This is a genomic window from Streptomyces sp. NPDC099050, from assembly GCF_044759865.1.
Classification (GTDB): Bacteria; Actinomycetota; Actinomycetes; order Streptomycetales; family Streptomycetaceae; genus Streptomyces.
Genome location: NZ_JBIWAE010000019.1, coordinates 1 through 55,049, shown reverse-complemented (window position 1 = coordinate 55,049; position 55,049 = coordinate 1). Strand labels below are relative to the sequence as shown.

General features: G+C 70.0%; 53 protein-coding genes and 1 pseudogene (1 of these 54 running past the window's edge). 21 read left to right on the top strand and 33 right to left on the bottom strand.

The annotated features are described in order from the left end of the window. The 6 genes from ACIQV3_RS28290 to ACIQV3_RS28265 all read right to left on the bottom strand — a co-directional run. Positions 1–313, bottom strand: the beginning of a protein-coding gene (locus ACIQV3_RS28290) for a SagB family peptide dehydrogenase (protein ID WP_403716648.1). It extends 1,196 nt beyond the left edge of the window; the window shows 313 of its 1,509 coding nt (coding positions 1–313); it begins with the start codon at positions 311–313; the stop codon falls past the left edge of the window. 199 nt (positions 314–512) lie between these two features. Continuing rightward, positions 513–974 (bottom strand): hypothetical protein, encoded by a 462-nt coding sequence (locus ACIQV3_RS28285; protein WP_403716645.1) that lies wholly within the window; start codon positions 972–974, stop codon positions 513–515. A 2-nt stretch (positions 975–976) separates the two neighbouring features. Further along, positions 977–1,477, bottom strand: coding sequence for a hypothetical protein (locus ACIQV3_RS28280; RefSeq protein WP_403716643.1), 501 nt, complete (start codon positions 1,475–1,477; stop codon positions 977–979). Between the two features lie 29 nt (positions 1,478–1,506). After that, complete coding sequence (locus ACIQV3_RS28275) at positions 1,507–2,835, bottom strand: hypothetical protein (protein ID WP_403716641.1); 1,329 nt, start codon at positions 2,833–2,835, stop codon at positions 1,507–1,509. A gap of 29 nt (positions 2,836–2,864) precedes the next feature. After that, positions 2,865–3,296, bottom strand: a complete 432-nt coding sequence (locus tag ACIQV3_RS28270) for a hypothetical protein (RefSeq protein ID WP_403716639.1) — start codon at positions 3,294–3,296, stop codon at positions 2,865–2,867. Positions 3,297–3,411: 115 nt separating this feature from the next. Continuing rightward, on the bottom strand, positions 3,412–3,825 hold the full coding sequence (locus ACIQV3_RS28265) for an arsenate reductase ArsC (protein WP_403716637.1): 414 nt from the start codon (positions 3,823–3,825) through the stop codon (positions 3,412–3,414). A gap of 84 nt (positions 3,826–3,909) precedes the next feature. On the opposite strand from ACIQV3_RS28265, the gene ACIQV3_RS28260 reads away from it, so the two are divergent. Together ACIQV3_RS28260 and ACIQV3_RS28255 are read left to right on the top strand one after the other, a co-directional pair. Next, positions 3,910–4,221, top strand: coding sequence for an ArsR/SmtB family transcription factor (locus ACIQV3_RS28260; protein ID WP_403716636.1), 312 nt, complete (start codon positions 3,910–3,912; stop codon positions 4,219–4,221). Between the two features lie 63 nt (positions 4,222–4,284). Continuing rightward, the gene (locus tag ACIQV3_RS28255) at positions 4,285–5,028 is read left to right on the top strand and encodes an aquaporin (protein ID WP_403716634.1); all 744 of its coding nucleotides are present in this window, start codon (positions 4,285–4,287) and stop codon (positions 5,026–5,028) included. Position 5,029: 1 nt separating this feature from the next. Here the strand turns inward: ACIQV3_RS28255 and ACIQV3_RS28250 are convergent, their stop codons facing one another. Together ACIQV3_RS28250 and ACIQV3_RS28245 are read right to left on the bottom strand one after the other, a co-directional pair. Further along, positions 5,030–5,524, bottom strand: coding sequence for a GNAT family N-acetyltransferase (locus ACIQV3_RS28250; RefSeq protein WP_403716632.1), 495 nt, complete (start codon positions 5,522–5,524; stop codon positions 5,030–5,032). Beyond that, positions 5,521–5,886, bottom strand: a complete 366-nt coding sequence (locus tag ACIQV3_RS28245) for an ArsR/SmtB family transcription factor (RefSeq protein WP_403716630.1) — start codon at positions 5,884–5,886, stop codon at positions 5,521–5,523. The genes ACIQV3_RS28250 and ACIQV3_RS28245 overlap by 4 nt, the downstream gene beginning before the upstream one ends. Before the next feature lie 114 nt (positions 5,887–6,000). On the opposite strand from ACIQV3_RS28245, the gene ACIQV3_RS28240 reads away from it, so the two are divergent. Then, a complete protein-coding gene (locus ACIQV3_RS28240; protein ID WP_403716628.1) occupies positions 6,001–7,398 on the top strand; it encodes an NAD(P)-binding domain-containing protein in 1,398 nt (465 codons plus the stop codon). Positions 7,399–7,584: 186 nt separating this feature from the next. Here ACIQV3_RS28240 and ACIQV3_RS28235 read toward each other — a convergent pair whose 3' ends face one another. From ACIQV3_RS28235 to ACIQV3_RS28220, 4 genes are all read right to left on the bottom strand, one after another. Continuing rightward, the gene (locus ACIQV3_RS28235; protein WP_403716626.1) at positions 7,585–8,808 is read right to left on the bottom strand and encodes a phosphatidylserine/phosphatidylglycerophosphate/cardiolipin synthase family protein; all 1,224 of its coding nucleotides are present in this window, start codon (positions 8,806–8,808) and stop codon (positions 7,585–7,587) included. A 168-nt stretch (positions 8,809–8,976) separates the two neighbouring features. Next, positions 8,977–9,399, bottom strand: coding sequence for an STAS domain-containing protein (locus ACIQV3_RS28230; RefSeq protein ID WP_403716625.1), 423 nt, complete (start codon positions 9,397–9,399; stop codon positions 8,977–8,979). Next, positions 9,396–10,478 (bottom strand): B12-binding domain-containing protein, encoded by a 1,083-nt coding sequence (locus ACIQV3_RS28225; RefSeq protein WP_403716623.1) that lies wholly within the window; start codon positions 10,476–10,478, stop codon positions 9,396–9,398. Before ACIQV3_RS28225 ends, ACIQV3_RS28230 begins: the two co-directional genes overlap by 4 nt. Beyond that, on the bottom strand, positions 10,475–12,037 hold the full coding sequence (locus ACIQV3_RS28220) for a PP2C family protein-serine/threonine phosphatase (protein ID WP_403716910.1): 1,563 nt from the start codon (positions 12,035–12,037) through the stop codon (positions 10,475–10,477). Before ACIQV3_RS28220 ends, ACIQV3_RS28225 begins: the two co-directional genes overlap by 4 nt. Positions 12,038–12,341: 304 nt before the next feature. On the opposite strand from ACIQV3_RS28220, the gene ACIQV3_RS28215 reads away from it, so the two are divergent. Next, positions 12,342–12,842 carry a MarR family winged helix-turn-helix transcriptional regulator gene (locus ACIQV3_RS28215; RefSeq protein WP_403716621.1) on the top strand — a complete coding sequence of 167 codons (501 nt, stop codon included), beginning with the start codon at positions 12,342–12,344 and terminating at the stop codon, positions 12,840–12,842. A gap of 170 nt (positions 12,843–13,012) precedes the next feature. Here the strand turns inward: ACIQV3_RS28215 and ACIQV3_RS28210 are convergent, their stop codons facing one another. The 6 genes from ACIQV3_RS28210 to ACIQV3_RS28185 all read right to left on the bottom strand — a co-directional run bounded on the left by ACIQV3_RS28210 (position 13,013) and on the right by ACIQV3_RS28185 (position 19,544). Next, on the bottom strand, positions 13,013–14,194 hold the full coding sequence (locus tag ACIQV3_RS28210; protein WP_403716618.1) for a PP2C family protein-serine/threonine phosphatase: 1,182 nt from the start codon (positions 14,192–14,194) through the stop codon (positions 13,013–13,015). A gap of 548 nt (positions 14,195–14,742) precedes the next feature. Then, a complete protein-coding gene (locus ACIQV3_RS28205) occupies positions 14,743–15,081 on the bottom strand; it encodes a MerR family transcriptional regulator (protein WP_403716616.1) in 339 nt (112 codons plus the stop codon). A 652-nt stretch (positions 15,082–15,733) separates the two neighbouring features. Beyond that, complete coding sequence (locus tag ACIQV3_RS28200; RefSeq protein ID WP_403716908.1) at positions 15,734–16,864, bottom strand: N(5)-(carboxyethyl)ornithine synthase; 1,131 nt, start codon at positions 16,862–16,864, stop codon at positions 15,734–15,736. 145 nt (positions 16,865–17,009) lie between these two features. After that, positions 17,010–17,321, bottom strand: coding sequence for an SCO5918 family protein (locus ACIQV3_RS28195; protein ID WP_403716615.1), 312 nt, complete (start codon positions 17,319–17,321; stop codon positions 17,010–17,012). 179 nt (positions 17,322–17,500) lie between these two features. Next, positions 17,501–19,033, bottom strand: a complete 1,533-nt coding sequence (locus tag ACIQV3_RS28190; protein ID WP_403716613.1) for a DEAD/DEAH box helicase — start codon at positions 19,031–19,033, stop codon at positions 17,501–17,503. Positions 19,034–19,340: 307 nt separating this feature from the next. Further along, the gene (locus ACIQV3_RS28185) at positions 19,341–19,544 is read right to left on the bottom strand and encodes a cold-shock protein (protein WP_383956891.1); all 204 of its coding nucleotides are present in this window, start codon (positions 19,542–19,544) and stop codon (positions 19,341–19,343) included. A 903-nt stretch (positions 19,545–20,447) separates the two neighbouring features. Between ACIQV3_RS28185 and ACIQV3_RS28180 the strand changes: the two genes are divergently transcribed. Further along, positions 20,448–21,449, top strand: a complete 1,002-nt coding sequence (locus tag ACIQV3_RS28180; RefSeq protein WP_403716611.1) for a hypothetical protein — start codon at positions 20,448–20,450, stop codon at positions 21,447–21,449. Positions 21,450–21,897: 448 nt separating this feature from the next. On the opposite strand, the gene ACIQV3_RS28175 is transcribed toward ACIQV3_RS28180, so the two are convergent. Continuing rightward, positions 21,898–23,415, bottom strand: a complete 1,518-nt coding sequence (locus ACIQV3_RS28175; protein WP_403716609.1) for a helix-turn-helix domain-containing protein — start codon at positions 23,413–23,415, stop codon at positions 21,898–21,900. Positions 23,416–23,762: 347 nt separating this feature from the next. Here ACIQV3_RS28175 and ACIQV3_RS28170 point away from each other — a divergent pair, with 347 nt between their 5' ends. The 3 genes from ACIQV3_RS28170 (at position 23,763) to ACIQV3_RS28160 (ending at position 25,298) form a co-directional block, all read left to right on the top strand. Continuing rightward, positions 23,763–24,482, top strand: a complete 720-nt coding sequence (locus ACIQV3_RS28170) for a DUF4232 domain-containing protein (RefSeq protein ID WP_403716607.1) — start codon at positions 23,763–23,765, stop codon at positions 24,480–24,482. 342 nt (positions 24,483–24,824) lie between these two features. Further along, a complete protein-coding gene (locus ACIQV3_RS28165; RefSeq protein ID WP_403716919.1) occupies positions 24,825–24,965 on the top strand; it encodes a hypothetical protein in 141 nt (46 codons plus the stop codon). Positions 24,966–25,109: 144 nt separating this feature from the next. Next, entirely contained in the window at positions 25,110–25,298 is a 189-nt protein-coding gene (locus ACIQV3_RS28160) for a DUF6381 family protein (protein WP_403716605.1), read from the top strand. Between the two features lie 269 nt (positions 25,299–25,567). On the opposite strand, the gene ACIQV3_RS28155 is transcribed toward ACIQV3_RS28160, so the two are convergent. Continuing rightward, complete coding sequence (locus tag ACIQV3_RS28155) at positions 25,568–25,936, bottom strand: NlpC/P60 family protein (protein ID WP_403716603.1); 369 nt, start codon at positions 25,934–25,936, stop codon at positions 25,568–25,570. Positions 25,937–26,303: 367 nt separating this feature from the next. On the opposite strand from ACIQV3_RS28155, the gene ACIQV3_RS28150 reads away from it, so the two are divergent. After that, on the top strand, positions 26,304–27,245 hold the full coding sequence (locus ACIQV3_RS28150) for a helix-turn-helix domain-containing protein (RefSeq protein WP_403716601.1): 942 nt from the start codon (positions 26,304–26,306) through the stop codon (positions 27,243–27,245). A 245-nt stretch (positions 27,246–27,490) separates the two neighbouring features. Here ACIQV3_RS28150 and ACIQV3_RS28145 read toward each other — a convergent pair whose 3' ends face one another. After that, positions 27,491–28,999: an ice-binding family protein gene (locus tag ACIQV3_RS28145; protein WP_403716599.1), complete on the bottom strand. Its 1,509-nt coding sequence runs from the start codon at positions 28,997–28,999 to the stop codon at positions 27,491–27,493. A gap of 685 nt (positions 29,000–29,684) precedes the next feature. On the opposite strand from ACIQV3_RS28145, the gene ACIQV3_RS28140 reads away from it, so the two are divergent. Next, positions 29,685–30,209 carry an HIT family protein gene (locus tag ACIQV3_RS28140; RefSeq protein WP_403716906.1) on the top strand — a complete coding sequence of 175 codons (525 nt, stop codon included), beginning with the start codon at positions 29,685–29,687 and terminating at the stop codon, positions 30,207–30,209. Between the two features lie 329 nt (positions 30,210–30,538). Here the strand turns inward: ACIQV3_RS28140 and ACIQV3_RS28135 are convergent, their stop codons facing one another. Next, complete coding sequence (locus ACIQV3_RS28135; RefSeq protein WP_403716597.1) at positions 30,539–31,960, bottom strand: ATP-binding protein; 1,422 nt, start codon at positions 31,958–31,960, stop codon at positions 30,539–30,541. 717 nt (positions 31,961–32,677) lie between these two features. Here ACIQV3_RS28135 and ACIQV3_RS28130 point away from each other — a divergent pair. Beyond that, on the top strand, positions 32,678–33,424 hold the full coding sequence (locus tag ACIQV3_RS28130; RefSeq protein WP_403716596.1) for a GNAT family N-acetyltransferase: 747 nt from the start codon (positions 32,678–32,680) through the stop codon (positions 33,422–33,424). A 164-nt stretch (positions 33,425–33,588) separates the two neighbouring features. On the opposite strand, the gene ACIQV3_RS28125 is transcribed toward ACIQV3_RS28130, so the two are convergent. From ACIQV3_RS28125 to ACIQV3_RS28110, 4 genes are all read right to left on the bottom strand, one after another. Beyond that, positions 33,589–34,017 (bottom strand): universal stress protein, encoded by a 429-nt coding sequence (locus ACIQV3_RS28125; RefSeq protein ID WP_403716594.1) that lies wholly within the window; start codon positions 34,015–34,017, stop codon positions 33,589–33,591. Positions 34,018–34,108: 91 nt separating this feature from the next. After that, positions 34,109–36,094: an FUSC family protein gene (locus ACIQV3_RS28120; RefSeq protein WP_403716591.1), complete on the bottom strand. Its 1,986-nt coding sequence runs from the start codon at positions 36,092–36,094 to the stop codon at positions 34,109–34,111. A 499-nt stretch (positions 36,095–36,593) separates the two neighbouring features. Next, entirely contained in the window at positions 36,594–37,250 is a 657-nt protein-coding gene (locus ACIQV3_RS28115; protein WP_403716589.1) for a MarC family protein, read from the bottom strand. 130 nt (positions 37,251–37,380) lie between these two features. Further along, complete coding sequence (locus ACIQV3_RS28110) at positions 37,381–38,640, bottom strand: arginine deiminase (protein ID WP_403716588.1); 1,260 nt, start codon at positions 38,638–38,640, stop codon at positions 37,381–37,383. 537 nt (positions 38,641–39,177) lie between these two features. Between ACIQV3_RS28110 and ACIQV3_RS28105 the strand changes: the two genes are divergently transcribed. Both ACIQV3_RS28105 and ACIQV3_RS28100 read left to right on the top strand, forming a co-directional pair. Further along, positions 39,178–40,542, top strand: a complete 1,365-nt coding sequence (locus tag ACIQV3_RS28105; protein ID WP_403716587.1) for a threonine/serine exporter ThrE family protein — start codon at positions 39,178–39,180, stop codon at positions 40,540–40,542. Positions 40,543–40,658: 116 nt separating this feature from the next. Next, a complete protein-coding gene (locus tag ACIQV3_RS28100; RefSeq protein ID WP_403716586.1) occupies positions 40,659–41,771 on the top strand; it encodes a chemotaxis protein in 1,113 nt (370 codons plus the stop codon). A gap of 323 nt (positions 41,772–42,094) precedes the next feature. On the opposite strand, the gene ACIQV3_RS28095 is transcribed toward ACIQV3_RS28100, so the two are convergent. The 3 genes from ACIQV3_RS28095 to ACIQV3_RS28085 all read right to left on the bottom strand — a co-directional run bounded on the left by ACIQV3_RS28095 (position 42,095) and on the right by ACIQV3_RS28085 (position 44,867). Next, positions 42,095–43,714, bottom strand: a complete 1,620-nt coding sequence (locus ACIQV3_RS28095) for an IS1182 family transposase (RefSeq protein WP_403716585.1) — start codon at positions 43,712–43,714, stop codon at positions 42,095–42,097. Between the two features lie 439 nt (positions 43,715–44,153). Continuing rightward, entirely contained in the window at positions 44,154–44,522 is a 369-nt protein-coding gene (locus ACIQV3_RS28090; protein ID WP_403716584.1) for a PRC-barrel domain-containing protein, read from the bottom strand. A 162-nt stretch (positions 44,523–44,684) separates the two neighbouring features. After that, a complete protein-coding gene (locus ACIQV3_RS28085; protein WP_403716583.1) occupies positions 44,685–44,867 on the bottom strand; it encodes a hydrophobic protein in 183 nt (60 codons plus the stop codon). Positions 44,868–45,055: 188 nt separating this feature from the next. On the opposite strand from ACIQV3_RS28085, the pseudogene ACIQV3_RS28080 reads away from it, so the two are divergent. Together ACIQV3_RS28080 and ACIQV3_RS28075 are read left to right on the top strand one after the other, a co-directional pair. Continuing rightward, positions 45,056–45,228, top strand: a pseudogene (locus ACIQV3_RS28080) (CsbD family protein). Between the two features lie 918 nt (positions 45,229–46,146). Further along, on the top strand, positions 46,147–46,872 hold the full coding sequence (locus ACIQV3_RS28075) for a hypothetical protein (RefSeq protein WP_403716582.1): 726 nt from the start codon (positions 46,147–46,149) through the stop codon (positions 46,870–46,872). 352 nt (positions 46,873–47,224) lie between these two features. On the opposite strand, the gene ACIQV3_RS28070 is transcribed toward ACIQV3_RS28075, so the two are convergent. Next, complete coding sequence (locus tag ACIQV3_RS28070; RefSeq protein WP_403716581.1) at positions 47,225–48,805, bottom strand: PLP-dependent aminotransferase family protein; 1,581 nt, start codon at positions 48,803–48,805, stop codon at positions 47,225–47,227. Positions 48,806–48,858: 53 nt separating this feature from the next. On the opposite strand from ACIQV3_RS28070, the gene ACIQV3_RS28065 reads away from it, so the two are divergent. The 3 genes from ACIQV3_RS28065 (at position 48,859) to ACIQV3_RS28055 (ending at position 51,997) form a co-directional block, all read left to right on the top strand. Further along, positions 48,859–50,397, top strand: coding sequence for a DUF885 family protein (locus tag ACIQV3_RS28065; RefSeq protein ID WP_403716580.1), 1,539 nt, complete (start codon positions 48,859–48,861; stop codon positions 50,395–50,397). After that, positions 50,394–51,014 (top strand): LysE family translocator, encoded by a 621-nt coding sequence (locus ACIQV3_RS28060; protein ID WP_403716579.1) that lies wholly within the window; start codon positions 50,394–50,396, stop codon positions 51,012–51,014. Before ACIQV3_RS28065 ends, ACIQV3_RS28060 begins: the two co-directional genes overlap by 4 nt. Positions 51,015–51,640: 626 nt before the next feature. Next, positions 51,641–51,997 (top strand): PRC-barrel domain-containing protein, encoded by a 357-nt coding sequence (locus ACIQV3_RS28055; protein ID WP_403716577.1) that lies wholly within the window; start codon positions 51,641–51,643, stop codon positions 51,995–51,997. 28 nt (positions 51,998–52,025) lie between these two features. Here the strand turns inward: ACIQV3_RS28055 and ACIQV3_RS28050 are convergent, their stop codons facing one another. The 3 genes from ACIQV3_RS28050 to ACIQV3_RS28040 all read right to left on the bottom strand — a co-directional run bounded on the left by ACIQV3_RS28050 (position 52,026) and on the right by ACIQV3_RS28040 (position 53,246). Beyond that, positions 52,026–52,577, bottom strand: a complete 552-nt coding sequence (locus ACIQV3_RS28050) for a hypothetical protein (protein WP_403716575.1) — start codon at positions 52,575–52,577, stop codon at positions 52,026–52,028. 212 nt (positions 52,578–52,789) lie between these two features. Then, complete coding sequence (locus ACIQV3_RS28045) at positions 52,790–52,957, bottom strand: hypothetical protein (RefSeq protein ID WP_403716573.1); 168 nt, start codon at positions 52,955–52,957, stop codon at positions 52,790–52,792. A 133-nt stretch (positions 52,958–53,090) separates the two neighbouring features. Beyond that, the gene (locus ACIQV3_RS28040; RefSeq protein WP_239516787.1) at positions 53,091–53,246 is read right to left on the bottom strand and encodes a DUF6131 family protein; all 156 of its coding nucleotides are present in this window, start codon (positions 53,244–53,246) and stop codon (positions 53,091–53,093) included. Positions 53,247–53,365: 119 nt separating this feature from the next. On the opposite strand from ACIQV3_RS28040, the gene ACIQV3_RS28035 reads away from it, so the two are divergent. The 3 genes from ACIQV3_RS28035 to ACIQV3_RS28025 are packed head-to-tail and all read left to right on the top strand — an operon-like array spanning position 53,366 to position 54,961. Then, positions 53,366–53,785, top strand: coding sequence for a hypothetical protein (locus tag ACIQV3_RS28035; protein ID WP_403716571.1), 420 nt, complete (start codon positions 53,366–53,368; stop codon positions 53,783–53,785). A gap of 39 nt (positions 53,786–53,824) precedes the next feature. Further along, complete coding sequence (locus ACIQV3_RS28030; RefSeq protein ID WP_403716568.1) at positions 53,825–53,998, top strand: CsbD family protein; 174 nt, start codon at positions 53,825–53,827, stop codon at positions 53,996–53,998. Positions 53,999–54,049: 51 nt separating this feature from the next. After that, positions 54,050–54,961, top strand: coding sequence for a DUF1206 domain-containing protein (locus ACIQV3_RS28025; RefSeq protein WP_403716566.1), 912 nt, complete (start codon positions 54,050–54,052; stop codon positions 54,959–54,961). Positions 54,962–55,049 lie beyond the last annotated feature (88 nt).

Below are 55,049 nucleotides of genomic sequence, written 5' to 3'. Positions count from 1 at the left end.
CCACCGCGTGTTCGAGGAGGCCCGCGGCTTCGAGCCTGAAGCGCAGCATCTGCCAGCGGAGCAGGCCCGTTTCGCCGTCGTGGGCCGCGACGAGCGCGCTGATCGCGGCCTCGTCCCGGTCGCCCTCGCCGTACGCGCGCAGCGCGGCCCGGGCGCCGGGGGTGATGGCGCCCAGGCGCACGGCGCCGAAGCGGGTGACGATCCCGCCGTCCTGGAAGGTGCCGCCCCGGGCCAGCCGGCTGGTCAGGGTGTACGTGCCGGACGCCGCCGAAGCCGGCGACGCCTCGCCCGGGAGTTTGCTCGTACTGGTCATGGCTCCAGCCCTGATGAGGCGCGGCCCGGGTCGTGCCCCGGCCCGCGGGTGTAACGGACGGCCGGCCCCGGAAGACGGACGACCGGCCTCGGAAGAAGACCTTCGAGGTGTGGGGGCCGCCCAGTTCTCGTGACCGGGGTCGGCCGCATCGGCCGTTGATCCAAGCCCCCAGTCTCAGGTCATGGCCGGTCATGGCCGGTCAGAGCCGGAACAGGACTCCGCGCCAGGTCCAGCCGGCGTCGAGGACCGCCTGGCGCAGGGGGTCCTTCATCTCCCGGGTCTCGAAGCGCAGGGTCTCGACCCTGCGCTCGCGCCCGTCGGGCCCCGTCTCCTTGCCCCACACCCGGTACACCGCGTTCGCCGGCCCGCGGGAGCGCTGCCCGAGGACGTGCTCGCTCAGGGAGACCTCCCACTGCTCGTCGACGGCCCGCACCTCGTGCTTCGCCGCGTCCAGGCGCATTCGGGTCCAGAGCCGCACGCGCAGCTGCGGGAGCCGGCACTCGGCCACCAGGTCGCCCTCCTTCGGGGTCCCGTTGCGCACGGCGAAGGGGACGCCCGGCCCGTTGAGCGCCAGGAGCGCCGACCGGACCTCCAGCGGGGTGCGCGGTGCGACACCCTCGTCGGGACGCCGGGTGCCGAAGTACTGGTCCAGGAGGCCCATCGCTATGCCCCCGCCCCGGTGTCCGGGCGAACCGTGCGCACGAACTCCTGGAAGTCCCCGAGGACCTCGTCGTGCTGGGCCGCCGTGGCGGTCAGGGCCAGTCGGATCACCGCCCGCCTACGAGGGTCCCGGACATCCGGGAAGGTCAGGAACACCTGTGACTGGACGAGGTCGTGCCGCGTGCCGCCGGCGACGGCCGAGAAGATCAGCCGCTGGGTCAGGGCCGGCGCGTCCGCGGACCCGACCTCGCGGCGCCCGGCCACCACGACCGGCCCGGCGGCCTCGCGCAGGCGCTGCGCCGACTCGTCGGCGAGTTCGGCCAGGGTCGCCGAATCCCGCGGGACCTCGCCGGAGACGGTGATGTTGGCGGTGAACCCGCGGTCCGGGTGCAGATGCACCGCGGCGAAGGCCACCCCGGGGACGTCGACGCCGTCCGGGGGCGCGGCCGGGAGCCAGCCTTCCGGCAGGCGGAACTCGATCGGTACCGGCAGTGTCATGGGCATCGTGGGTCCTCCTTGCGCAGGGAAGTACATCAGAAGACCCAGTCGGCGGCTTTGCCGAGCGCGTCGACGCCGTCCCCGACCGCGTCGCCCACCGCGTCGGCCGCGTCACCGACGCTCTGGGCGACCTTGTCCGGGTCGACCGTGAACTCGAGACCTACGGATCCGCCCAGGGCGGGAGAGAGTCCCACCTTGCCGCCGACCTTGTACACGCCGTCCTCGTTCTTCTCGAAGCCCCATTTGGCCTCCGCACCGGGACCGGCCCACCCTTCGGCGGTGGCGCCGAAACCGATGCCGGCGACCTCGCCGCCTCCGGCGACGGAGGCCTTCGCCCCGGCGAACGCCTTCGCGTTGACGACGACGCCGTCCTTGCCCGCCTTGAGGCCGGCGCTCGCCTCCGCTCCGGCGAAGCCCTCGGCCCGCCCGTAGGCGCCGGCGTAGGGACCGTACTCGGCCCGCCCCTCGGCGAGCCCGCGGAGTCCCGCGGACGCCTCGGCCCTGGCGGCCAGGCCCGCGTCGGTGAAACCGAAGTTCGCGCTGGCCCGGGCGCCTCCGTAGGCGTCGGCGACCCCGGAGAGCTTCCAGTCCCCGTTGGACGTCGTCCCCTGGGCGTTGAGGTGGAAGAGGTCGGCGGCGGCCTTGACCGACCCCTCCTTGCCGTACTTGGGGCCGGTGACCTTGAACTCGGCGCCGGGCCCCTTCGCCGAGGCCGAGCCCTCGGACGTCCATCCGTCGGTCTTCGTCCCGGCCCCGTCCGCCCTGGACGCCCCGGCCTTCGCCAGGTCCCCCTCGGGGTGGGCGTTGAACCCGTTGAGGGTGGCGTCGTTCCCCTTGCCGAAGGCGTCCCTGTTGCCGTCCACAACGGCGGCGCTCAAGGCGGTCCTGACGCTCTGGTCGGCCTCGGACACGGCCTTCACGCGGTCGTCGATGTGCTGCTGCCAGGTGGCGACGGCCTCGCGAATGACGGTCTGGCCGTCGGGATCGTGGTGGTACGCGCTGCGCTCGGCGGGGGTGAGCTTGGAGTAGTCGAAGCCGATGCGCCCCTGCTCGGACACCGTCATGCCGGCGGCCATCGCGTCGTCGCGGGCGCTCTCGAGCTTCTGCTTGAGATCGGTGAACAGGGCGTGGGCGTCCCGCAGCAGGCTCGCGATCGCCTTGGCCTGGCTCTGGGCCGCGGCGTACTCGTACCGGGTGGCCGCGAATTTCGTCTGGGCGGCCCCGGCGCTCACGCCGGCCCAGCCCGGGCCCGTGGTGATCTTCTGGACGGTGTCGCCGTAGCGGGCCTCGACCTTGTTCAACTCGCCCGCCATCGCCTCCCACTTGGAGGCGGCCGATATCAGCAGGCCCAGGTCCGTGGTCATGACTTCGTGGTAGGTCAACACCGCAGCCCCTACAGGGTGTTCAGTTTGGACTGGGACAGAAGCTGGTTGCCCACGCCGGTGTCATTGCTCACGAAGAGGCCCGAGGCGCCGCGCAGCGCGTTCTTCTCGGCTGCCAGACGGCCCATCAGGGTTCTCACCTGCTGGTCCCAGGTCTCCGCGACCGTCTTCAGACCGGCGGCGGTCTCCCAGCCGGCGAAGCCCTTGTGCGCGGAGCCGGTGGAGTCGTCCGCGTGCTCCGCGGCCTTCTTCGTGTCGGGCTCCAGCTCGGTCTCGATGGTGCCGGCCGCCGCCTTCTTCTGCTCCGGCGTAGAAGCGAAGTCCGGTTTCCCGAGGCCCGGTCCTGACGGTTCCGGCGGGATGCCGTTCACCTGCGTACGCACCTGCTGGTCCGCGCCGCCCGCAGGTGCGCGCCCCCGTTCCTGAGCGGAATCCGCGGCCATGGTGTCCCCCCCGTGTCGGCAGAGTGCGATCTTAGGACGAATGCCGTCCGGCTCCGCAACCCCCCTCGCGCCGACCGGCCTTGGAGGCGCGGAGGTCGGTGTCGCCCCGCGGGCGTCAGGCGGACGGGGCGGGAGCGATCTCCGCGATCAAGCCCTCGACGAGCTGCCTGATCTCGTCGCGGATCGGGCGGACCGCCTCGACACCCTGGCCGGCGGGGTCTTCGAGCTTCCAGTCGAGGTAGCGCTTCCCGGGGAAGACGGGGCAGGTGTCGCCGCAGCCCATGGTGATGCACACGTCGGACGCCTTCACGGCGTCGATGGTGAGGACCTTGGGCGTCTCGGCGGACATGTCGATTCCGACCTCGCGCATGGCCTCGACCGCGGCCCGGTTCACCGTGTCGGCCGGGGCGGACCCGGCGGAGCGGACCTCGACGCGGTCCCCGGCCAGGTGGCTGAGCCAGGCGGCGGCCATCTGGGAACGGCCGGCGTTGTGGACGCAGACGAACAGGACGGACGGCTTGTCGGTCACGGCGGGTCTCTTCTCGCGGCAGGGGCGGGCTGGCGTCGGTCGAGGCTCTGGTATCAGCCTCCGCTGATGTGAAACTATCAGCGCATGATGACGTCAGTCGATACTGATCTGATCCGCGTGCTCGCGGACCCGCTCAGGCTCCGGATCGTGCACCTGCTCGCCCGCGAGACGCTGTGCACCACCCACCTCGTGGCCGAGACGGGGGCGCGGCAGACCAACCTCTCCAATCACCTCAAGGTGCTGCGGGAGGCCGGGATCGTGGACACCGAGCCGTGCGGCCGGTTCACGTACTACCGCCTGCGCCCCGAGGTCATCGCCTCGCTCGCCGGTCAGCTCGGGGAGCTCGCGGAGACCGCCCGGGAGACCTCCGAGACGGGCCGCAGGCGTTCCTGCTGACCGTCTCGCCACCGCCCCGCCCCCCTGCCCCGTCCCTCTCCTCCCTGCCCAGGAGTTCTTCCCGTGACCACGACCGAGCCCGCGGCTTCACCGATACCCCTCCCCACCCGTTCGCCCCTGGTGGCCCGTGCGGCGGCCGAGTTCGTGGGCACGGCCGCGCTGGTGGCCGTCGTGGTCGGCTCCGGGATACAGGCCGTCGGGCTCACCCGGGACGTGGCCCTGCAACTGCTGGCGAACTCCACCGCCACCGTCTTCGGCCTCGGCGTGCTGATCGCCCTCCTGGGCCCCGTCTCGGGAGCCCACTTCAACCCGGTGGTGACGGCGGCCGAGTGGTGGACCACCCGCAAGGACGGCTCCGGCTCCGGACTCGCCCCGCGTGACGTCGCGGCCTACGTGTTCGCGCAGATCGCCGGGGCGATCGGGGGCTCGGTCCTCGCCGACGCGATGTTCGGCGAGCCGCTCGTGCAGTGGTCCACGCACGACCGCTCCGCCGGGAACCTGCTGCTGGGCGAGGTGGTCGCGACCGCCGGGCTGATCCTGCTGATCTTCGGCCTGGCCCGTACCGGCCGGCTCCGCTTCGCACCCGTAGCGGTCGCCTCGTACATCGGCGCCGCCTACTGGTTCACCTCGTCGACCTCGTTCGCCAACCCGGCGGTGACGATCGGCCGCGCCTTCACCGACACCTTCGCCGGCATCGCACCGGCTTCGGTGCCGGGCTTCGTCGCCATGCAGGTGCTCGGCGCCGTCGCGGGCCTGGCGCTGGTGGCGGTCATCTTCATGCGCGCCGAGGCGCCCTCGCAGGCCTGAGTCAGCCGACCGCCGGGCTGCGCCGCTCCAGGAGCACCACGTCCCGCCAGGCGCCGCGATGGTGGCCGATGCGCTCCCGGGTGCCGATGATCCGGAACCCGGCTCGCTCGTGCAGAGCGAGGCTTGCCCTGTTCTCCGGGAAGATCCCCGACTGGATCGTCCAGATGCCGGCCGCCTCGGTGGAGGAAATCAGTGCGTCCAGGAGGCCGCGGCCCACGCCCCGGCCCCGGGCGGCGGGGTGGACGTAGACCGAATGCTCGACGACGCCCGCGTACGCGCACCGGTCGGACACGCGCGTCGCGGCCACCCAGCCCATGACCTTGCCGTCCTCGTCGAGGGCGGCGAACCGGTGGTCGGGAAGCCTGGCCGCGTCGAACGCCACCCAGGTGGGTGCTTCGGTCTCGAAGGTGGCGTTGCCCTCGTCGATCCCGGCCTGGTAGATGGCCAGGGCCTCCTGTGCGTGCGACCGCGTCAGCGGCTCGATGCGCGGGCTCATGCCGAAGCGGCCCGGGTCAGGAGGGCGCCCATGGTGGCGAGTACGGCGGGCTCCACCCGGTAGTACACCCAGGTACCGCGCCGCTCGGAGGAGAGGAGGCCGGCGTCCTTCAGCTTCTTCAGGTGGTGGGAGACCGTCGGCTGGGAGACGCCCACGTCGGAGATGTCGCACACGCAGGCCTCCCCGCCCTCGTGCGAGGCCACGAGGGAGAAGAGGCGCAGGCGGACCGGGTCGCCCAGGGCCTTGAACATGACGGCGGTCCGCTCGGCCTCCCCGGCCGTGAGCGGGCGCTCCGACAGCGGCGGGCAGCACGGCGCGGCAGCGTCCGGACCCGGCAGGGGCAGCACCTTCGTGGTCGACATGGCTTCATCATCCCCGGGGATTCGATGGATGTCTATGTTGACGAACGTCGATACAGGCTGCCAGTCTGGAGGCGTCGTGACATCGACAAACGTCGAATCAATGGGGAGCTCGCCGTGACCACATCCACAGAAGCCGAAGCCGAAGCCGAAGCCCAAGCCGAAGCCCTGCCCGTCGTCGTCATCGGCGCCGGCCCGATCGGCCTCGCGGCGGCCGCCCGGCTCATTGACAGGGGCATCGAGCCCCTCGTCCTGGAAGCCGGACCGGCCGCCGCGTCGGCGGTGCGGGAGTGGTCCCACGTACGGCTCTTCTCGACCTGGTCGGAGGTCGTGGACCCGGCCGCCGAGAAGCTCCTCGCCCCGACCGGCTGGGCCCGCCCGGAGGGCGCCGCGTGCCCCACCGGGGGCGACTGGGCCGCTCAGTACCTCCAGCCGCTCGCCGACGCCCTCGGCGACCGGGTCCGCTACGGAGCCCGGGTCACCGGCGTCTCGCGGGCGGGCCGCGACCGGGTCGTCGACGCCGACCGCGAGGCCCAGCCCTTCACCGTCCACATCCTGTGCACGGACGGGGGAGAGGAGCGGATCCTCGCCCGCGCCGTGATCGACGCCTCCGGCACCTGGGCCACGCCGAACCCCCTCGGCAGCGACGGCCTCCCCGCCCTGGGCGAGCGCGCCGCCGCCGACCGGATCTCCTACCGGGTGCCCGACCTCGCCGACCCGGCCGTACGGGCCCGGTACGCGGGCAGGCGCACCGCCGTCGTCGGCACCGGCGCCTCGGCCTTCACGGCCCTGGCCCTGCTCGCCGACCTCGCCGAGGACGCGCCCGGCACTCACACCGCCTGGATCCTGCGGCGCGGGATCGGCGGCGACACCTTCGGCGGCGGCAGCGCCGACCAGCTCCCCGCCCGCGGCGCCCTGGGCCTGCGCGCCAAGGCCGCCGTCGAGGCCGGCCGCGCCACCGCCGCCACCGGATTCCGTACGACCGCCGTCGAGCGCGAGGGCGACCGCCTGGTCCTCGTCGCGGAGGACGGCCGCCGCCTCGACCCGGTCGACGAGGTCATCGTCCTCACCGGCTTCCGCCCGGACCTCTCTTTCGTGTCGGAGCTGCGCCTCGCGCTCGACGAGCGCCTCCAGGCCCCGGTCGCCCTCGCCCCGCTCATCGACCCGAACGTCCACTCCTGCGGCACCGTCTACCCGCACGGCGTGAACGAGCTCTCCCACCCCGAACGGGACGTCCACCTCGTCGGCATGAAGTCCTACGGCCGCGCCCCGACCTTCCTGGCCCTCACCGGCTACGAACAGGTCCGTTCCATCGCCGCGGCCCTCGCGGGCGACCGCGAAGCCGCCGAACGCGTCGAACTCGTCCTCCCGGAAACCGGGGTGTGCGGCGGCGCCGGCACCCTCGACCAAGCCGAGGTGGCACAGGTGGCTGAGGGCGGCTGCTGCGCCACCCCCACACCCGCCGCGCTCCAGATCGTCACCGGAACTCCCGCATCGGCGAACGGCGGTTGCTGACCACTGCCCTTGCCGCACCGGCCATGGCAGATGGCGGATGCCGCGTGCGCGCCCTGCCGTCACCGCCACCACGGCCCGCTACCCGCTACCCGCTACCCGCTACCCGCTACCCGCTACCCGCTACCCGCTACCCGCTACCCGCACGAGCGGCTGGCCGTCGCCTGCTACTGCGCCAACCTCGCCTGATCACAGAAAACGGCGGATGGGCTGTACGGCCAGTTCCCGGGCCCGTTGAAGAGCAGGGCGCCTCCTCCAGCGCCCCTCCCGAATCAGCTCGCTCGCCGCGATGTCGTCATCGAAGTGTCCGTCGAGCGTCTCGGTGAACCGCTCGTCCAGTACGGCGAGCATGACCTCTTCGTCGTGATCGAGGGAGCGGCGATTGAAGTTGGTCGATCCGACCAGCGCGGCGACACGGTCGACGGTGATGACCTTGGCGTGCATCATCGTCGGCTGGTACTGGTAGATCTTCACCCCGCAGGCGACGAGCTCCTCGTAGTGGTGCTGGCCGGCGAGCTGGCAGACCCGCTTGTCGGTGTGCGGACCCGGGAGCAGGATCTCCACCTCGACGCCCCGCCGGGCCGTCGCGCACAGCAGCTCGATGAAGTAGGCGTCGGGTGAGAAGTAGGCGGTTGCCAGACGGAAGCGTTCCTCGGCTGACTCCAGCATGACGCGGATCAGCGTCTGCATGTCCTGCCAGCCGAAACTGGCCGAGCCGCGTACCACCTGCACGATGGCGTCGCCCTGCGGCCGGTGGTCGACGAATCGATCACGATCGTCGAAGAGCTGGTCGTGGCACTCGGCCCAGTTCTGCGCGAACGCCGCGGCGATACCGTCGACGGCGGGTCCGCGGACCTCGACATGGGTGTCGCGCCATTCGTGTTCGTTGCGCGCGTTGCCGCACCATTCCTCGGCGATCCCGACACCGCCGGTGAAGGCGGTCTCCTCGTCGACGACGAGGACCTTGCGATGGCACCGGTGATTCTGCTTGAACGGGGAGAGGTAGAGGGGCTTGCGGAACCAGGCCACTTCCACCCCGGCCTTCTCCATCGCGTCGAGCAGCCCTCTCTCGATCAGACGGCTCCCGAAGCCGTCGAGCAGCAGCCGGACCCGCACTCCGGCACGCGCCCTCTCGGCCAGGGCTTGGGCGAACTCCCGGGCGATCTCACCCTTCCAGTACACGAAGGTCATCATGTCCACGGTGTGGCGGGCGTTGCGGATGCCCGCCAGCATCGCGGCGAATATCTCGTCCCCGTTGCGCAGGGGAACCACGGCGTTGCCTTCCGTGGCCGCGATCCCTATCAGCCGCTCCAGGCGCCGCCGAAGCCTGGCCACCCGGGCATCGGTGGTCGGCCCCCTCAGCGGTTCGGGAAGCTCCGGTCCCGACTCGGCAGGATCGTACGTAAGGGTCATGGAGTCTCCCGGGCTCGATAAACAGGACGGCGTGGCAGACACCGTCTGCCCAGTCCTGCGACGTCCGAACGGCAGGTTCCCCTGGGCCACCGGCCACCGGCCACCGGCCACCGGCCACCGGCCACCGGCCACCGGCCACCGGCCACCCGCGCCGCGGGCGCACAGCCGTCAGGTGCCGTCCGAACCGCCGGAGCGGGCCGGGATCGGCTTCTGCGCCGCCGTGGTCTGTTCTCCGGGGGCTGCGGACGTGGTGCCGTCGCCGGTGTCCGTGAGGTGGTCGAGGGTTCCCGTGAGCTGGAGAATGCGGTCCAGGCCGGTGGTCCTGTCGACCAGGTGCAGGCGTACCCCGGCCGTGTTGGTGTGGCGCCGGATCATCAGGAGGGTGGCCAGGCCGGTGGAGTCGACGGCGGTGATGTTCCCGCAGTGCAGGTAGAGGTCCCGCAGGTCCCCGCGGTCGGCCAGCAGCCGGGTCACGCCGTCGAGGAGGTCGTCGGCGCAGGCGTAGTCGAAGTCTCCGTGGAGCTCGATGCGTACGGTGTCGTCCGCGTCGAGGTACGTCAGCCGGAGCGGGCTCGGGGGTACGAAGTTCATACGGAGGTCCTGGCGGCGGGGAAGGGGGGACTGGTCAGGCAGGTACGGCCGGCGCGGAGGATCGCGGCGGCGCGGGGGAAGTCCTTCAGCTCCCGGCCCAGTAGGTCCAGCACGGGGGGCAGGGACCGGGCGGGGACGCCGCGGGCGGTCAGGATGCCGGCGGTCCACCGGAGGAAGCGGGTGAAGACCTCCTCGTCGTCGATGTAGAGGGCGGTGGCGAGGAACTCCACGATGTGGGACAGGTCTTCGGCCGTGCGCTCGCGCTGGGTGTCGCCGTAGCCGCGCATGGCCGGAAAGGCGTCCTCCAGTCCTTCGAAGACCGCGCGTACGAGCTGCGGCCGGGTGCGGGCGACCACGGTGTACTCCTGGTCGGCCAAGTGGGGCAGGTCCTCGATGACCTGGTGGTCCGGCCAGGGGCGGGGCAGGGGACTGCGGGCGAGGTCGTGTGCCGCCGTGCGGGCGTCGGGAGCCCAGGAATCGGCCTTGAGCAGGCGGGCGTATCTCCCGTTGGGGCCGAAGGCGGCGCCGCCGACCAGGACGGGGGTGCCGGCGGCCTGGCAGGCGGTGATCGTGGCATGCGCGGCGGGCAGCCGGGTGGGAATGGAGCTGGAGAGCGCCACGAGGTCCGGGCCGGTGGAGTGGATGTGTGCGATGAGGTGGGGAGTGGGGACCTGGGCGCCGAGGTGGTCCACGCGCCAGCCCCGCAGCTTGAGCACCTCGGCCAGGAGCCGGGCGGGCAGGGCGTGCCACTCGCCGTCGACGCACGCCACCGTGATCCGGCCGCGCGTGGGTGTCGTGCGCGCCGCCGGGTGCTGGGCGAGCGCGGCGACGGCACGCTCGTTGATGGCGGTCGCGGCGTGTTCCTGGGCGACGGTGATGCGGTTGGCCGCCCATTCCCCACCCACCCGTCCCTGAACGGGAGCGATCACATCGACCAGGACGGCCTCCGGGTCCAGGCCCTCGTCCAGCGCCCCGCGCACCGCTGAGGTGGCGGCCGCTTCGTCGCCGCGCAGAGCGGCGTCCCACAGGTGCTCGGTCAGGAGCCCGAGTGCGGGCGTCCGCAGCGTGTCGATGGTCATGCGGTGAACCTGCCCCGTGTGTGGCCGTCCACCGCGCTGAGGTGGTTGGAGCGGGGAGCGGAGATCGCCACGATGGCCATGTCGTCGTGCCGGCCGGTCCCCACCCACTGGGAGGCGAGCATCTGCACCCGATCCACGACCGCCTCGCCGGGCATGCCCGCGCATTCGGACAGGGCACGCAACAGCCGCTCCTCCCCGAACTGCGTATCGCCCATCGGGCCGCCGCGCGCCTCGCTGATCCCGTCCGTGTAGAGGACGCAGGTCTCGCCGGGCTCGAGCGTCACGTGGACGGTCTTGGCGGTGACCCGGGGAAGCGCACCGACCAGGGTGCCCTTGGTCGGTGCTTCCTCGACCCGGCCGTCGGAGCGCAGGATCAGTGGTGCGGGGTGGCCGGCGCTGGTCAGCCGCAGCCGCACGGTGTTGCCGTGCCGTGTCGCGGAGGCGAGGACCAGGGTGGCGAAGCGGGTGCTGCGGGAATTGAGGAGCGAGGTGTTCAGCAGGCTCAGGAGCCGCTGGTGGTCTTGCGCTATCGGCAACAGGGCGTGGAGGGTGTTGCGGATCTTCCCGGTCATCACGGCGGCCTCCAGGCCCTTGCCGCACACGTCTCCGAGGACGACGAGCGATGCGTCACCGTCCTCGGACGCGGGGTGGACATCGTAGAAGTCGCCGCCGACCCGCTCGTGCTCCTTGGAAGGCCGGTAGCCGCCCGCGTACTCCACGCCGGACACCTGGTGCAGCGAGGGCGGGAGCAGTTCGCGCATCAGGACGTCGGTGATGGAGGTCTGCTCGGCGTAGAGGCGGGCGGCCGACATCGCGGCGCCGGCGCGCGCGGCGAACAGCCGGGCGAACACTTCCTCCTCCGCGGTGAACCGGGGGGATCCGGCGGCGCGGAGCAGGACCAGGGCCCCCGCGGGGACACCGTGTCCGGGCAGGGGGGTGATGACGATGGACCCCACTGGACCGAACCCGTCGGGGATCAGCCAGACCGGTGCGGTGGCGGGGTCGATCCAGCGGGAGGGAACGGGAGGGAACCCCTGCAGCGCCTCCCCGAGTCCGGGTACCTCGTCGGGATCGGCGGCGATGCGGGACCGCGAGGGAGACTCTCCGCGCAGGCACGCCACCACCGGCAGCTCGCGGCCCCGGGAAGGCGCGATCACCAGGGCCGCGTCCGCGAGGTGTTCCGCGGCCATGCGCGCGGTGACGTCCATGCACCGCTCCAGGTTCAGTGACGACAGCAGCAGGTTCGAGGCCTCGGTCAGGAACGCCGTACGTTCGCGCTCCACCCGCAGTGCTTCGCGAGCCATCCGGTGGTCGGTGTCGTCGACCAGCCACCACACCACCGTGTCGTCCTCGTGGACCGTCGGATGGGCCTCGTACGTACGGTCTTCGACCTTGCCCCGCACGGTGGGGATGCCGGCGCCGGCCGGGCGCGCCTGGGCCGAGGAGAGCCACGCGGGTACCACGTCCGCCATGGCCGAGCCGGGGCGTGCGCGGGGGAAGATCAGTCCGGCTGCCTCGTTGACGAACCGCAGGACCGACCGGTCGTCCGTCACGAGCACCGGATAGGGCGCCTCACCCCACGGGCCGCCGGCCACGGAAGGGGGGTCTGAAATCGCCTCGGTGGTATTCACCAAAAACTGAAGGCCCGCTGCGCGAACCCCTCACCCCATCACATCGAAGAAGACAGTTGCCTTGCGGCAACTATCCTCCACGTGCCACCCGCCTGACAACCGCACCCCCGCCCCATCCCCGTGCCACCCCCGTCCCACCCTCTTCGCTTACACCGTGCACACGACTCGCACGCGGGTTGCCCGCATGCCCCTGGCGCCTGACAAATGGGCTCCCGGCTGACACAGTGGTGAGATGCCCCGAGCCGTCCACTCCCTCACCGATGACCAGGCGCTTGTCGACGCCTGCGCCGTCGCGGAGTTGCTCGAAGTCTTGTGGCATCCGATCCAGGAAGCCGCTGTGGGCCCGGTCCCGGCGTCGCAACTGCGCGCCTTGACCGTGATCGAGGGGCGGTCCGGGATAAACCTGCGTGACCTCGGAGAAGCACTCGGATCAGCTCCGCCCGCAGTCAGCCGGCTGTGCGACCGGCTGGAAGCGGCGGGCCTGCTCCAGCGCTCCCGCGGCAGGACCAACCGGCGGGAAGTCGAGCTGACCCTGAGCCGGGGCGGACACGCGGTCCTGGCGGACACCCGCTCCCTGCGCGCGCACAAGGCAGCCGAGGTGCTTTCGCGGATGACACCTCAGGACCGGCGCTCCCTGGCCGAAGGCCTCGCCGCCTTCCGCGACGCGGCCGAGGCCCACATCGGGCTCGGCGACGTCCTGGCCGGCGAGGACAACCTGCCCGACACCGCCTGAGCCCCGCGAGCCCGGCCGGCGGCCGGGTCCGGCACGGCAGGCCCGTCGCGGCCTGCGCGACTTCCCGCGCCGTGGCGGCAAGCCGGTCCTCGGGTCCTACGGGGCCCACGGGTCCTACGGGGCCCACGGGGCCCACGGGTCCCACGGGTCCCGCGGAAGGGAGAGGGAGCCTAAGCCCGGGGCCGACCGAACCAGTCCAGGCAGGTGACCAGCGCGTCATCATCGGCCGCGGTGTCGCGGTACTCGGTCAGCTCTTCCAGGATCGCTCGAGGTACCGCGGCGGCCGGCAGGAGAGCCGTCGCGTGGATGGCGCGGGCCAGTGCCCGCTCGCCGTAGGCCACACCGCCCTTGTCCGCAGCCCCGTAGACGCCGTCGCTGACGAAGATCAAACGGTCGCCGGGGAGTGCGTCGAAGCGCTGCGCCGAGTAGTGCGACTCCTCGAACATTCCCAAGGGGAGCTGCTCCTCGAAGCGGACCCTCTCCACGGATCTCTCCCGGTACCGCCACAGCTGGGGAGATCCGGCATCCACGACCTCGCCGTGGCCCGTGGACAGCTCCAGGCACAGCAGGAGGGTCGAGACGTACTCCCGGCCCTGGTACTGCCCGAAGACGGCCTGGTCCGCCAGCGCGGCTTGATCGGCGATGTCCACCCCGGCCCTTCTGGCGTTGCGCAGGGCGTTGACGGCGAGGTTGGTCAGGAGCGAGGCCTGGATCCCCTCGCCCATTCCGTTGGTGACGGTCATCGTGAGGGTTTCGGCGCTGGTGGACCAGTCGAAGTTGTCGCCGTGGATGTCGTAGGCGGGCTCGAGCTGTGCTCCGATGGCGTACTCCGGACGGGCGCACGCCCGCCCCGGGAGCAACTGCCACTGCATCTCGGCCGCCAGCGTCAGCCGGCTCGCCCGGCGGGCCCGCAGGTACAGATCGGTGTCCCGCTCCGCGACGACGATCTCGTGCCCCAGCAGCTCCGCGATGTCCGTCAGCTCCCCGACGGTTTCCGTCGTGCACAGGCGCTCCGGCAGGCGCACCGTGAGGATCCCGAGCCGGTCACCCCGCACGGTCACCGGTAGATGCAGGTCCAGGGCATTGCCCTCGGCCGAGTACTGACCGTACGGCTCCTGGCTGCCGAAGGCCCGGCCCTGCGGGGTGGCTTGGAGCGGCAGCGGCTCCGCGGTGTCCGGCAGGGCGGTGACCTGCTGCAGGACGCTCAAGCTGTAGTCCGCCATCAGGAGGTCGACTTCGAGGGCCTCGTAATGCGCGACGAGTGCGGAGCGAACGGTTCGGAGCAGGTCGTGCGGTGCGGCGGTGCGCAGAGCGCGTTCCACGGCCAGGAAGTTCGTCATGGCGAGCGTCATCTCTCACAGAGTGGTCGGAAGGAGAAGGGGACGGCGCGTCTGGACGGCTGCCCGACCCCCGAGGTCCTGCGGGACGGGCTCCTGCGAACCGGCTGGCGGCGGATGCCCCCGTTCGCCGACCGAAGACCACTGTTCAGCGTCTGAAAATTTGCCGTGGAGCAACTGTGCCCGGTCAGTATCACCTGCGGTGCGCGGCCTGGCGTACCGAACCGAATGCGCCTCGCAGGCACACGACAGTCACGCCTTCACGGGCTGGTCGCCGCTTCGGGTCAGGTCACGAGCGGGCGGGCGGCGAAGGGTGACGTCAGAGTCGCTCACTGCGGACAGGTCGTACGGTCCGCTCCGCGTGCCCCGGTCCCCGCCGGGCAACCGCACGAAGCGGGCGGCGTGCCCCGAGCCCCGAGTGCCGTGGTGACGGGATCTACGGGACCTACTGCGGGGGCGTGAGCGCCACCGCCTCAGCGGTGCGGCAGACGCGCCACTGAGGCGGAGTTCCGGCTCGGGGTGTTCCAGCAGCGGGACCACCGTCCCGGACGGACGCGTTCGTCTCAGGACGAGTCCGACGGCGTGGACGCTTCCGCGGCGCGGCGGTACTCGGCATTGATGCGCTGGGCTTCTTCGAGCTGGTCCTCGAGGATGACGATGCGGCAGGCCGACTCGATGGGGGTCCCCTGGTCGACGAGTTCGCGGGCTCGAGCAGCGATGCGCAGCTGGTAGCGGGAGTAGCGGCGGTGTCCGCCGGCGGAGCGGAGCGGGGTGATGAGACGGGCTTCGCCGAGTGACCGGAGGAATCCCTGCGTGGTGCCGAGCATCTCGGCGGCCCGGCCCATGGTGTAGGCGGGGTAGTCGTCGTCGTCGAGACGGCCGAACGAGTCGTCTGCTGTCATTGAACCTCTCTCGTGGAACGCGTGGAGGGGCCCTGGCGCCTATGGCACCAGGGCCCCGAAGGAACTACTACACCATCTGTCGGCCCTGATACTGCGCCGACCCTGTGATTCCGCCGACCCGGCCGAGATGCTGCCGGGAGTGCGGGGATCGCGGTTGCTTGACCGGAGACCACCTCACTATCGATGTCCTGCGGTACCCGGGCTCAGGCTTCCACCCGGGCGATCCTGATGGTGCTCGGCTCCTCCGTTCTTCCCTCGGTGATCAACTGCCTACTACTACTGCGTACTGCTGGGTGATACGTACTGCTGGGTACTGCGCACTGCATTCACGGGTACTGCCACTGCGTCAACCGCGGTACTTCTCTCGGCGGCCCCTGATCACTGCGGGCCGCCCGGTCCGGTCGTCAGTCCCGTCGCCGTCCTGCAACCGCTCTGGCTTCGACACTCCACGCCCGTACCACCCTGCTGAACTGCGACAACTCGTACCACGGGTACCACTGCCCGGCAGTTCGTCTCTGCCGGGCCCTGCTGTCTCTCTGGGTTACGAAAGAAACCATAGCCACGCCGCAGCCCAATGTCTACTCCAGCCGCGATAGATTTTCGTTCGGGCGGCGAAGAGGTAATCGGTTGCAGCTGACCAGGTGGCATCGGTTCAGAGCAGCGCGTGCGGGTACGGTGCGGCGCGCTGCTGAAAGGCCAGGACCGCCGGATTCTGTACGGTGCCGCCGCGGATCTCGATCGCTCGGCGAATGGTGTGGTCCCCGTCCCAGCCGGCCGGCCCTTCGAGGACCGACCGCAGGAACGGGATCAGCGCCTCGCTGTTCTCCCAGGTGGCGGCGTCCCACAGGTAGGAGGGGCTGTGATCCACGGCGTAGTAGTGGACCTGGTCGCCGACGGTGAACATCGGCGCGTTGAAGGTGGTGGCCCGAGCCCAGGCGAAACCCATGCCCTCGTCGCAGGAGACGTCGATGACGAGGGTGCCGGGCGCGAGCTTCGGCAGGTCCTCCTCTATCAGGAACATCAGCGGCGCCGCGGTGTCCTGGAGCACGCAGTTGACGATGATGTCGTGCCCGGCGAGGAAGTCGGCCAGCGGCTCCGGGCCGTCCTCGGTGACCACGATGCTGCGCCGCGGGTCGAGGGTGTCGTCGGCCACGTCGTGGTCGAAGTGCACGATCCGTGCCGAGTGGATCGGTGAGCTGACGGCGGCGATGCCGCGGGCGGTCAGCACATCCACATCGTGAACGCCCAGCGCGCTGAGCGCGGTGACCGCGCCGCGGGCGGTGGCGCCGAAGCCGATCACCACCGCACGCCGCCGACGCCCGTAGTCACCGGTCGACCCGGTCAGCTGCATGGCGTGCAGCACCGACGAGTAGCCGGCCAGCTCGTTGTTCTTGTGGAAGACGTGGAGACTGAATCCCCCGTCCCGGGTCCAGTGGTTCATCGCCTCGAAGGCGATCACCGTGAGCCTGCGGTCGATGGCGGCCTGGGTGACCTTCTCGTCCTGCACGCAGTGCGGCCACCCCCACAGCACCTGCCCGTCCCGCAGGTCCTCCAGATCCTCGTGCAGCGGTTTGGCCAGCAGGATGACGTCGCACTCCGCGATCAGTTCCTCGCGCGAGCGGAAACCGGCGACCCACGGAGCGAGCTGACCGTCCGAAACGCCGAAGTGAGCGCCGTAACCGGTCTGCAGGTAGATGCTGGGCTGGAGGTCGGCGTCGATGCGTTCGAAATGCGCCGGGTGGATCGGCAGACGGTGTTCGTTTTCCTTGCGGGTCTGCGACATGATTCCGAGCTTGAGCTTGAGCTGATGCAAGATGCCCCTTTGGTTGCTGTCTGTGTAAGAAGCCCGTACGCGGGAGGGCCCGACCGGCGTGTGCCGGTCGGGCCCTCCTCGCCGTCCGGGCGCCGGCTCGCACCGGTCGGGTCGGTCAGACCGCCACGGGAGCGCCGAGCATCGCGGATGCGTGCTGGAGCGGACTGAGGACGCGCGCGGGCGCGGCGGCCCGGGGGAGCCCGCGGCAGGTGAAGCCGAGCTGGGTCATGGCCCGAAGGACTTCACCGACGCTGAAGTCACGCCTGTCCTGACGGGTGATGACCTGGCCGACCTGCTTCACGGGGTAGATGCGGCGGCCGATGATCACGGAGTCGCCGACGATCTCCTCGGGCTTGATGCCCTTCATCGATTCAAGGACGCCGCTCTTGGTCAGCTCGAACGGGAAGCGGGCGATGACACAGCGCATGTTGCCTCACAGGAAGAAGGGGAGGGGCACGGTTCTGTCGTGGTGAGGCGGGTCAGCGGGCGAGGGCGAGGGTGCGCGCGCGAGCGCGGACGCCGGGAGTGGAGGAGCGGGGCTGCATCCGGATCAGCATCACGACGTGCCTCCTGCAGAGATGGGTCATTCTTCTGATCACGTGGCTGTCAGGCCGCCGCGTCGAAGGTGGACTGCCGAGCGCTCGCGCGCCGGGCAGCCGACATGGGCCCACGCCGCCCGCGCGAGGAGCCGGCGCTGCGCCTGGGCCGCTCGGAAACCGGCGCCGTGATGGTGACGGGGATTCCGGAGGGCGCCTGGGCGCCGGTGATCCGGGTCAGGGCCTCGTCGCCGGAGCGGACCTGGGTGGTCTGCGGGGCGATTCCGGCGGCCTGCATGAGGCGGGTCATGTCGCGGCGCTGGTTGGGGGTGACCAGGGTGACGACGCTGCCGGACTCGCCCGCGCGGGCGGTGCGGCCGCCGCGGTGGAGGTAGTCCTTGTGGTCGGTCGGCGGGTCGACGTTGACGACGAGGTCGAGGTTGTCGACGTGGATTCCACGGGCGGCGACGTTCGTGGCGACCAGGACGGTGACGTGTCCGGTCTTGAACTGGGCCAGGGTCCGGGTCCGTTGCGGCTGGGACTTGCCGCCGTGCAGGGCCGCGGCGCGGACGCCGTTGTCGAGGAGGTCCTGGGTGAGGCGGTCCACGGCGTGCTTGGTGTCGAGGAACATGATCACGCGGCCGTCGCGGGCGGCGATCTCCGTCGTCGTCCGCTGCTTGTCGGCGCCGTGGACGTAGAGGACGTGGTGCTCCATCGTGGTCACCGCGCCCTGCGAGGGATCGACGGAGTGCACGACCGGGTCCGTCAGGTAACGGCGCACCAGCAGGTCGACGTTGCGGTCCAGGGTGGCGGAGAACAGCATCCGCTGGCCCTCGGGGCGCACTTGGTCGAGCAGCGCGGTGACCTGGGGCATGAAGCCCATGTCGGCCATCTGGTCGGCCTCGTCCAGGACGGTGATCCCGACCTGGTTCAGCCGGCAGTCACCCCGGTCGATGAGGTCCTTCAGCCGGCCCGGGGTGGCGACCACGACTTCGGCGCCGCCGCGCAGGGCGTGCGCCTGGCGGCCGATGGGCATGCCGCCGACGACGGTGGCCAGGCGCAGCTTGACCGCCCGGGCGTAGGGGGTGAGCGCGTCGGTCACCTGCTGGGCCAGTTCGCGGGTGGGTACGAGGATCAGCGCGAGCGGCTGGTGGGGTTCGGCACGCTGCCCGGCGGTGCGGGCCAGCAGGGCGAGGCCGAACGCGAGGGTCTTTCCGGAGCCGGTGCGGCCACGGCCGAGGACGTCACGGCCCGCGAGGGTGTTGGGCAGGGTGGCGCCCTGGATCGGGAAGGGCACGCTCACTCCCTGCGCTCCGAGGGCGGCCAGCAGCTCGGCCGGCATGTCGAGATCGGCGAAGGCTTCGACGGCGGCCAACGCGGGCGTGATCGTCTTCGGCGGCGCGAACTCGCCCTGTAGCGCGGCGGGCCGGCGGCTGGAGCCGCCGGAGCGGCTCGGACCTGCGGAACGGCTTCGAGCGGGGGAGCCCGAGGAACCGAACCGGCCGCCCCGCTCCGAGCCGGCGCCGTTGCCGTTGCCGAAAGTGGGGCCGCCGGTGCGGCCGCGGGTACGGGACGAGCGCTCGTTCTTACGTGTGGGGTTCATTCGAAACCTTCCTTGATACGGCACGTATCAAGGAATTCCCGCAGCAGAAGAGCAGCGCAGAGAATTGCGAGAACGGGCCGAATGGAATGCGGAGGCAGATCCGGCCCGCGAGAAATGCGCGCGGGTACGGGTACTGCGATAAGTGTGGCGTCATGCGACGCGAAACTGGAGAAATGAACTCGGATGCGGCTCCGAGGCGGCGGCATCCCGTGCTCGGTCCCGCGGGTGAACGCACCGCGGGCGATGTGTGCAGCTGGGGCCCGCACCCCGAGGGATGCGGGCCCCAGCTGCGAAACGCGAGTCGGCGTCAGGCGGGAACGATGTTCTCCGCCGTCGGGCCCTTCGGACCCGGCGCGATGTCGAAGACGACCTTCTGGCCCTCGGTCAGCTCGCGGAAACCCTGGGCGGCGATGTTCGAGAAGTGGGCGAAGACGTCGTCCCCGCCACCGTCCTGCTCGATGAAGCCGAAACCCTTCGCCGCGTTGAACCACTTCACGGTGCCAGCAGCCATGTCATATCTCCTTGGGGCAGTACACCGGCGTCCGCACTGTGCGGAGACCGTGTCGCCGCGATGATGCCCCGCCCGGAAAATGACCGGAAATATGAAGCGCCACCATGCGACGTGAGGGTCGACCGGGAACGCCTTAAGTTTTTGGGAACCAAAACTGCAACCAAGATGGACAGTAGCACGCCGCAGTGGAACGCAGGGGTCAAATAAATTCAACCCCCGCGCCGCGGCAAAAACTCTCCTCGCGGTGCCCGTTAAATTCTCAGACCGCCGGGACAGATATTGATTCGCCCCGAGCGCGGTGGGCGGAGGCAGGGCGGCGCGGCCGATGGCTGAGCTGATGTTCGAGACCGTGGGGGGCTCGCACTGCGAGTGACACCAGGCAGGCCCTCCCCACCAGTTGGGGCGCGGGGAGGGCGCGGCGAGGCCAGCGGGGTCTAGGTGATGCGAAAGCCCCTGGAATTCGCCGCTTACCTGGGGCTTTGCTGTGGAGCGGGTGACGGGAATCGAACCCGCGCAATAGGCCTGGCAATCCATGGCGCGGAGATTGCTCGTGTGGGGTCTGACCTGCGTAAACCATCCCTGCCGAGCGTCTTCCGGAGCCTCTGCCCTGCTCCGGTTCCGCTCCGGTTCCGACCGCTGTTGACCGCTCCTGAGGGCACGGTTGGGGCTCGCCCCCACCTTCCGCGACCGGTCGGCCGCATGGGCTCGTCGACCGGGCCATGGGGTCCCATCGCCCCTACCGGAACCTGGTCCGTGCCAGTGCCCGTCATCCGTGGTCGGTCGTCATCCGCACTGTCAACTGCCCGTCATTACCCCTGAGGTAATCGTTTTCCCCGGCGCCCTCGAAGAAGCTTGATCCATCGAAGCGATCAAGCGATCAAGCGATCACGAACGGGGAACGACATGAACATGCGGCGATACACGCGCACCGGAGTGTTCGCGGCGGCCACTCTTCTCGCAGGCCTCACCATCGGTGCCGCGCCGGCCACCGCCACCGCCGAGGGCGGCGAGTGCACCGAGGTCCGCGAGAAGGTAGACCGGCTCGAAGGGCGGATCACCCCGAACGCCTGCGCCTTCATGAAGCGGCAGATCCTCTTCGGCGAGGCCCCCAGCCTCCAGACCTACCTGGACATCTTCGACGAGGAGGCCAGCCTCTGGGAGGCCGGCGGCAAGCCCCAGCGCGGCCACGCGGTGATCGGCGCCTCGATCAGCAACTCGCTCCGCCTTGTGCCGGACCTCCGCTACCGCGGCACGAACGTGGTCGCCGACGGCGCCGTGATGATGTTCGGCCAGCAGAACACGGTCACCCTCAAGGGCCACAAGGTCAGCTACCCGCAGATCGCCCGCAACGTCCTCGGCGATGACGGCAAGACCATCCAGGCCCGCCGCTACTACGACCGCTACGAGCTGTTCCAGGTCCTGCCCGAGTCTCAGCGGCCCCGCCCCCTCTTCGCCGGCATCGCCGACCCGGCCGGCCCCGGCCCGCGCGGAGCGGCCCCCGACCGGTTCCACGCCCAGGAGATCCCCGCCCGCCTCGCCGCCTGGAACAGCGGGGACGCTGCCGCGCTGGCCGCCCGTACCGGCAACGCCAAGCTGGCCGGGCCCGGCCTGGACCGGTCGCTGACCACCGAGGAGGGCAAGACCGCCTACCTCCACCGGCTGTTCGAGAACGCCGACGTCGAGTTCAAGGCGGGCCAGGTGGCCATCGGCCGCACCACCACTTACATCGAGTGGCATGGCACGATGACCGACCCCACCGGCGTCGACCCCAAGGGCACCGACATCCCCTTCGGGATCGTGGAGCGCATTGGCCCGAAGGGCGAGTGGGAGCTCTACTTCGACACCCTGCCGGTGATCGCGGACGAGGAAGAGATCCGCGGCCTGTTCAAGGCGCTCGCGAGCTAGGTGCGGTGGGCACGCCCCCCGATCGGCTCCGGTCAGCGCGACCAGGGTGTTGCAGGCTCCCCCGCGAAGTCGGCAGCGACTCGGCGAGCAATCTGGAGCGCCATCAGGGCAGTTATGGCACGCGAATGGCACACGGGCCGGGAGAGATCCAGACAACGAGGAAGGCCCAGGTCGCTGACCTGGGCCTTCCTGCAAGAGCGGAGCGGATGACGAGAATCGAACCCGCGCTATCAGCTTGGGAATCTACTGCGCAGGTCAGACCCACACCGGACCTGACCTGCGTAAACAAGCGCTGGTGGGTCCTCTGGGGGAGCCCCTCCGGTCCCGCATGTGTCCGCTGTTGACCGTCCCTCAGGGCACGGTTGGGGCACGCCCTTCACGGTGGCGCACCAAGGCAAGATCGAATCGGTCCGACGTGCCATGCGCCGGACCGGGTGCAACGGGTCTTTCATTCCGTGTACGGCAGCCAGGCGTTGTTGTTCTCGTTGTACCAGTAGCTGTGGCCGGCGTTCTGGGCGACCGTGCGGAACGGGCGGCCGTGGTCGTCGATGCGGGTGGTGCCCTTGCGGTCGCCACTGCTCCAGGCCAGCTCCAGGTACCAGCTGACGTCCTGACCGAGTGTGGCGGCATCGACGTTCAGCACCTGGGGGTCGGTGGCGGAGACCTTGTACGGGAAGTCGGTCGAGGGCGTCGGCCGCTCGCCCTCCTTGCCGGGTACGGGCCTGGCCCTCGGGGAGGCGTCGTCCAGGTTCACGGCGAAGGACGCCGGCGCCAGCGTGCCGCCGCAACCGGAGCCCATGGTGTACGCGTTCCAGCCGGGAGCCTTGCGGCCGCTCACGACATGGACGTACAGCGCGTGCAGGACCGTGGCCTTGCCCTCGGTGCCCTGGACGGTCAGCTGCATGCGCAGGTGCCCCGCCGGGACGGCGTCCAGGGCCCGGGCCCACCCTTCGGTCGCCTGCCCGGCGGGGGGCGGGGGGACCGTGCCGGGTGCCTTGTCCAGGGCGAACCACTGGTCGCAGGGGCTGTCCCAGTTGTCGGGCAGGACGTTGACCGTGAACGGGGCGGTGGGAGAGGCCCCCTCCCTGGCGGTGGCCGACGAGGTGGACGCGGACGTTGCCGAGGGGGACGACGGGCCGGGGCTGGACGGGGGTGCGGAATCGGCTGTGGGCGTGGGTGACGACGACCCGCCGGACGGCAAGGCCGGGCCCGCTGCCGCCCGCTCGCGCGAGGACGGCTGGGCGGCGCCGCGGCGCGTGTCCCCGTGACCCTTGTCTCCCATGGCGGAAACGGCGGCGGCGGTCCCCGCCACCGCGGCGGTGGCCACGGCGGCCGCAACGGCGAGCAGCAGCCGACGGCGACGCCGGGCCCCCGGTACGGAGGCCCGGGCGCGGCCCGGCTCGATAAGAGCGGCGGGGGCATGTGCGGGTGCCTCCGTTGCCGGCGCAGGGGCGGGGGCCTCCGCCGGTGCTGGCGCGGGACCGGGGGTGGGCGCAGGGGCGGATGCCTCCGCAGCGGCAGGTCCGGGCGCCGGGGCGGACCCGGCCGCGGGCGCCGGGGCCGGTACGGGGTCGGCCTCCGCCTGCGGCCGGACCTCCGAAGCCTCCCCAGCCACCGCCACCGCCGATGCAGGCGGCACCTCCGGCGCGGCGTCACCGCCCCGCGGCGCCACGGAGTTCGCCGCCCCCGACCCCGAGGCCTGCCCCTCCGTCACCCCCCGCCGCCGCTCCACCAGCGCCAGCAGCCACTGCCGGTGCAGCGCGACCAGTTCGTCGGCCGAGGCACCGCAGACTCGGGCGAACCGCTCCACCGGGGCGTACTCCGTGGGCACCGCCGCGCCGCTGCAATAGCGGTGCAGCGTCGAGTTGCTGGAGTGCAGACGCTTCGCGAGCGTGCCGTAGCTGCGCCCCGAGCGCTCCTTGAACCCGCGCATCAGCTCCGCGAACCGCTCCGTCTCCGTGGCCATTCCACCCTCCCCCTCATCCCGGAAGCACGTTTCATCCCGGAAGCACGTTCCAGGCTCACCCGATCGCCCAGGTGAGAGGGGTCGGGAGCGTTACAGGGTTCCTACTATCCCGGCCCAGACGCCACTGGAACAAAACCGGCCCCACAGTTGCGTCATCAGCCCGTCGGTCCGCCCATCGGATCGGCGGTCGGATACGGCAGTCGCAACGGGAGGGTCCCACCCGCCCCACCGACCGCCCTCGGCCGCCTGCGGCAGCAGCCGACCGGAACAGCAGCCCCACCCAACGTCTCGTCAGGCGGAAAGCGGAAGCCTCCGTCTGACGACCCCACCGACACGGAGAGTTCCCCATGCGCACCTACCGACTTCGCAACACCGCCCTGGCCACCGCCACCGCCGGTCTTGCTCTGGCCCTGACCGCCTGCGGCGGCTCGGACAGCCCCGGCGGGACGACCGCGAACCCCGCCCCGGCCAAGAGCGCGGACAAGCCGGTCTCGACCGGGACCGTGACACCGTCCGGGGAGGGCGCCTCCGCCGCCCCGTCCGCCGGCAAGGTCACCGGAACCGGCACGGCCACCGCCACCCCGGCGAAGGCCGGCTCGGGCGGCAAGAACAAGGGAGACACCACCGGTGACTCCTACGCCTACACCCACCCCTGCTCGGCGCGGAACCTGACCGTCAAGGTCACTTCCCCGACGGGCACTCCGGCCACCGTCCGCGTCATCACCGTGACCAACAACGGTTCCACCTCCTGCGGTCTGGACTACTTCCCCACCGTCGGCTTCAGCGCCAAGGGTGCCGCGCTCGGTCTCCAGGCCACCGCCCCCGGTGGTCTGGGCGGCGCCCCGGCGTACCCGCTGCACCCCGGCGCCACCGCGTACGCGGCCGTCAACCTCAACCCGTCGGGTGGCAACGGCCCCGTGGCCGACGAGGTCAACGTCCTGGCCGACAAGGAGCACATGCCGAACGCGGACGGCGTCAGCCTCCGGCTGGCCAAGCCGGGCAGCGTCGCCAACCCCAAGGTCGGCCTGTACCGCACCAACACCCGCGACGCGCTGAGCGCCTTCTGAACGGAGTTCCGGGGCCGCGGCCCCGGCCGTCCCACGGGGTGCGTCACCGGGCGGGCTCAACTGTCCTGCGCGAGGAACCCCCTCTTGCGTACAGGGCTGCCTCACCCGGGTTGTTCGTCTGGCGAGAGTCCCATCGGAGCAGACTCACAGAACCGGTGGGACTGGCGGCGAGTGGCGTACCCACGACGTGGTCGACGTGGGCGGGCACAGGATTGGCGCGCTGGAGGCCATCTACGTGGACACCAGCACGGACGAGCCGGCCATCTTCCAGCACTACGGCCTCACATACCGGCCCGGTGCGGGTGGCGAGCGGCAGCTCGCCCGCCGCTGATCCTGGTCATCGTGGCGATGGTGCTGGGCATCATCGGCGCTGCCGCCGAAGGCATGCTCTCTCTGCTGGTCATCGGCATCCTGGTCTTCGTGGCGGCCCTGGTGTACCTGGGCATGCACGGGCGGCGCTCCGGACGCCGCCGACTCCGCTGAGAAGGGTGCGCTCCGGCGACCGGGTGACCTTCTACACCTGGCCTGTGCTGGGGGGATAGCGGTGGGTGACCGTTCGGGATGCGCGGGTGTGGGGGTGTTGTTTGGCTGGTGGCGTCCCGCTCTCCCCAGATTTCAGGAGTGATCATGAGCGTTGCAGGCGAGTCCGGCAGCCGTGCCCAGCAGATGCGTGACCAGGTCAAGAAGATCGAGCAGGCCGCGGAGCGTGCCACCGACCCGGCGGAGCGTCAGCGTCTGAAGGAGAAGGCCCGCCGGGTCGAGGAGCAGAGCAAGAAGGAGAGCGAGCGGGGCAGCGAGGGCATCGACCCCATGTGACCGCCCAGCACATCTACCGGCCCGTGGCTGCCCGCGCGATCCTCTGCGCGCGAGGGAGACACCGGCCGGTGTTTTGTGAGATCGCCCTACGGAGAACACCCCCTCCGGCACGGGGGTGGGCAATCCGGCGCGGGTGGTGGCCGGCTGGATGCATCGCGCCTCGCTCCCTGTGACGTGGCGACGGTGACACAACGGCCCCGGCACATTCACCCGCCGGGGCCGCCCTTCCGGGCCGCCGCACGTGAGAGTGCAATGACCCACCTATCAGGCTATGCCTGTGGCGAACCTCCGGCATCAGGGACAGGACTGTAACGGCGATCGTGATGAGGGCAAGGCCGAAGCGGGGTCGCCGACGCCTGCGAGATCAGGTAGCGCGCCCGTAGCGGACAGTTCCACGATGACTGCGTACGAGGCAGCCGTTTGCCGGCTTGCCGGAAGGCGTGGAGCGTCAGGCCGGAGCAGTCGAAGCGCTTGGGTCCCATCGCGCCGTACGCATACAGGGCGCCCTGCTTGGAGATGGCCGCGGCCACCGTCCTGATGTCGTTCGGCGCGCCGCCCGCGTCGGCATGGGCAGCGGCTGACGCCAGTGGGCCAGTGGCCGGGAAGGGCAAGAGGGTGATCGTCACGGCGAGTGTCATCGGGATCCAGGCCGGCATTGTGCGCCGTAGCGGCTAGCCCGAGACATTCAGCGTCTCGAGGTGTCAACTCCTATGAGGGCGTCGCGATCACACAGGCAGGCTCTCTGTCTCTGGCATATTACGCAGAAACCTGCATCGAAAAGCGGTCCAGTCGGCGAGATTTTCGATTATACGAGTCGCTTCGAGACAATATGCGAATTCCTGTTAATTTCAACAGGAAAAATGTCAAGCTGGGTGAGGGTCATCCGAGTTCCGGCCCTTCTTCATCCGGCGCGAATCACCGTGAACGACACGGAACCAAGGCGGATCCGGTAGCCCCTGCCGTGACAATCTGTTCGCCAGCGCAAGGTTCTTTTGGAGCGGAGGTATGCGTCCCGTGGGCGTCACTGTGAATCCCACCGTCAGCAGACGCCGACTGGGGTCGGAGCTGCGCAGGCTTCGGGAGATCAGCGGAATGACGACGCAGCAGGTGGCGGAACGCCTGCTGATCTCCCAGCCCAAGATCAGCCTGCTGGAGAACGGCCACCGCCTCATCAAGCCGCGCGACGTGCGCGACCTCTGCGGGCTATACGGAGTCCAGGACCAGCGGCGTGTTGACCACCTGATGCAACTGGCCAGGGAATCGGGTCAGCAGGGCTGGTGGAACTCGTACGGCGACATCCCGTACGGCGCCTACATCGGCCTGGAGGCCGCGGCGGCCGCGATCCGTTTCTACGAGCCCATGGTGATCCCCGGCCTGCTGCAGACTCCCGCCTACGCCCAGGCGGTCATCGCAGGAACGATCCCTCACGCCACTGCCGAACAGGCCGCCACTCGCCTCCAGGTGCGGCTGCGGCGCCAGAGCCGGCTGAGTGCCCCGCACAACCTGCTGCGCTTATGGGCCGTACTGGATGAATCGGCGCTGCGGCGCGTCGTGGGCGGCCGCGAGGTCATGCGCGAACAGCTGGACCATCTGATCCACCTCAGCGCCCTGCCGCACATCACCCTGCAGGTTCTCCCTCACGATGTGGGTGCGCACCCGGGTGTCTCGGGACAGTTCGCGCTGCTCGAATTTGCCGACGCCACAGATGTGAGCGTGGTGTATCTCGAAAGGTTCACCAGTGACCTCTATCTGGAGAAACGATCCGACGTGCGGCTCTACAGTGATATGTATGCGCACTTGCAGGCCCAGGCGCTGGGCCCGGACCGTACGCGCCATTTCATCGACGAAGTCGTCAAGACGTACGACGGTACGGAATTCTTCCCTGACCTCCACCGGTCAGGGCAGGGAGTTCAGCGCGTGCAGGCGCCCTGTCCTTCGATGTCCTGACGGCGAGTCCGTCAGCGGCTCCGGCCGCCGGTCGATTTCGAACCACCAACTCATGCCCCAGCACGGGCTGTTCGGGGGCGTCGGCTCTGGGTCCCTCGAGCCCGCCGAGCCCCGCCGAGCCCCTGGACGACGAGTCCAGGGGCTCGGCGGGCGAACGGCTGACAAGGGCGTCCCATGTGGTTGACCGGGCTCCGGCCCCGGCCCCCGATGGCTCAGGGGCGGGAGGCGGTCACGTCCGCGATGGGCTAGTCCTGTCGAGTCGCCGTACGTCGGACCCTCTTCATGGTGAAGAGGACCGAGCCTCCGATGATTGCGAGCGCGGCTGCGGAGGCGGCCAGGATGCCGGGCCCGCTGCTTGCGTGGTTCGCGGCGAGTACGGGCGACGCTGCCTCCGGCTGCTGGCGGGTGGCGGCGCTCACGTGGGCGAAGTTGACGCTCTTGGCCGTGTGGCCGGCGCCCAGGGGGCCCAGAACATCGTCGAGGTTGCCCGGCAGGGAGGCAGCCCGTGAGGGCTTGCCGTGGTCGCCGTGACCGTGGCCGTGCTCGCCGTCGTCCTCGTCGTCGTGACCGTGGCCGGGTCCACCCTCGTCGTGGTCGTGGTCGTGGTCGTGGTGCCCATGGCCGTGCCCGCCGTGGTCACCCTTTTCGCCCTTGTCCCCGCGCGGCCCCTTGGGTCCGGCGGGTCCGGCGGGTCCGGCAGGTCCGGCAGGTCCGGCAGGTCCGGCAGGTCCGGCAGGTCCTGCGGGTCCCGCGGGTCCGGCGGGTCCGGTTGCGCCGACGGGTCCGGGGCTGCCGGCGGGTCCGGGCGAGCCGGTCGGGCCAGGGGCACCGGGCGAGCCGTCAGGGCCGGGAGCGCCGGTCGGGCCGGGGCTGCCGTCAGGGCCGGGGGCGCCGGGGGATCCGGGGGTACCGGGCGAGCCGTCAGGGCCGGGACTGCCGATCGGGCCGGGGCTGCCGTCAGGTCCGGGCGAGCCGGTCGGGCCGGGTGCGCCGGGGGACCCGGGGGCGCCGGGCGAGCCGTCAGGTCCGGGCGAGCCGTCAGGGCCGGGTGCGCCGTCAGGGCCGGGCGAACCCGTCGGGCCGGGCGAACCCGTCGGGCCGGGAGGGCCGGTCGGGCCGGGAGGTCCAGGCGGGCCAACGGCGCAAGCCGCCCTCGTAATGGTGTTGTTGTCCAGCGTGACCGCGCCATTGCGCGCGAGGGCCCGGCCTTCGATCACGGCGCCGGTGTTCACCGAGATGGACTCCAGGGCCAGGATGTTGCCCTTGAACTGGGAGGTCGTGTCGATGGTGGCGGAGCTGCCCACCTGCCAGAACACGTTGCAGGCATGTGCGCCGTTGATGAAGGCCACGACACTCGCCGGAGCCGTGATCAGGGTCGAGGGGATCCGGAAGATGAAGACGGAGGCGGGGTCGTTCTGGCCGTCGAGAGTGACCGTCCCGGTGATGCCCACGGTCGACGGGGCGGTGTAGACGCCGGGCGCCAGCGTGAGTCCGCCGATCTCGGCCGAAGCGAGCACGTTCCCCGGTCCCCGGCCTGCCGCGTCGTTGTAGGCGGTGACGAGGTCGTTCTTCGCCTGAAGCGCGGCGGCGTTGGGGGCGATGCGCTGCACTCCGTTGACGATGCCGGGCGGAAAGCCGGTCACCGATGTGCCCGGATAGAGGCCCAGGTCGCCGTTGATGATGGTGGGGGTGTTTGTGTTGGTGACCGTCGAACCGGCCAGAACCGCGTAGTTGGTGGCGGTCCCCAGTCCCACGGGGGCTTCCGCGGCGTGAGCGTATTGCGGAACCAGAGTGGCCGCCGCAAAGAGCGCGGTGGGAAGCAGGAAGATGGCTCCCCGTTTGAGCAGTCTTTGTTGAGGCTTTCTGTCGGGTGGATCCGACCGAATGGCATCCAAGGCCATAGCAGGACCTTTCTGTTGCTTCGATCCTCAGTCCTCCCGAAGGAGAACCTCGGGCGCCCGTGACGGTCACTGGACAGGGCGGAGGCCCCCCACCTGCGATCCCTCGTGCAGGCTCACCCTGGGCGGGGCGAGCGACTCCCTGCCAGAGGTAGTAATACGCCGTTACCCGGCATTACTCACGCATATTGCAGAGCAATACCCCGTATATCGGAAAAATAGGTCTACATGGGTGACGGAACGTCAGTATGTCGGAAATGTCTCGCACTCACATGCGAATCCATCGCTTCGGCCATGCGCCCGGCGATTCACCGAAAGGCGCTCCGTGAACGCCAACTGGCGATGCGCTGCGGCCCCTTGGGCGCGAGGCGGCCGTCACCGCCGGCTCCGGTCTTCGTTGAGGATGTCGCGAGAAGGGCAAGGTCACGTGGAAGGCGAATCCCTGCCGGGCTCGCTATTCGTGATCACAGCCTCAGCGTCACCTGAAGTCGGCGGGGCCGCGGGAGACTGGCGCACCCTACGGAGAGGGGCAGTGGTGTCGATGGACCGACGGCCGATGGACCGACGGCCGATGGATCTTGCGGCGTACGTGGAGCGCACACGGAGCGGTCCGTGCTTCGTCTGTGCCTTCCTCGCCGGGACCCCGGGCTACTCGCACGAGACGGTATTCGAGGATGCCGATCACGTAGCGTTCCTGGACAGGTGGCCCACTGTGCCGGGCAAGGTTCTCGTTGCACCGAAGGCGCACGTCGAGCATGCCGTGCGCGACCTGGGCAAGGAGGCTTACACCCGGCTCATGCTTTTCGTCCGGGAGGTAGCCCTTGCCGTCGAGGCTGTCTGCGAGCCGGAGCGGACGTACCTCTACTCGCTCGGCAGCCAGCAGGGCAATGCGCATCTGCACTGGCACGTGGCCCCCCTGCCGGCCGGCGTCCCGTACTCGAAGCAGCAGTTCCACGCTCTGATGACGGAGAACGGTGTCCTGTCGCCGTCGCCGGACCGGGCGGCCGAGACCGCCGCGCGCCTGCGCGAGGCGCTCATCGCCCGGGGGATCGCCACGGAGGGGTAACCGCCGTTCAGGAATGGCCAACTGCCCACCCAGTGTGGCGCGGGAAGGGGCTTCCGGCCGGGAGGCTTGCGAGAGTTCAGGCGCGCGAGGCCTTGCAAAGGTGAGAGGTCTAGACAACGACGAAGCCCCAGGTCGCTGACCTGGGGCTTCGTCGAAGAGCGGATGACGGGAATCGAACCCGCGCTATAAGCTTGGGAATCACCCGGCACTTGAGCCTGGAATGCGGTCTGACCTGTGCAAACGTCCAACTTGAGGCTCGTTTCGGGGGCTGGACCGCACCTCTGTTGACCGCTGCTTACCGCCCTGACTGGCACGTAGTGGCACGCGCCTCAGTTTCCGTGCCATGCGGTGAGTAGCTCTTCCGGTCCGTATGTTGCCTGGAGTCCGGCGCAGTTGACGCCGCTGCGGGAAACGGCGATCAGAGGCACGGGGCCATCGGTGAGGGCTGCCCGGTGTTTGTGCAGTGCGGCGAGATCGTGGCTGTCGAAGGCCGTGTTCTCCAGCCATTTGACCGATCCGAGGAAGAGCAGCTGTTTGGCCACCGGCTGGCGGTCGGCGCCGACCAGGTCGATCTCGACGTCGTTGCTGCGAGTCCAGTATCCGCCGATGGCAGGGGCGGCGGGCAGGTCGCCGTCTGGCAGGAGGCGGGCAAGGGATTCGCGGACGAGCGGCTCGACGGCCCGGCCCCGCCAGCTCGTCCACTGTTCTTTGATCCGGCTCAGGGTCAGGTCGCCGCGCATGCGTTCGATCTCTGCCATGTGCGGGTCGAGGAACGCCAGCCAGAACCGCAGGTACGGGTCGGCCACCCGGTAGCGGCGCTCCTTGGACGGGCGGAGGGAAACGGGTAGTTCGGCCGCGACCACGCGCTTTTGCGTCAGGACTTCCGTGGCCCGGGTGAGGGTCGTGTGGGCGATTCCGCCGGCCGCCCGCGCGATGTTGGTGAACGTGCGCTCGCCGCTGCCGATGGCGCGCAGCACTTCCCGGCTCATCGCCTGGGGAGGGAACTCGGCGGCCAGTGATCGTTCGGCGGAGACCAGGAGCGCGGAGATGGGGTTGTCGAGCGAGGCCCGGAGGAACTCCCACAGCGAGGCCCCCTGCGGCCACTCGGCGCAGATGAGAGGGAGGCCGCCGGTCACCAGTGCCGCATCGAACGAGGCAGCGGGTTCCAGGCCGAGCATGTCGCCGATGTCGGCGGGATTGAGCGGCCCCAGGACCATTTCGCGCCCGCGCTGGTGGAAGGGCCGGTCGTAGCTGTTCAGCGCCTCCATCATCGACAGATCGGAGCCGACCAGCAGCAGCAGTACCGGCTTGCGGCTGAGCAGCCGGTCCCATGCTCGCTGCAACATGCCTTCGAAGGCGTCGATCCGGTCCATCAGGTACGGGACTTCGTCGATGACGACCACGCTCGGGGTGTCGTCGGGCAAGATCTCCGCGAGCAGCCGGAACGCCGCGTTCCATTGGGTCGGAGCCTCCTCCGCGAACAGTGACCGCTCCGGCAGGGTGGAGGAGGCGACGGCGTCGAGCAGCTCCGTCAGCTCGTCCTCCGCCGATCCCCCCGCCGCGGTGAAGAACAGGTAGGGGGCCTCGGCCCGCTGGAGGAACTCCTCGACCAGGCTCGACTTGCCGACCCGACGGCGCCCGCGGAGCAGGACGCACTCGCCGGGCTTCTGGGAACCGCCCCCCTCGCGGACCTTCTCGAAGGCCGAACCCAAAACCTGTAGCTCCCGCTCGCGCCCGATGAATCGATGCACGTCATACGCTCCCGTCGAAGATACTATCGGCAGCGATAGTATCGAGCCTGGCAGTACTCTGTGGGATGCTTCGCCCGCCTGATGCCCCGTGTCGCCGGAAGCCGGGAAATTGATCGCTTGAGTTGTGGGCGCAGGGGTGACCGCCCGTGTGGCCCGAACTCGCCGCGATGATCCGCCACTTATGGCACGCGGAGGGCACGGCAGGGCCGGAGAGGTCTAGACAACGAAGAAGGCCCAGGTCGCTGACCTGGGCCTTCTTGCAAGAGCGGATGACGGGAATCGAACCCGCGCTATAAGCTTGGGAATCTATGGTGCGGAACGCGACTAAAGGCTCCTGACCTGCGAAAACATGCCTCGGAGAGGACTTTCGGGTGCCCCTCTAGGATCTGGTTCTGACCGCTGTTGACCGTCCTAAAGGGCACGGTTGGGGCATGGCCCCACACGGTGGTGCCCCGCAGTCGAGGTGAGCTGCCCAGAGCGTCTCTGGGGAGCCGTCACGGGTAGGCGTTGCCACACTGACTTGCTCCCGCAAGCGCTCGACCGGACGTCGTCTCGCCCGCTCGCGCATCGTGCGTTCATTCAGCCGTACCGACCTGGTCCCTCTCCCCCTCCTGGCGCGACGGGGCATGCCGGATGTGCGTGCCGGAGTGCGGGCGGGGCTGCCATGGCGGACATTTCTTGGATGGACGCACTTCGCAGGCCCACCAGATGACACACGTGAACCCGGCAGGAACGGTGTCCGTTCGCCGCAACGAGTACGGCCAGCCCGTCGGTGAGCCCGTGCCCGGCTGGTCCCCCCGGCCCCTGCCCGCCGGGGTCACGCTCAAGGGCGACCACTGCCGGCTCGAACCGCTGGACGCGTACCGGCACGCCGCCGAGCTCCACGCGGCCTACGGCAGCGGGTCCGACCAGCGGGACTGGACGTACATGTTCGCCAGCCCGTTCGAGTCCCTGGACGACTACCGGCGTTACGCCGAGGCGGCGGCGGCCTCCACCGACCCGCGCCACTACGCGGTGATCAACCTCGCCGGCGGCACGGCGACCGGCACCCTCTCGCTGATGCGGCAGGATCCGGACCACGGGGTCGTCGAGGTCGGCAACGTGATGTTCTCCCCGGCGATGAAGCGCCGTCCGATCTCGACCGAGGCCCAGTTCCTCGCCATGCGGTACGTCTTCGAGGACCTCGGTTACCGGCGCTACGAGTGGAAGTGCGACAGCCTCAACGCGCCATCGCGCACGACGGCGGAGCGCCTGGGCTTCACCTTCGAGGGGATCTTCCGGCAGGCGGTCGTCTACAAGGGCCGCAACCGCGACACCGCCTGGTACTCGGTCACCGACACCGAATGGCCTACGGTCAAGCACGGTTTCGAGGTCTGGCTCTCACCCGACAACTTCGACGACCAGGCAGTCCAGCGCCGCTCGCTGGCCGAACTGCGCGCGGCCGCCGCCACCGCTCAACCGTGACGTACGGGCCTGCCGCCGTGGCGCAGGCCGTAACCGGAGCGCAGTCCGGGCCACCCGCGGCCCGGACCCTGATCGTCGTCAGCGCGGCCACCGCCCTCACTCTCGTGATCTGCAACGTCGGCTCGTGCCAACAGCCGCGTTCAGGCCGGCGGCGCCCGGCCGGGTTAGGGGGTGGTGCCGCGGACGACGGTGACGGGGCAGGGGGCGTGCTGGGTGACGTGGAGGGATACGGAGCCGAGGAGGGTGGCGACGAGTCCGGTGTGGCCGCGGTCGCCGACGACGAGGAGGTCGGCGCCCTTGGCCTGTTCCAGGAGGACTTGGGCGGGGCTGCCGAGGATGACGGTGCGGGTCACCTTCTTGGCCGCGTCCGGGTCGAGCGCCTTGTCGATGGCTTCGTCCTGGATCTGTTGTGCCAGCTCTTCCGGGTTGAAGCCCGGGACGATGGCGCCGGGTACCGTCGCGGCCCAGGCGTGGAAGTCCCAGCTGGTGACGGTCTCCAGTTCGGCGCCGGAGAGTTCGGCCTGGCGCTGGGCCCAGGCCAGTGCCTTCAACGAGGGTGTGGACCCGTCGACGCCCACCACGATCCTGCCCATATGTCTGCCTCCTATGGTTATGTCTGCTTAGTTGGTGACTATAGGTAATCGATACTGAATTTCTGGTGGGGCAGGGCCGCTTCCCGGCTCGCTACCCGCGCGGGACGTCGGAGGCCCGGCCGACGCGGTCGGGTCCTTCGGTGACGGTGAAGGCGGTGTGGATTTCGGCGGCGGTGCCCGCGAGGGGGCTGTCGTCGGGGAGCGTGAGCAAGGCGGCCGGGGTGCGGAGGGTGGCAGTGCGGGCGCTCTCGGGGGCGGCGATGGTGTCGGCGAGCGTCCGAAGTGCTTCGGCGACGGTGGTGCTGTCGGCGGGCGGGGGCGGCGTCGCGCCGTGGTCGAGGCGGGTGGCGGTGGCGGTGAGTGATTCGAGGATGCGTTCCTGGCAGAGCAGGAGCGGCTGCCAGGCGGTGGCGCGGGTGCTGACGGGCGGTGGTTCGGTCAGGGCCTGTTGGAAGGCGGTGCGGACTTCCGAGAGGCTGCGGTAGGCGCGTCGGCGGGCGGCGGAGCGGTCGGCCGCGGCGGCCTTGTCGCGGGGGTCGAGGAGGCTGGCGTAGGCGGCGGTGTCGCGCAGGGAGCGTGCGAGGCGGGCGCCGGTACGGGGTCGGCGGGCGCCGGGCCACAGGAGGTAGCCGGCGGTGAGGACGATGGCGACGGCGACGAGGGTGTCGATGACGCGCGCTCCGACCAGGGAGGCTCCCTGGTGGCCGAGCATGTCCGAGAACAGCACGATGAGCACGGTGATGGAGGCGGTCTGGAAGGCGTAGCTGCGGGCGGAGGCCAGGGGCAGGGCGAGGGCGGCCAGCGCGATGACGGGGAGTTCCCAGCCGCCGCGCGGGACGAGCTCCAGGACGGCTCCGGCCAGGAGGACGCCGCCGAGGGTGCCGGCTGCGCGCAGCAGTGCGCGGGTGAAGACCGAGCCGTTGTCCGGCTTGAGGACGAAGGTGACGGTGAGGGCGACCCAGTAGGAGCGGGGCAGGTCGACGAGGGTGACGAGGGCTTCGGCGAGCCCGATGCACAGGGCGAGGCGCAGCCCGTACTGGAGCCCCGCACCGCCGCCGAACAGTGTGCGGGCGCCGCTGCGCAGCCGGGTTACCCAACCCGCCGCGCCGGCGGCGGGCTGGTGGGCTTCGGCCGTTCCGGCGTGCACACCGGTCGCGTGCTGGAGGGCCGCGTGCAGGGCGTCGTCCTCGGGGGTGCCGGAGGACAGGCGGGGCCACGGCGCGGGCCGGTCCTCGGCGATGGCGCGGGCCAGGGTGCGTACGGCGGTGCCGGCCTGGGGGGTACGGGGCTGCGCGGCCCCGTGTGCGGCGGGGAGGGCTTCGAGCAGTGGGGTCGCCGCGTTGAGCCGGGCGAGGAGGCGGCGGGAGTGCGGGTCGCGGCCGGGGTGGCGGGCGCGCCGCAGCAGGAGCAGGTCGTAGGCGCTGTTCACGGACTTCGCGACGGTGGCCATCGCAGCACTCCAGCGTTCGGTGCCGGCCGCGTCCAGCGCGTCGGCGACCGAGTGGTAGACGGCGGCGACGGCCGTGCGCTGCGGGGTGTGGCGGCGCAGCGGCCAGCCGAGCAGGGAGAGCGCGCAGACCAGCAGGCCGCCCGCCATCAGCAGCAGCGGGGGCTGGAACCAGGGCCCGGGAACGGGCATGCCCGCGCCGATCACCGCCATCAGCAGGAACAGCAGCCCGGTCAGGGAGGAGACCGGCCCGATCGAGCTGACGAACCCCGAGACGAACGCCACCCCGACCATCACGGCGACCACGACCCAGCCGTGTCCCTGGACGGAGGCGCCCACCAGCCAGCCGACGGCGGAGGCGAACTGGGGGACCGCGATGTTGAGGAAGCGCAGGTGGTAGGCGTCGGCGGTGTCGGAGAGCACTGCGGCGATGGCGCCCACCGAGATCATCACCCACACCCCGTAGTTCCCGGTGGCCACGGCGACGGCGACGGGTGCGGTCAGGGCGATGACCGAGCGGATCATCGCGGGCCAGGGCGGCGCCTGTGCGGGACGGGGGCGTACGGCGCGGACCAGCCAGGAGGGCGGGGACGCGCCGGTGGCGACGGCGACGGACCGGATCCGGGACATCGAACCCCATTTCGCAAGGTCGGAGCGTGCTCCTCCGATCATGGCCGCTCGCCGCGGAAGCGGCAGGAGTCGCTGGTCGGCAGGGGCGGCCGGCAGGGGAGCCGGTACCTCAAGGAGACCGCACCGGACCGCGCGTTCCAACGGGTAAGGGTGCCCTAACTTCAGGACCATTGGCTGGGGGGATATGGGCGTATTCATGTTGATATGGGATTCATGAGCATTTCCAGTGGCGCTTTCGCCGGCCCCGTCCCCGCCCCCGTCCGGGCCATGGATCCGGAGCGCGATCCCCGCCGATGGTGGGCTCTGGTGGTCATCGCGCCGGCCGAGCCTCGTCGCCTCCGCCTGCACCACCCTCATGGGCGTCTTCGGCTGCAGGTCGTCGAGAGCGGACCGGTCTCCAGATCGAGCTCATTGGCCGGGGTGCGGTGCCGCCCGTTACGACCGAATGTGAGATAGAGCCGTTCGTTTGACAGGTCCGCTTCGCTGGGGGGGCTTGTCTCTACAGGCTGTTGAGGACGTCGACGACCATGCGGGTGCCGCCGCTGGCGATCAGGGTTACGGCGATGGCGGTGAGGAGGATGCCGGCGACCTTTTCGAGCATGGCGGTGGTGGAGGGGCTGATGCGGTGGGTGAGCCGTCCGGCGAGGGCGAGAGTGATGCCGGTGAGGGCGGCGTATGCGAAGCCGGCGATGGTCAGGCCGAGGGCGGCGGTGTAGCCGGGTGCTTCGGCGCGGTAGGCGACGAAGAAGCCGAAGGTGGTGCCGCCGAAGGTGAGCGGGAAGGTCAGGGGCGTGAAGGCGATCGACTTCCATGGTGGCCGCCCGGCCTGTTCCACCTTGACTGCGGAGGGTTCGACGGCCGTTGCGGTCTTGCCAGTCATCATCGGAACTGCGGCCAGCAGCAGTGCGATGCCTCCGGTCGCGGACAGGGCGGCGGTGCTGATGCCGAGGAGTTCGAGGAGCGGTTCGCCCACCCACAGCGCGGCCAGCATGAGGACGCTGGTGTTGACGAACAGAGTCCAGGCCAGCTTGCGCTGTTCGGCTCTCGTGTAGCCCTCGACGTAGGGGAGGTAGGAGGCGAGTGCCGCGATGGGGCTGTAGAGGGCGAACAGGGCCAGGAACAGCAGCAGGGCGTCGTCGAGATGCAGCGCCGACACGATTCCTCCGGGAAGCGGGTGAAGCACGACGAGGAAGCAGAAGGGGCGGTCGTGAGCATGGGGTCGAAGCTGACGACCGCCCGGCGCGGATCTGTCCCCGAACGGGGCTTGCCGCGGGACTGAGGAGGGTTCAGAAGGTGACGGGTTCGCGGATGAGGGGGCAGGTCATGCAGTGGCCGCCGCCGCGTCCGCGGCCGAGTTCGGCGCCGACGATGGTGATGACCTCGACGCCGGCCTTGCGCAGAAGGGTGTTGGTCTGGGTGTTGCGGTCGTAGGTGAAGACGACGCCCGGTTCGAGGGCGACGGCGTTGTTGCCGCTGTCCCACTGCTGGCGCTCCGAGGCGTAGACGTCCCCGCCAGTCTCGATCACCCGCAGCTTGGGGAGGCCGAGGGCCTTGGCCACGACATCGGTGAACGAGCGGGTTCCCTCGTCCGTGACGTCGACGCCGGGCGCCTTGTCGCTGGGGCGAAGCGAGAAGGTGTGGACCGCGTCCATGATGTTCGGGTAGAGGGTGACGATGTCGCGGTCGGCGAAGGTGAAGACGGTGTCGAGGTGCATGGCGGCGCGGAGCTTGGGCATGCCGGCGACGATGACGTGCTCGGCCGCGCCCTGTGCGAAGAGCGAGGCTGCGACCTGGGTGATGGCCTGGCGTGAGGTGCGTTCGCTCATGCCCATGAGGACGACGCCGTTGCCGACGGGCATGATGTCGCCGCCTTCGAAGGTGGCCTGGCCCCAGTTCTGCTCCGGGTCTCCCCACCAGACGGTGGCGTCCTTGAAGTCGGGGTGGAAGGTGTAGATCGCCTTCATCAGGAGCGTCTCGTCGTGGCGCGCTGGCCAGTACAGGGGGTTGAGGGTGACGCCGCCGTAGAGCCAGCAGGTGGTGTCACGGGTGTAGAGGGTGTTGGGCAGCGGCGGCATCAAGTACTCGCGGACGCCGGTGGACTCCCTGGCGAGGTCCACGTAGCCGGAGCGGAAGTCGTCGGGGAGGTCGTTGGTGGCCAGCCCACCGATCAGGTACTCCGCCAGCTGCCGGGGTTCGAGCGTTTCGAGGAAGGCCCGGGTGGGGTCGACGAGGCCGAGGCCCACCTCGTTTGCGATGATCTTCCGCTCGAGGAGCCAGTCCTTCGCGCCGGGGACGTTCATGGTCTGGGCGAGAAGGTCGTGCAGTTCCACGACCTCGACGCCGCGCTGGGTGAGCTTGTTGACGAAGTCCGCGTGGTCGCGCTGGGCGTTCTCCACCCACATCACGTCGTCGAACAGCAGGTCGTCGCTGTTGGTTGGGGTGAGCCGGCGGTGGGCGAGACCGGGCGCGCAGACCAGGACCTTGTGGAGGCGGCCGACCTCGGAATGCACACCGAGGACCTTGGCGGGAGCAGCAGCGTCTTTCATGAACAGTCCCTCACGTCGAATTGGTGGACTCGCGCCAGCAAGACGGCGCTCCTACGGGGTGCTGGTGACAGGAGGTGCTGCACGCATCACCAATCCGAACCATAAGTACAGCAAGTCCGTGTCGTGCGCATTCGGGGCTTATAGCAACATTTCATTGCTCCCAAGGTGCACTCCTGCAGGCAGAGGCCTCCCCCGGAGCCGTATGCGAGCCGGGCTTCGACGCGTGTCCGGCATGTCTGCGGCACGGTGAACGGCTGGCATGGAAACGTCTACGCGGTGTCGCGTCGTGCGACTGGGCGCCCCGGCTACCGGGCCTCGCATCGCCGGGACCAGGCGGCGCGCAACTCGTACCCGCTCGAAGGGACGACCGGCATGCATTTCCCGATCCTGACCCGCAAGCGATCCGCCCCCGCCGGTCCCACGGTCAGCACGCTGCGACGAGCCCGTAGCCGGCCTGCTGCCGGTAGGACCCCGGAAAGCCGATCGGACGAGGGGCGAGCCCCACAGGCTCAGGCATGGCTGGACCGGATGCGGGCCATGCTGTGGACCCCCGTCCCGCGGGCGCTTTCTGCGGCTGAGGAGATCGCCGAACGCGAAGCTGAAGCCGTCCGGGTCTCTGCCGCCGTCATGGACCTCGCGTTGTCCATCGGTGACGTCCTCCTGGCCAGCGGCCTGGGTGCGGAGGACGTGGAAGCCGCCATGCTCGGCGTCACCTACACCTACGGTCTCGTCCCGTGTGATCCGCAGGTGACCTTCACCATGATCTCCATCAGCTACCAGGCCACGCCGCACACCGTGCCGATGACCGCGACACGGACGGTCAGACGCCGCAGTTCCGACTACACCCGGCTGCGGGCGGTCCACGAGCTTGTCGGAAGGATCATGGACGGCGGGCTCGCCGTCGACGAAGCGTCATCCTGTCTGGCACAGGTGCAATCGAGCCCGTGCCCCTACCCCGGCTGGGTGCTCAGCGGCGCGACCGGCGCTCTGGCGGCGGGTGCCGCGCTGCTTGTCTCGGGCCGTTGGGACGGGCAGGCCGTCCTCCTCTTCGTCGTGGCCTTCGCCGCCGCCTTGTGCGGTGAGCGCCTTGCCGTGCTCCTGTCGAAGGCCGGGGTACCCGAGTTCTACCAGTACGTCGCCGCCGCCATGCCCGCCTCAGCGTGCGGGGTGGCGCTGGCCCTCGCGGGCGCCGGCCTGCAGGGTTCCGCGGTCATCACCGGCGGGCTCTTCGCACTGCTGCCCGGACGCGCATTCGTGGCAGCGGCCGAGGACGGCCTGACCGGGTTCTACCTCACCGCCGGTGCGCGCCTGCTGGAAGCCGTCTACCTGGTCACCGCCATCGTCATCGGCGTTCTGGCCATCCTCCCCATCGGCGTCTCCCTGGGCGCGCCGCTACGCCCTGAGGAGTCATGGACCCAGGACTCGTTCCCGCTGCTCCAACTGGCTTCCGCCTGGGTCCTCTCCCTCGCCCTGGCCCTGCTCCTGCAGTGCCCGCGGCGTGCCGCAGTCTTCTGCGCCTTCAATGGCGCGGCCGCCTGGTGCGTGTTCGCCGTGCTCACCGGGCAGGCCGGCATGGGTACGGTCACCGCCACCGGCATCGCAGCCGGCCTGGCCGGAATCTTCGGGCAGCTCGCCGCCCGCCACCGCCGCAGCTCATCCCTTCCGTACGTCACCGCCGCCCTGGGCCCGCTGCTGCCCGGCTCAGCCCTCTACCGCGGAGTCCTCGCCTTCATCCAGGGCCGTGGGGAGACCGGACTTGTGGAACTGAGCCGGGCCCTCGCCCTTGCCGTGGCGCTCGCCGTGGGCGTCCACGCCGGCCGCGAGCTCGTACGCCTCTCCCACCACGTCCCCCACATCACCGGCCGCAGGCGCGAGGCGGCGCAACGCACCGGCGGCTTCTGAGGGCTCGCTGTTACGCCACCTCAGCGCATCAGCAGCCGGTACGGCGGCGCCATACCCGCCGCGACATGCGCAAGGGGCGATCTTGTCGGAGGCTGAACGCAACCTTGGAGGCGCCCGTGGAAACCAATGCACTCACGTCCGACATGCTGGCCACCCTGCGTGAGGAGAAGCCGTATCCGGCCGTCTCGATCACCATGCCCGTCCACCGCTCAGCGCCCGACAACGCCCAGGACCCGGTGCGGCTGCGGAACCTGATCTCGGAGGCCGAAACCCGGCTGACCGCAGACGACGCCGTCGATACCGGGACCCGTGACGCCATCATGGAGCAGCTGCGCCAAGCTCAGGCCGAGGTCGACCTGCGCAGCGGCATGGACGGCCTCGCCGTGTTCGCCACCCCTGACGAACACCAGCTGTGGGCGCTGCCACGCAGCGCGCCCGAACGCGTCGTACTGAGCGACAGCTACCTGACCCGCAACCTTGTCGCGGCCAAGGCGCAGCAGGCCCCCTACTGGGTCCTCTCCCTCTCCGCGGACCAGGCGTCCCTGTGGAGCGGGGCAGGCGACCGCATCGATGAACACCGCGAGGACGGCTTCCCCCGGGCCGCGGCCGCCGTCGAGGACGATCCGCAGTGGCAGCAGCGCCAGGGCGACACCGCCAGCACGTTCACCGACGAACGCACCCGCCAGTTCATGCGCGAGACCGACGCGGCCGTGCAGCAGGTCTTGGCCCGCGAGCAGCGACCGCTGTACCTCGTCGGTCTCGCGCCCGCCCTTGCCTTGCTCGGCGAAGCGGGCAGCGTCGGTGACCGGGCACAGGACACGTGTATCCGAGGCGGCCTGCACAGCGGACCGGGACACGCCCTGCATGAGGCACTCACGTCCCAACTTGCCGCGGCGCGGCAGCAGACAGGCGAGAGCACCGTCGCCAGGCTCGAAGAGGCACGCGGCCGGCGAACCGTCGCCGGCGGACTCGCCGAGGTCTGGACTGCCGTACACGAGGGCAGGGCAGCCCTGGTCGCCATCGAAGAGCACTACCAGCCCGAGGCCGTAACCGACATCGGCCACCTCACCCCCGCAGCTTCGGGCACCGCCGCGGGAACGACGGAAGTACGTGAAGACATCGTCGACGAACTCGTCGAAACAGCCCTGGACAAGGGCACCGAGGTGGTCTTCCTCGCAGACGGAGCCCTGACGGACAGCAACCACATCGCAGCCGTCCTACGCTACTGAAAGCGTAGCGCCGGATCCTACGGATACCGGCGCTGCCGGCCGGGATGATCGGCAGCCTTGCCGTAACACGTGCGCGAGGGCAATCGCACGACCGGGCGCTCGAGTTGAAGTCGACAGGCGCGACCCCATACACATGTGACAACAGGGCCTCCTGGTACTGCTCGGTCAGATTCACATCCCCGAGCTACCAAGAGGCCCTGCCCTCATGCACGTACTGCCGGAAGATCACCCCATCAGGAACCCTGTTCGACCCGCACGTTCCGTGATCGGTTGAGATACGGCTTCTGAGCTTGACTCTGTCGGGGATCTTGGAGCCTTCGAGGTCAGGTGCCCAGGGTTCGCCATGACTTCGGCCGGGGCATCTCGCGCTGGTCGAGGTAGTTCTGGAAGGCAGTCGGTCGGCGAGGTATGGGTGATTCCTCGGTTGGTGGCAGTCCGCTGAGGCGCTCGATGTTGACGGCGATCGCCGTCAGGACGTGCTGGATGTGGGCCTTTCCCTGTCCTCGGTAGCGGCAGCGCCGCATGCCGTGTCCGTGGGCGAACTCGTTGACCGTGCCCTCCACTCCGGAGCGGACCGCGTAACGGGTCTTCCACTCGGGTGTCTGTTGCTCGGTGCGGACGCGGAGTTGCAGGTCGCGGAGCTCTCGCGGAGGGAAGCCCACGGTGCGGGCGCTGTCGGCGGTGGTGGTGCACTGGGTGCGGGCCGGGCAGGGGCGGCACTGGCTCTTCGTGAACCTGGCCACGATCAGAGGGGCCGCGGTGGGCGAAGAGGTCGGATAGGGGCCATGCCAGCCCGCGCTGACCTGGCCCTGGGGGCAGGTGACCTGCTGGCGGTCGTAGTCGATGTGGAAGTCGTCCCGGGCGAAACCCTTGGCCTGGCGATGCTGCCTGGTGGGGTTGGCCGGCAGCGGTCCGGTGACGGTGACCTGGTGTTCACGGGCGGCTTGTTCCAAGTGGGGCAGGGAGGTGTAGCCGGAGTCGACCAGGTGCTCGGCGGGCAGCAGCCCGCGGCGGGCCAGACGGGTGTGGATCCCGGGCAGGACCTGGCTGTCGTGGGTGGTGGCCGCGGTGGTGGCCACGTCCGTGATCACATTGCGGCCGTCGGGAGCACAGGTCTCGGTCAGATGAGCGGCGAAACCCTTCCAGCTGATGATGTGTCCGTGTCGTGCGTAGCGGGCCGAGGTGTCGTAGGGAGAGACGACAGCCCGGGACGAGGGCGGCAGCCCGGGCCCTCCTTCCTTCTCGGCGGTGCGCCAGCGCAGGTGTCCCGCGGTGTCACGGTGGTAGTTCTGCACCGTGATCTGGCGCAGGGCCTGGATACGAGGGCCGGCCGTGCGGTCTGCTCCGTGCCGGTAGAGGCGTTCCAGGAGCCGGAGGGCGTCGTTTCCGGTGGCGAGGATCCGGGTCTTGGGTTTGGTGGGGTTCTTGCCCAGGCGGACTGGTCGGCCGTAGCGGCGCCCCCAGTCCTCATCGACCAGCTCGTCCAGCAGGTGAGGGGAGGTGCCGGCGACTTCTTCCAGTGCGGCGCGGACCGCCTCGGTGATCAGCTCCAGGCGGGTTAGGTCACGCACCGCGGCCAGGACATGGGTGGAGTCGGTGCGCTGGGTGGTGCGCTCGTGCACCAGGCCGGCCTCCTTGAGGCGGGCCAGCGCGAGGTCGAGGAGGCGGTCGGCCCGGTCGCCTTCGGCGAGACGGTCGCGGAAGTCAGCCAGCACGCTGTGGTGGAACCCGGGGTCGTCCAGCTCCATGGCCATGGCGTACTTGAAGTCGATGCGGCAGCGGACCGCCTCGGCGGCCTGCCGGTCCGACAGGCCGAGCAGGAACTGCAGCACGCAGACGGTGGCCAGCTGGGCGGGCGACAGGCCCGGTCGCCCGTCACGGGGGTACCAGTCAGCGAAGTCCTCGTCGTGCCACAGCCCGTCCAGCCGGTCTCTCACCCACATCGCCGTCGTGCCACCCGGGTTGCTCGCCCGCGCAATCTGTGCGGTCAGAGAAGGGACTTGCTCACCGGAACGGGGGCGGAGCGACAACGGGCACCTCGACGATTCCATCGGTCACTGGAACAGCCCGAGCATGCCCGTTGATCATGCTGCCGTACCGAGGAACTCCAAGATCCCCGACAGAGTCAAGCTGAGTACTGGGGCGGCGGTAGTCCCGCTGGTGAGTTGTGACCCGCTGGTTGCACTCGTCATGACTCCACCTGGCCGCTCGGGAACGATCGCCCCGCACGTCCGGCAACCGCTAGGGCGAGCCGACTGTACACAGGCACGGAGCGGACGGGGCACGGGATGTGCAGCCCCAGGGCCGCCGACCATGCGAGGGCCTGCTGCGGACATGCCCGTGGCCCGGACCCATCGAGTCCGGGCCCCGGGAGTTGGGCACTCAGGCGGGGCGGCCGCCGAAGGGGGCGCCGGTGCCGTAGTAGGTGCCGAGCTCCTCGCGGTAGCCGGTGTTGCCGAGGTGCTGGTCCCGGTGGAACTCGGGAGCGCCCTTGATCTGGTCCTTGGTGCGGTCGACGTAGATCTTCCGCTCGTTGGGGTCGACGCGGACGACCGTGCTCGCGGGGAGGAGGACTTCCTTCCCGAAGATCCAGACCCCGGTGTCGACCACCAGATAGGCGTCACCGACCTCGTCGGAGTGCTTGTCCACCTTGCCGATGCTGCCGTCGGTCGCCTCGACCTTGTAGCCGGTGAGGTCGGTACCGGCCAGGTGGCCCGAGGTCGACTTGTAGCTCCACACATGCTCAGTCACGCGAAAGCAACTCCTTCGGTAACAAAAGGCGGCGGGCTTGAGCCGCCGCTTACCTTTCCGTGCGTCACGGATGGCGACTCGTTAAGGCGCCTGGATTCCGTGTGCCCGGAGTTCGGGAATTCACACCTGGTGGTCGAGACGGACCCGACCGACCCGATGTCGCTACCAGCGGTACCAGCGGGCGCTGCCGCCCTTGGGGCGGGCAACGAAGCCGATCAGCCGTACCACCAGCACGATGACGGCGATCCACCACAGGGCTTTCAGGGCGAAGCCCGCGCCGAAGAGGAGCAGGGTCAGTAGAAGAACAAGAAGCAGGGGAACCGTGAATATCAACCTCCGAGGCATCGGATGCCCCTGCTCTCCGACTTCAAACACCTGAACTCGCGGGCCGACCTGAGGTGTTCCAGGTAAATCGAGGAATTCGTCCCGAGCTCGTGTGGGACGAATTCAGGGCGCGGCGCTGCTTGGAAACGCTCAGGCCGACTATGTGGGTTTGTGTACACCTATTCCTGTCGCGCAGGGAGTGATCGGCTGTGTCAGGTGAGCAGAAGAGCCAGGCCAAGGCTGAGCAGGCAAGGGCAAGCTCAAGGAGGCCGCCGGCCGCCTCGTGGGCAACGAGCGCATGACTGCTCAGGGGCGCGACAAGAGCGGCTGGGCAACCGCCGCTTTGGGGAAGCGAATTCACCCGATCCCGGGGAGGCTGTGACGCCGGTCGCGGAAGATGCGTCTCGCGGTGCGAGGTGGACGAGGGCCTGCGGGGTGGAAGTGGAGTGCGAATAGGTCTCCGGCCAGGGCGTTCCTGCGAGTTGGGGCACGCGGAGGGCACGGCAAGGGCCGAGAGGTCTAGATAACAAACAAGCCCCAGGTCGCTGACCTGGGGCTTCGTTCAAGAGCGGATGACGGCAATCGAACCCGCGCTATAAGCTTGTGAATCACCCGGCGCTTGGCCCCGGCCAACCCTGTGACCTGCGGGAACGCCCATCTTCTGTCTGGTGTGACTGCTTCCGGCGTAGCCCTTGTTGACCGCTGGTTGCCGCTCCTACTGGCACGTTGTGGCACGGTCCTGCCGAGATGCCGAGCAGCACGTACGGGGCCATCCGGGTAGATTCCTGCCTTTTCGTCTCGAAGCGACGCTAGGGTCCGGGAATCGGCTTCTCGATGATGAGGACGCACTGCCCATGCGACGCGTTTTGGCCCTCGCCACCGCAGTCCTGCTCGTCTCGTCCCTGAGTGGGACCGTCCACGCGGAACCGTCACCCCCTGAGCCCCGTGCGGGCAGGTTCATCTGCGAAGTCAACGAGTACGCTCCGACGCTGGATGCCGAGGGGCGGATCTACGGCTATGCGGATCACACGTGCGACTCACGCCCTGACTGGGACCCGAAGTGGCTGGAGGTCCGCCTCCTGAGCCGGGCTTGCGAGCGGTGTGCGGACCGTGAGGTGGCCGTCTGGCGCCGAAGCGACCGCAAGGAGGACAACTGGAGGGTCTCCCGTATCTGGTTCGCCACGCCCTGCAAGAAGAGTTCCGCTGCTCGGTGGTACGTGACGGAGGCAAGGGCCTACGTCCAGAACGGTGCCTTCCATGGGGGCGGCAAGTCATCTCCGGCGAAGCTGGGGTGCTCGAATTGACGACGCCCACGTCTGAGGGGCTGGGGTGGCTCCGGCCGCCGGCCGACGGGGCGGACGGCGCCGTCTGGTTGTTCGCCGAGCAGACGCCCTCAGGGACGGAGCTCCTCGTAGGGTCCGTAGTGGCCGCCGATCCTGACCGCGCGCCGGAGCCCATCTGCTTCGTACCCAGCCCGGACGCGGCCCCGATCGCGGCCGACGAAGTGACCCTCCTCGGCCCACCGCGGGCCCGTCTGTCCCAGCTCATCCTCCCGGACACCCCCGGAAGCGCCGCCCGCATCCTGCTCCCCGACCGGGACGAGCAGTACGCCCTCAACAGGCTCACCGAACCCGACACCGAACCGGGCGCCTGCCTGCGCCTCCTGCTCCCGGGGGCTGTCGTGCACGAGGGCGCCGAGTGGACCGTTCGGCACAGTGGGGTCGTGTCCTCCCCCGGAGGCTGCCACGTCGCCGCCCACGCCATGCGCCGCCCGGGCGCACCCGACTTCCCTGATCCCTGGCCGCAGCAGCCCCTGAGGCTTCTCTTCGAGCACGCTCCCGACACGGACTACCCCGAGGAAATCTCCGGCGGAGGAAGCGGCACACCCCCGCACTTCGATGAATACCGTGCCGTCACCGTCACCGTCACCGCGGACCGTCGACCGACCGCCGTTGTACTCGTACTGGACGATCCGGCCCGTGAAGGTCCCCCGATCCGGCTGAGGCTTCCGCTCCCCACAAGCTGAGCATGCGCGCTCTTCGCCGTCATGCAGGCCGGAGGGGGCTGCCGGCGACCGTGCTCGGGCCGGGCGGGTCGGCGGTGGCTCCGAACCATGCGTACAGGGCGCCCAGTTGGCCAGGTCTTCGGGCATGTGCAGGAGCGGGGTCATGAGCAAGCCCAGCGAGGGTAGACAGGTCTGTGCACGACAAAGCCCAGGTCGCTGACCTGGGGCTTTGCTGTGGAGCGGATGACGGGAATCGAACCCGCGCTATAAGCTTGGGAATCACCCGGCACTTCGGTATGCGAAGGGCGTCTGACCTGCTGGAATGCCCACTTGCGGGCCGCCTCGGGCCGCTCTGCCGAACTCCTCTTGACCGCTACTCACCGCCGCTACTGGCACGTTGTGGCACGGCGGGAGGGGGTGTCGTGTGAGGCCGCTGTGTGCATGGTGCGAGCCATGGCGGCGCGGTGGACAGGCCGTGCCGCTGAGCGCTTCCTCGGCGGGAACTGCTCCGGGACAGTGCGGTCCAGGCCGCCGACAGGCGGCTGACCAGCGCTGCCGCGGTCTCCGGGGCGAAGGAGTAGGGGAGGCGAATGTAGTTGTCGTGGGCGCCAGTCGTGTCCGTCGTGGCGCCCGGGATGACCTCCGCGCCGTGGCGTAGTGCCACCTGCGCGTAGACCCGGGCGTCCGTGCCCGAGGGCAGCCGGATCCACAGAACGGAGCCCCCCTGTGGTTCCCGCCAGCGCCAGTCCGGGAGCTGTTCGGCAAGGAGTCGGGTCATGGTGGCGAGCTGCTCGCGGAGGATGCGGGCCCGTTCGGGCGCGAGGGCCGGGAGTGCGGGGAGGAGCCGGGCGGCGAGGGCCTGGTCGAGGATCGGGCTGCCGAGGTCGTTGAGCGCCTTGAGTCGGGCAAGGCGGGCCACGGTGTCCTGGGGCGCGCGGATCCAGCCGATCCGCAGACCGCCCCATACGGCCTTGGTCAGCGAACCCACCGTCAGCACGGTTCCTGGGACGGCGTTCGCGGCGATGGGCGGGGGAGTCTGACCGGGGGCGAGGGCCGCCGCGTGGGCGCTGTCTTCCAGGACGGGGACGCCGTGTTCGGCGGCGAGCTCGGCCACCCGGCGACGGCGGCCGGCGGACATCAGGGTGCCGGTGGGGTTGTGGTAGGTCGGCATGAGGTAGAGCAGCGCGGGCCGGTGTTCGGCGAGCGCGGTGGCGAGCCGGTCGATCCGGACCCCGTCGGAGTCGAGCGGGACGCCGACCAGCTGGGAGCCGGCCGCTCTGAGGACGTCCAGGCAGCCCGGCCACCCGGGGGATTCCACGAGGGCGGTGGACCCGCGCCCGAGGTACAGCTGGGCGCTCAGGGCTACGGCCTGCGTGGCCCCGGTGGTTACCACCACCTGCTCGGGCACGGTCGGCAGGCCGTGCACGGTGTGGTGGGCGGCGATCGCCGCCCGCAGCGCGGGCAGCCCGGCCGGGTGGTAGCCCACTTCACGGATCAGCCCGGGCAGATCCTCGCGGACCAGGTGAAGCAGCGCCTGGGGCAGATCCGGACCGCCGGCCTCGGCCGCCTGCCCCAGCGAGATGAGGTCCGGCGGCTGTGTGATCAGCCGTTGGACCACCGCGGTGGCCTGACCGCCGCGCACGCGCCCGTCCGCCGGCACCCGGTGGCCGGCGGCGCCTTCCGACACCTGCGTGCCGCTGCCCCGACGTGTCTCGACCAGGCCCGACCCCCGCAGTACGTCGAATGCGGCGACAATCGTTGCCCGGCTGACCGAGAGAGCGTCGGCGAGCCGCCGCTCGGACGGGAGACGGTCGCCGGTTCGCAGGTCCCCGGACCGCACAGCCCGGCCGAGCACGTCGGTGAGCCGCCGGTACAGCGGCCCCTCGCCCGAACTCCAGTCACCCAGCAGGTCGATCAGCTCGTCCAGTTCGGGCGCTTGACGGTTCCGGTCCACTTTCCCCTCCATTGGCACGGGAGCACGAGCCGCCGCAACGTGAGGCTAACGGCATGACATCCACCTCACCCCTTGCCCCCCGGCTGGCAGCCGTCTGCGACCTCTCCGTCTTCGCGGCGAGAGACGGCGCGGGACGGCACGAGTACGACGGATCCGTCCAGGACCTGTCCCCGGACGGAGTACGACGCGGCCTCGCCGCCCTCGGCGGCCCCGCCGGCACCAAGCCCTATGCGGACCCGCACGACGAGGCGCACGCGGCGGCCGCGGAGGAAGCCCTTCGGGTCCGCTTCGGCGAACTCGAACTGCACCGGAGCAACCCCCTGTGGCACATCGAGAACCTGGACCTATCCGGCTACGACCGCCCCTACGCGCCCAAGTCCGAGCGGGACGCCGCCCGGTCGGCCCAGTTGCGCCGGTGGCCGGACGCCGTGGACGCGGCGGTCGAGGCATTGGACCGCGTCCCCGCGCCGCTGGCCGACGCCATGCTGCCGCTCGTCCGTGGTCTGGCCGCCTTTCTCGACCCCCAGGGCGGCCCCGTCCACGCTGCTGCCGGCCGAGCCCACGCCCGGCTCATGGCGCACCTGGAGCGGGCCGCCGCCGAAGGCCCACCGCCAGCGGCACTCGGCGGGCCCGCTCTCGCCCGGCTCCTCGGCGCGGCCGAAGCCTGCACCGTCGACCTCGCCGCGATGTCCGCCCGCGTGGACGCGGAACGGGACCGCCTGCGTGCGCTGCTCGACGAGTCGCTCCGCCGCGCCGACCCCGATGCCGCGCCTGCCGACACGATGCGGGCCCTACAGGCCGATCATCCCGACGCCGGCAGCCTGCTGGACGAGTTCGCGGCGCTCGTCGACGAGACGATCGCATGGACCGCCCGGCATGATCTGGTGCCCCACCACGATGTCGAGGTGGACGTCCTGCCGATGCCAGACTCCCAGCGCCGGGCGCTGGCCGGCCTGTTCGCGTCCGCGCCCAACGAGGCCGACGCGCCCAGCGCCTTCTGCGTCTCCCTCCCGAGCGCCGACTGGACGAGGGCGGAGAGCGATCAGTGGCTGTCGACGGGCTTCAACCGGACCCTGATGCCCAACATGGCCATCCACGAGGTGGCACCCGGACACGCCAGCCACGGCAGGGCGCTGCGCCGGGCGGCGACCGATGTACGCCGCACGCTCCACTCCGACGCCTTCATCGAGGGCTGGGCCCACTACTGCGAGGAGCTGGCCCTGGAGCGGGGCTTCCGCGACGGCGACCCACGCGTCGCCGTCGCGGTCGCCCAGGACGCGCTGCGCAGACTCACCCGCTTCGCCTGCGCCATCGGCCTCCACACCGGAGCGATGACCTTGTCGGACGCGGCGGCGCGGTTCACCGAGGACGTCTCGCTGGCCGGTCCCGCAGCCCTACACGAGGCCGAGCGCGGGCTGTTCGATCCCACCTACGGCCGTTACACCTGGGGCAAGTTCGCCATTCTCGACCTGCGCGAGCAGGCCACGGCACGCTGGGGCAGCGCCTTCTCGCTCCGTCGTTTCCACAGCGCCCTGTTCGACCTCGGCGCCCCGCCCCTCGGCCTGTTGCACACGGCACTGGAACGCGGATGACCTCACTACCTGCCTTCGCCGTTGCCTCACTGATCCTGGTGGCGCTGCCCGGGCCCAATCTGATCTACATCATCACGCGCAGCGTGCAGGACGGACGGCGGGCCGGAATCGTCTCGGCCCTCGGTGTGGAAACCGGCACGCTCATCCACATCACCGCCGCCGTCTGCGGCTTGGCCACGCTCATCACAGACCACCCGCTCGCCTTCACCGTCCTGCGCTACATGGGCGCCGGTTACCTCGCCTACCTGGGCGTCCGTGTGCTGATCCGCCGCCCGCCCTTCGCTGCCGACGCCGACGACCGTCCTGCTCGACGCCGACTGCTCCGGCTCTACCGGGATGCCGTCCTCGTCAACCTGCTCAACCCCAAGGTCGTCCTGTTCTTCCTGGCCTTCCTCCCGCAATTCCTGCCCACTGGCCTGACCCCCGCGGACACCCGCACCCGCATGCTCGTACTCGGCGCGGTCTTTCTGGCCATCGCCCTTGCCCTCGACCTCTGCTACGCGCTCATCGGCGCCGCACTCACCAGCCGACTCCGCGGCACCCCGCGCCGCGACCGCCGCCTGTCCTACCTGACCGGCGGCATCTACCTCGGCCTGGCCGCTCTGGTGTTCAGCTGAGGCCCGCATGGCTGAGCACATGGGGAGCATCCGGGCGCGTCTTCGGGCCGCGCTCACAGCGCCGACCTGGCTGCTGAACCGTGTAACGACGCGAGGTCTGGACAACACAAAAGCCCCAGGTCGCTGACCTGGGGCTTTGTCGTGGAGCGGATGACGGGAATCGAACCCGCGCTATAAGCTTGGGAATCAACGACGCCTGGCACAGGGATAGGTCGTCTGACCTGCGCGTTTTCCCTGCGAAGTGGGTCGCTACGCGGTCATTCCGTACCCGTGATGACCGCTGTTTACCCCTCTGAAGGGCACGGATGGGGCACGCGCTCGCCGGACGCCTGGCCGGGGCGCCCCCTGGGCGACTTAGGCCCCTGCAAGGCCGGTCCCCCCCGGCAGCGGCGCACGCCGGTGTTGCGCGAGCAAGCGGCACGCTGCCGATGCCCAAGCAACCTTCTCTTGCGTACAGAACTGCCTCACCCGGGTCGTTCGGCTGGCGAGAGTCCCATGGAGCAGACTCACAGAACCGGTGTGACTGGCGGGGCGTTGTCGGGTGCGCCGAGCTGGTTTCCTCCGTCAGGCGGGGGCAGGCTAAGAAGTGCACCGGCCGGGCTGTGATCGTGCGAAGGGACCTGAGGATGATCCAGGCAGCGGACGTCCGCGAGTGGCGTGGTCACGACGTGGTCGACACGGGCGGGCACAGGATCGGCGCGCTGGAGGCCATCTACGTGGACACCAGCACGGACGAGCCGGCCATGGCCACCGTGCTGGTGGGGCTGCCCACCCGGCACCGGCTGGTCTTCGTTCCGCTGGACGGCGCGATCGTCGGGCCGGGGTACGTCAAAGTCGACTACGACAAGGCGCTGGTGAAGAAGAGCCCTTCGATCGGCACGGACGACGTCCTGCCCGCCGAGGAAGAGGCGGACATCTTCCAGCACTACGGCCTCACCTACCGGCCCGGTGCGGGCGGCGAGCGGCAGCTCGCCCGCCGCTGAGCCCCCACTCGCTCGAGGAGGTGTCCACTCAGTGGCGTTCTTCATCCGGCGAAGCGGTGTCGTCTTTCAGCAGTTCCTCGAAGAGCGCCCGGTAGTGGACCATGGCGCCCCGCAGTTCTTCCGTCGTGGTGTCCCTGCCGCCGGCTCGCCCCTTGACTTCATGGGCGATGCGGTAGTGGTCCAGGGTCCGGGAGTGTTCGACCGAGAGGTCGCGCTTCTGCTGCTCGAAATTCTCGGTCGGGTAGCCGCGCTCGCTCATGAGCGTGGTCACGAGCCGGTCCGCTTCACCCACGGCCTGGTCGGGACTGTCGACGAAGTGCTCCTGCACACTGGCCCAGTCCCGGGCGTACCGGTCGCGGACAGCGGAAGGAAGCGGCCTGATCTCCAGCGCCTCATGCCGCTCCTCCCTCTCCTTGAGGTCGCGCTCGGCCGCTCCACGGCTCTGCCCCGCCTCGACCGTGCGGTCGTACTCGGGCCCGAACTGCTCCCGAAGGTGCCGGCGCCGGGTCATGGTCCGCATGGTCAGCGCGACGGCGGCCAGGACCACCACGGCGGCCACCATGATGATGATGGTCCACATCGCATCCTCCACTCGTTGACAGCTCACGCAGGCAGCCAGAACCAGGGCGTACGAGGATCACCGCCGCGGGTGCCACCCCTTGGTGTGCCACGTTTCAGAATTTCACATATCACCCGAAATGTGGTATTCGGCGGGTAGTGGCGCTCCGCTCCGTGCCCGGCAACGCCGACCGAGGTCGGGAGCCAGTTGCCGACAGGGTGGTGGCAGGCGGGTCAGTGGGCCGGGCGACGCCGGTGCAGTACCGAGCGCACGGCGAGGTAGAGAAAGTCGGCGATAAGGAGCAGAACACCGGCGGAGACCAGGTACAGCATGCCGTCCACGGTCGCGCCGACGATGACCAGCACGATCGCGGCGGTCAGTAGGAGGTAGAAGAGGGCCATGGTGTGATGCCTCGGTTCGCGGATGCGCGTGCCGGAGGCGCGCCAGGATGGTCGTGGCGGCCGTGCTGTATGCGTCCTCGGCATCGGGGGTCGCGCGGGAACGGAGGTGTTCGCCGCGCGAGGTCAGGGGCAGCTACCAGTAGTGCCGTCGTCCGCCGACCTTGTGTCCGACGGATCCCAGGATCCACAGGATGACGCCGACGACGACCAGGATGATCCCGATGGTCGACAGGATGGCGAAGCCGACCACGTAGCCGATGACCAGCAGGATGATTCCGAGGACGATCATGATGTCCACCGATCTCACGGCGTGATGCAAAGCCCCTGCTCTCAGGGTAGATCCGCCCTTTGCTGGTGGCTTCCCGGGCAGGACAGTCCTACCGTGGAGAGACACCTCTGGAGCGCGCCATGCTCGTCATCCTCGGACTCGTCCTCCTGATCGCCGCTCTGGTCGTCGGTGTGGCCGGCGTCGTGACCAACGACGGCAGCGCCCACGAGCTGACCGGCGGATTCTCCGTATTCGGCTACGAGGTCACCGGCTCCACCGGGACCCTCTTCCTCTACGGCATCGTCGTCGGGGCCGTGGCCCTGCTCGGGCTGAGCCTCCTCCTGGCCGGTGCCCGCCGTACCTCTCGTCGCGGCCACAGAACCGGCCCCGAAGCCGACACGTCGCGCCGGGGGACAGCCGCCGCCGGCAACGACCGCGCAGATGTCGTGGACCAGCGTGGCATCGCCCGCCCACAGGCGGCGGGTGGGCGAGAGCCCAACCCGGGCGGAGAGCACCGTAGGGGGCTCAACCCGTTCAAGCACCGATCGGAGCCCCGGTAGGTCTCCACATACCGGAGCACTAACGAAGGGCGGGCAGCTATGAGCATCGGCAAGAAGATCGGGCACAAGGCCGAAGCGGTCAAGGGCGGCGCCAAGAAGACCGTCGGCCGCGTGACCGGCAGCTGGCACCTGCGGGCCGAAGGCCGTGGTGACCAGATCAAGGGCAACGCCAAGCAGGCCGGAGCGAAGATCAAGGACGCCTTCAAGCACTGACGACTGCGCCCGCCCTGCCGACCTCACGGCAGGTCCCAGGAGGTGCCACGTATGGCCATCAAGAAGGGTGCCGCCCAGGCCAGGTCCCAGGGGCGGCGTATGTCCAACAGCCGCGCCATGGAGGTCCTGTCCAGGGTCGGACTTTCCGCGCGGGGTGTGATCTACGTACTGGTGGGGCTGCTGGCCGTGCAGATGGGATTCGGCGGCGACAGCGGCAAAGAGGCCGACCGGTCCGGCGCGGTGCGAACCATCGGCGAGCAGCCGTTCGGCCGGGCGCTGCTGTGGGCGCTGGTGGTGGGGCTGGCGGCGATGGCGCTGTGGCGGCTGTCCGAGGCCGCATTCGGGCAGGCGGTGACAGGCGGTGACAAGTGGACCCGGCGCCTGGGCTCTCTGGGGTTGGCGCTCTTCTACACCGTGATCTGTATCGGCGTGGTGCAGACCGCGCTGGTCGGCGGATCCGCCGGAGGTCGTCCCGGCGATGAGACGTCGAAGGACTACACCGCGAGGGTGCTGGAATGGCCCTTTGGGCGGGTGCTCGTTGGCGTGGTCGGAGCCGTGCTGGTCATCGTGGGCGTGGTGATCGTGGTGCGCAGCCTGATGCGGAAGTTCGAGGAGAATCTTCGGACGGGCGAGATGAGTCCGGTGACGCGGCGCATTGTCGCGGGGCTGGGCATCGTCGGCGGCGTGGCGACCGGCGTGGTCGCGGCGGTGGCCGGGCTGTTCGTCGTGCTGGCCGCGGTGCGGTTCGATCCCGGCCAGGCCAAGGGCATGGACGAGACGCTGCGTTCGTTCGCCGACACGCCCGCCGGGCCGGTGCTGCTGATCGCCGCGGCGGTGGGCCTCCTGCTGTTCGGTCTCTACTCGTTCTGCGAAGCCCGCTGGCGCAAGGCTCCTGAGCACGGCGCCTCGGCAGAGCAGCCCACCGGGGCCCCGGGCTCGGAGACACGCCCCAGTGGGCCCTAGACGAGTCATTCCGAATGCTGACGGTGTGTTCGGGAACGCAGACAGGGCGTCCAAGATCGTTGTGTGACGAACAACCTAGACGCCCTGC

What these genes read in the sequence shown, in the direction of transcription:
- ACIQV3_RS28085 (WP_403716583.1), bottom strand. Translation starts at nt 44,867, where the DNA reads ATGCCTCGGAGGTTGATATTCACGGTTCCCCTGCTTCTTGTTCTTCTA.
- ACIQV3_RS28235 (WP_403716626.1), bottom strand. Translation starts at nt 8,808, where the DNA reads ATGACCCTTACGTACGATCCTGCCGAGTCGGGACCGGAGCTTCCCGAA.
- ACIQV3_RS28205 (WP_403716616.1), bottom strand. Translation starts at nt 15,081, where the DNA reads ATGACAGCAGACGACTCGTTCGGCCGTCTCGACGACGACGACTACCCC.
- ACIQV3_RS28055 (WP_403716577.1), top strand. Translation starts at nt 51,641, where the DNA reads ATGATCCAGGCAGCGGACGTCCGCGAGTGGCGTGGTCACGACGTGGTC.
- ACIQV3_RS28245 (WP_403716630.1), bottom strand. Translation starts at nt 5,886, where the DNA reads ATGTCGACCACGAAGGTGCTGCCCCTGCCGGGTCCGGACGCTGCCGCG.
- ACIQV3_RS28060 (WP_403716579.1), top strand. Translation starts at nt 50,394, where the DNA reads ATGACCTCACTACCTGCCTTCGCCGTTGCCTCACTGATCCTGGTGGCG.
- ACIQV3_RS28030 (WP_403716568.1), top strand. Translation starts at nt 53,825, where the DNA reads ATGAGCATCGGCAAGAAGATCGGGCACAAGGCCGAAGCGGTCAAGGGC.
- ACIQV3_RS28025 (WP_403716566.1), top strand. Translation starts at nt 54,050, where the DNA reads ATGGCCATCAAGAAGGGTGCCGCCCAGGCCAGGTCCCAGGGGCGGCGT.
- ACIQV3_RS28045 (WP_403716573.1), bottom strand. Translation starts at nt 52,957, where the DNA reads ATGGCCCTCTTCTACCTCCTACTGACCGCCGCGATCGTGCTGGTCATC.
- ACIQV3_RS28120 (WP_403716591.1), bottom strand. Translation starts at nt 36,094, where the DNA reads ATGTCCCGGATCCGGTCCGTCGCCGTCGCCACCGGCGCGTCCCCGCCC.
- ACIQV3_RS28195 (WP_403716615.1), bottom strand. Translation starts at nt 17,321, where the DNA reads ATGCGCTGTGTCATCGCCCGCTTCCCGTTCGAGCTGACCAAGAGCGGC.
- ACIQV3_RS28050 (WP_403716575.1), bottom strand. Translation starts at nt 52,577, where the DNA reads ATGTGGACCATCATCATCATGGTGGCCGCCGTGGTGGTCCTGGCCGCC.
- ACIQV3_RS28230 (WP_403716625.1), bottom strand. Translation starts at nt 9,399, where the DNA reads ATGAACTTCGTACCCCCGAGCCCGCTCCGGCTGACGTACCTCGACGCG.
- ACIQV3_RS28200 (WP_403716908.1), bottom strand. Translation starts at nt 16,864, where the DNA reads ATGTCGCAGACCCGCAAGGAAAACGAACACCGTCTGCCGATCCACCCG.
- ACIQV3_RS28225 (WP_403716623.1), bottom strand. Translation starts at nt 10,478, where the DNA reads ATGACCATCGACACGCTGCGGACGCCCGCACTCGGGCTCCTGACCGAG.
- ACIQV3_RS28065 (WP_403716580.1), top strand. Translation starts at nt 48,859, where the DNA reads ATGACATCCACCTCACCCCTTGCCCCCCGGCTGGCAGCCGTCTGCGAC.
- ACIQV3_RS28150 (WP_403716601.1), top strand. Translation starts at nt 26,304, where the DNA reads ATGCGTCCCGTGGGCGTCACTGTGAATCCCACCGTCAGCAGACGCCGA.
- ACIQV3_RS28140 (WP_403716906.1), top strand. Translation starts at nt 29,685, where the DNA reads ATGGACCGACGGCCGATGGACCGACGGCCGATGGATCTTGCGGCGTAC.
- ACIQV3_RS28105 (WP_403716587.1), top strand. Translation starts at nt 39,178, where the DNA reads ATGCTGTGGACCCCCGTCCCGCGGGCGCTTTCTGCGGCTGAGGAGATC.
- ACIQV3_RS28250 (WP_403716632.1), bottom strand. Translation starts at nt 5,524, where the DNA reads ATGAGCCCGCGCATCGAGCCGCTGACGCGGTCGCACGCACAGGAGGCC.
- ACIQV3_RS28280 (WP_403716643.1), bottom strand. Translation starts at nt 1,477, where the DNA reads ATGCCCATGACACTGCCGGTACCGATCGAGTTCCGCCTGCCGGAAGGC.
- ACIQV3_RS28160 (WP_403716605.1), top strand. Translation starts at nt 25,110, where the DNA reads ATGAGCGTTGCAGGCGAGTCCGGCAGCCGTGCCCAGCAGATGCGTGAC.
- ACIQV3_RS28185 (WP_383956891.1), bottom strand. Translation starts at nt 19,544, where the DNA reads ATGGCTGCTGGCACCGTGAAGTGGTTCAACGCGGCGAAGGGTTTCGGC.
- ACIQV3_RS28285 (WP_403716645.1), bottom strand. Translation starts at nt 974, where the DNA reads ATGGGCCTCCTGGACCAGTACTTCGGCACCCGGCGTCCCGACGAGGGT.
- ACIQV3_RS28210 (WP_403716618.1), bottom strand. Translation starts at nt 14,194, where the DNA reads ATGACGCTCGCCATGACGAACTTCCTGGCCGTGGAACGCGCTCTGCGC.
- ACIQV3_RS28095 (WP_403716585.1), bottom strand. Translation starts at nt 43,714, where the DNA reads ATGTGGGTGAGAGACCGGCTGGACGGGCTGTGGCACGACGAGGACTTC.
- ACIQV3_RS28040 (WP_239516787.1), bottom strand. Translation starts at nt 53,246, where the DNA reads ATGATCGTCCTCGGAATCATCCTGCTGGTCATCGGCTACGTGGTCGGC.
- ACIQV3_RS28125 (WP_403716594.1), bottom strand. Translation starts at nt 34,017, where the DNA reads ATGGGCAGGATCGTGGTGGGCGTCGACGGGTCCACACCCTCGTTGAAG.
- ACIQV3_RS28180 (WP_403716611.1), top strand. Translation starts at nt 20,448, where the DNA reads ATGAACATGCGGCGATACACGCGCACCGGAGTGTTCGCGGCGGCCACT.
- ACIQV3_RS28155 (WP_403716603.1), bottom strand. Translation starts at nt 25,936, where the DNA reads ATGACACTCGCCGTGACGATCACCCTCTTGCCCTTCCCGGCCACTGGC.
- ACIQV3_RS28170 (WP_403716607.1), top strand. Translation starts at nt 23,763, where the DNA reads ATGCGCACCTACCGACTTCGCAACACCGCCCTGGCCACCGCCACCGCC.
- ACIQV3_RS28215 (WP_403716621.1), top strand. Translation starts at nt 12,342, where the DNA reads ATGCCCCGAGCCGTCCACTCCCTCACCGATGACCAGGCGCTTGTCGAC.
- ACIQV3_RS28035 (WP_403716571.1), top strand. Translation starts at nt 53,366, where the DNA reads ATGCTCGTCATCCTCGGACTCGTCCTCCTGATCGCCGCTCTGGTCGTC.
- ACIQV3_RS28110 (WP_403716588.1), bottom strand. Translation starts at nt 38,640, where the DNA reads ATGAAAGACGCTGCTGCTCCCGCCAAGGTCCTCGGTGTGCATTCCGAG.
- ACIQV3_RS28260 (WP_403716636.1), top strand. Translation starts at nt 3,910, where the DNA reads ATGATGACGTCAGTCGATACTGATCTGATCCGCGTGCTCGCGGACCCG.
- ACIQV3_RS28270 (WP_403716639.1), bottom strand. Translation starts at nt 3,296, where the DNA reads ATGGCCGCGGATTCCGCTCAGGAACGGGGGCGCGCACCTGCGGGCGGC.
- ACIQV3_RS28175 (WP_403716609.1), bottom strand. Translation starts at nt 23,415, where the DNA reads ATGGCCACGGAGACGGAGCGGTTCGCGGAGCTGATGCGCGGGTTCAAG.
- ACIQV3_RS28190 (WP_403716613.1), bottom strand. Translation starts at nt 19,033, where the DNA reads ATGAACCCCACACGTAAGAACGAGCGCTCGTCCCGTACCCGCGGCCGC.
- ACIQV3_RS28275 (WP_403716641.1), bottom strand. Translation starts at nt 2,835, where the DNA reads ATGACCACGGACCTGGGCCTGCTGATATCGGCCGCCTCCAAGTGGGAG.